Raw genomic sequence first — 56,661 nt, forward strand, 5'->3', positions numbered from 1 at the left:
TAAAAATTCCATGGTGATCACCTTGTTTGCTCCTGCCTAAAAAGTAGGCAGCGCTAGTAAAACACCTGGCTCAGTTTTGGGGCGGCATAACCTCTAAAAGTGGCTCAGTTTTCGGTCGGCGGCAACATCAGGTGCCGTGGAGCAAAAATTTTGGCATTCGATGAACGCGCGTCATTGAAAAGTCCGAACCGCAGTTTTCGGCCTGAACGCCTTGCACACGGCTTCGTCTGTTTCAAGATACGGCCCACCAATCAGGTCGATGCAATAGGGCACGGCGGCAAATATGCCGGGGACAATCGATTGGCCTTCAGCGTTGCGCAGGCCTTCGAGCGTTTCTGAAATGGATTTGGGTTGACCCGGCAGGTTGATGATCAGGCTGTTGTGGCGAATCACCGCCACTTGGCGCGACAAAATGGCGGTGGGCACAAAATTCAAGCTGATTTGCCGCATTTGCTCGCCAAATCCTGGCATTTCTTTGTGCGCCACGGCCAGCGTGGCCTCGGGGGTGACATCTCGCAACGCCGGCCCTGTGCCACCAGTGGTCAGCACCAGGGCACAACCGGCATCCACCAGTTCAATCAAGGCAGCGGAAATAGCTGCTTGCTCGTCAGGGATCAGGCGTGGTTGAAATTGCAACGGGTTTTTAAGTGCACGACTTAACCATGATTGAAGTGCCGGCAAGCCCTTGTCAACGTATACGCCAGCAGAGGCACGGTCACTGACCGACACAATGCCAATTTTTATGGGAGGGTAGGGGTTGGGGGTGAGAGTGAGAGTGCTCATGGCGATCAGGCTTCATGGCTGGGGTTGAACACAGTTGCTTCGGGTTCGCGCAGGGGCACCGCACTCAGCGCTTCGCGCACAAGTTGAAAAATTTCACGGTAAGCGCGGCCATGGCGCACGGCGGTACCGGGCTTTTCAGGTTGGGCATCTTTGCGTGCCTGGCGGGTCAAGGCACGCAGTTGCTGGGTGTCGCAGCCAGGGTTCAGGTTGATCCACTGGGCAACAGCGTCTTCGTCGGAAATCAGGCGGTCGCGCCAGACTTCGGCCTGATGCAGCGCCAGTTTTTCGGCATTGGAACCATTGGCTTGTTCGTCTAGCGCTTTTTTGACGGCTTCCAACACCTCGGGTTCGAGTTTGCGCATCATCTTGCCGATGTACTGCATCAGGCGGCGTTTGCCTTCAAAGTTGGTGATGCGCTTGGCCTCTGCAATGGCATCCTGGAGTTTTTCAGACAATTCCAGTCGCGCCAGCAAATCTGGCCGCAGGGTCAGCAGTTCTACACCCAGTTTTTGTAACTCGGTGCTTTCGCGTTTCAGATCGGTGCGGCTTTGCTCGTCGGTGCCTTTGAGCTCGGCTTTGAGCTCAATATCGCGTTCGCTGCCCTCGGCTACGAACTCACCGCGGACAAAATAGCCTTTTTTAAGTTTTCTTGACATAGCCAAGTATCATAGCTGCGCCATGAAAAAATCCAACTCACCTTCTTCCAAATCGTCCGCATTGCGTGCGACTGCCTCCACTCTTTCTCAAGCTGAACAAGGTTTTGCCTACAGCCGCACTTTTTTTGAAGGTTTGGTGGACAGCGCGCTGGCGCATGCCAAAAAGCTTGGAGCCACTGATGCCGCTGCTCACGCCAGCGAGGGCTGTGGCCTGAGCGTGTCGGCGCGCTTGGGTGAACTTGAAAATGTGGAGCGCAACCGCGACAAGTCACTGGGCATCACCGTGCATGTGGGGCTGCGCCGGGGCAACGCCAGCACATCCGATTTCTCAGAGGCTGCCATTGCACAAACCGTGGAAGCGGCGTTTGACATTGCCCGCTTCACTGCGGAAGACCCGTTTTCAGCCTTGCCCGATGTGGCAGACATTGCCCAGCCGGCTGAGCAGCGCAGTGATCTTGAGTTGTTTTTCCCCTGGGACATCACCAGCACTCAAGCAGCGCAGTTGGCTTTGCAAACCGAGGCCGCTGCCATGGCGGTTGACAAGCGCATTACCAACAGCGAGGGCGCCGCTGTGTCGGCACAGCAGTCGCATTTTTTCACCGCGCACACGCACGGCTTTCGGGGCGGCTACGCCAGCTCGCGCCACTCTATATCGGTCTCGCCCATTGCGGGCAAGGGCGACGACATGCAGCGCGATTATTGGTACAGCTCGCAGCGCGATGCGGCTCAATTGGCCTCGCCCGAGGCAGTAGGCCGCTATGCGGCAGAGCGCGCATTGAGCCGCCTGCAGGCTCGCAAGTTGGCCACCACCGAATGCCCGGTGTTGTTTGAGTCGCCCTTGGCCGCTGGCTTGTTGGGCAGCTTGGTGCAAGCCCTCAGTGGCGGCGCACTGTACCGCAAAAGCAGTTTTTTAATGGACAGTTTGGGCAAGCAAGTGTTGCCTAAACACATTGATATTGCAGAAGACCCGTTTGTCAAACGCGGCAAAGGCAGCTCTCCGTTTGACGATGAAGGCGTGCGCGTACACGCCCGTAGCGTGGTAGAGGCGGGCAAAGTGCAAGGTTACTTTTTGGGCAGCTACTCGGCTCGCAAATTGGGCATGAAAACCACTGGCAATGCTGGCGGCTCACACAACCTGACGCTGATCTCGCGCCTGACGCAACCAAGCGATGATCTGGATGCCATGCTGGCGAAGCTGGGCACAGGTTTGTTTGTGACCGAGCTGATGGGCAGCGGCATGAACCCGGTCACGGGCGACTATTCTCGTGGTGCCAGCGGGTTTTGGATCGAAAAAGGCCGCATTGCCTACCCGGTGCACGAGATCACGGTGGCTGGCAACATGCGCCAGATGCTCAAAGACATCGTCGCGGTAGGGGCCGACAGCTACAACTATGGTGCCAAAACCGTGGGTTCAATCTTGCTCAAGCGGATGAAAGTGGCTGGGAGCTAAATCTGCCTGTAACGCTTTTCAAATAAGCGTTAGAAGCTATGTTTAGCATAGCTACTCGCAAGTTGGCTGAAATTGAATTGGGCAGTTCAATGCCCCAAAATCTTCGACAAAAAGTCTTTGCTGCGGTCGCTTTGCGGATTGTTGAAGAAATCGTGCGGGTTGTTTTGTTCGACGATTTGCCCCTGATCCATAAAGATCACTCGGTCGGCCACGGCTTTGGCAAAGCCCATTTCGTGCGTCACGCACAGCATGGTGATGCCTTCGTCAGCCATGGCAATCATCACGTCCAGCACTTCTTTGATCATTTCAGGGTCAAGTGCGCTGGTGGGTTCATCAAACAGCATGATTTTGGGCCTGAGACACAGCGCGCGGGCAATGGCTACACGCTGCTGCTGGCCGCCTGAGAGTTGCAGCGGATATTTGCCCGCTTGCTCGGCAATGCGCACCCTTTTGAGTTGCATCATGGCTTTTTCTTCAGCCTCTTTTTTGGGCATCTTGCCGACCCACATGGGTGACAACGTCAGGTTTTCCAGCACGGTCAGGTGTGGAAACAGATTGAATTGCTGGAACACCATGCCGACTTCTTTGCGCACGGCATCAATGGCTTTGACATCGTCACTGAGTTCGGTGCCGTCCACAACCAGACGGCCTTGTTGGTGCTCTTCAAGTCGATTGATGCAGCGAATGAGGGTGGATTTGCCCGAGCCAGAAGGCCCGCAAATCACAATGCGCTCGCCTTTGGCCACACTGAGGTCAATGTCGCGCAGCACATGAAAACTGTTGCCGTACCACTTGTTGACCTTGTCAAACGTGATGATGGGGGAGGGGGTAGAAGTTTCAGCCATGATTGTTCCAGTTTTAATCAGTTGAGGACAGAGCAAATTTGCTTCTCAAATCTTGGTCTGTCCCGCAAGTTATCTAAGTTTGCTCTTGTTGACTTGCGTTTCTACCCAATGGCTATAGCGCGACATCGAGAAACAAAACACAAAGTAAATCAACGCGATGAAAAAATAGCCTTCAATGGTGAAGGGGCGCCAGTCGGCATCAGAGTTCAGCGCCAGACTCATGGCGCCGGTGAGTTCGTACAAGCTCACGATGGTCACCAACGAGGTGTCTTTGAAAGTGGAAATAAAGTTGTTCATGATGCCTGGCACCACCATGGCCAAAGCTTGTGGCAACACAATCTTGCGCTGGGTTTGCCAGTAGCTCAAGCCCAGCGTGGCCGCCGCCTCCACCTGACCTTTGGGCACGGCTTGCAAGCCACCACGAATCACCTCGGCAGAATAAGCCGCTGCAAACAGCGTGATGCCCACCAGCACCCGCACCAGCACATCAATCTTGACATCGGGTGGCATGAACAGCGGAAACATGAACGAGGCCATGAACAGCACTGAGATCAGCGGCACGCCCCGAATCAATTCGACATAAATGGTGCAGAAACTGCGAATGGCAGGCAAATTGGAGCGCCGCCCCAAGGCAATCAGCAAGGCCAACGGGAATGACATCACCAGCGACAGCGAAGCCAACAAAATCGTCAGGGGCAGCCCACCCCAGCGATCCGTCTCAACCTTGCTCAAGCCCAAGGTGTTGCCATACATCAAGGCAAAAAACAGACTCAAGATGACCACCCACAGCACAGGCAGCCAGGCTTTCCAGGCCATGCGCATGCAGCTAAACACCAGCAAACCCACCAGCAACGTGGTCGCAATCAGTGGCCGCCATTGCTCATCAAAGGGATAGCGGCCAAAGAGGATGACGCGGTATTTTTCGGCAATTACGCCCCAGCAAGCACCGGCTCCTTCAGCGCGACAGGCTTCAAAACTGGGCACCCACACGGCTTTGATCAACGCCCAGTTCAAGATTTGCGGCAGCAGCCAGAGCAAGACACTGCCAATCACCAAGGTGGCCAGCGAGGTTTTCCAGTCGCCAAACAAGTTGGTTTTGACCCAGGCCACCGGGCCTTCGGTGTTGACCGGTGCTGGGCGTGGGGCAATCGGTTGAAAAACGGTTGTGTTCATTGTGTCTTTCATCTCAGCGCTCCTTGATGGCCGAGCGGCTGTTGTACCAATTCATCAGCAAGGCGGTTCCCAAAGATGTGATCAGGTAAACCAGCATGACGATTGAAATGCATTCCACCGCACGCCCGGTTTGGTTGAGCGCGGTGTTGGCAATCGACACCACATCAGGGTAGCCAATGGCCACCGCCAAGGATGAGTTTTTGGTCAGGTTCAGGTACTGGTTGGTCAGCGGCGGAATGATCACCCGTAGCGCTTGTGGCAGCATGACCAACTGCATTTCTTGAGCTTTGTTCAACCCCAAGGCGGAAGCAGCTTCGCTTTGACCGCGTGCCACTGAGGCAATGCCACCCCGCACCACTTCGGCGATGAATGACGCAGTGTAGAGCGTGAGCCCCATCAGCACGGCCATGAATTCAGGTGTGAGCGCGCCCCCTTGCTCGACTGAAAATTCACCCCGAAACGGATAGTTGAATTCAGTGGGTGCGCCACCCAAAGCCCAGCCCGCCACGCTGGTCAGCAACACAATCAGCAGCGGCATCACCACCAGACTGCGCGCTTGACCCGTGGCCTCAAACTTTGATACGGCCCAACGACGGTAAAACCAACCCAGCAGCACGCCCGGTAACAGACCGTAAGCGGCCCAGAGTTGCCCGGTTTGCCACACCGGAATGGGGTAGTTGATGCCGCCTTTGCTCAAAAAGAAATGTCCCACTTGCCAGGCCTCTGAAGTGGCTGGCAACACCTCGGTCATGATCACGTACCACATCAGCAACTGCAGCAGCACCGGAATGTTGCGGAAAAATTCAACGTAACTCAGACAAAGCCCACGCACCAAGGCATTGCGTGAAAAGCGCCCAACACCGAGCAAGGTGCCCAGCACGGTGGCCAAAATGATGCCCAGCACTGCCACCCGCAGCGTGTTCGTGACACCCACCAAAAATGCCTGCCAATAAGGTTGTGATGAGTCAAAAGGGTAAAGGCTCTCACCAATGTCAAAGCCAGCAGCTTGGCTTAAAAAGTCAAAACCGCTTTGAATGCCACGCACCCGCATGTTGGTCAGGGTGTTGTGAGCCAAATACCAGACCATGGCACCAATGAGTGCCACGGCGATGACTTGGTAGATCAGCCCGCGGAAGGCCTGGCTGCGCCAGGTCCAGTTATTTTTTGGGGGAGGAAGGTTTGATTTCATTGTGCTCGAGGCCATGTGGCGGCTGATAAAGACACATCAAAGGCATCGACTTGGATGCCTGAATGCAAAACGCCGCTTGATTCGCTCGTGGCGACATCAGGCGGCGCTTTTGCGCGGGTAGTTGAATTAACGCACCGGGTAGGCGTACATCAAGCCGCCTTTGTTCCACTGGTTGTTAACACCACGCGGCAAGCCCAAAGGTGATTTGGGGCCGACATTGCGTTCAAAAATCTCACCGTAATTGCCGGTGGCCTTGATGGCATTGGCCATCCAGTCGCGGCTCAAGCCCAGCAGTTTGCCTGTGTCTTCAGAGCTACCCAAAATACGTTGCACCACAGGGTCTTTGCTGGTGGCTTTGAGCGCCAGCACGTTGTCTTGGGTGATGCCATATTCTTCAGCTTCAATCAAGCCGTAGATGGTCCATTTGACAATGGCAAACCACTCATCATCACCCCGGCGCACCATCGGGCCCAGGGGCTCTTTGGAAATCAGCTCAGGCAAAATGATGTGTTCTTTGGGGTCTTTGGCCACTTTGTTGCGGGTCGATGCCAAGCCAGAGGCGTCGGTGGTGTAGGCAATGCAACGACCAGTGAAGTAGGCGTTTTCAGCAGCTTCAAGCTTCTCAAACACCACCGGTTTGATGTTCAGGCCGTTGGCTTTGGAATAGTCGGTGAGGTTTTTCTCAGTGGTGGTGCCAGATTGCACGCACACGGTTTGACCTTTGAGCTGCTTGGCGCTTTTGATCTTGCTCTTGACCGGCACCATGAAGCCTTGGCCGTCGTAATAGGTGACCGCAGTGGCGTTCATGCCCAAAGAGGCATCACGGGTCAAGGTGAAGGTGGTGTTGCGCGATAGCACATCCACTTCGCCAGACTGCAGTGCCGTAAAGCGCTGCTGGGCATTCAACGGCACATATTTCACTTTTTCGGGATCGCCCAAGGTGGCGGCAGCCATTGCGCGGCACATGTCAACATCCAGACCACTCCATTTACCGGCCGAATCAGCCGCACCGAAACCGGCCAGGCCGGTATTGACGCCACACACCACTTGACCACGGGCTTTGATGCCGTCGAGCGTTTTACCAGCGTGCACCGGCAAGGCAGCCAAAGTCCCCAAGGCGGCTGCAACGACAGCCAGTGTTTTTACTTGATTGATGCGCATGTTTTTTAGACTCCAGTTGATGAAAAAAATAATGTTGAGGCCTGTCAGGGCTGCGTCAACAAGGCTGTCACTTTACCAGTACGCTCAACCGCACTTGCTACGGGTTTACGCTTGAACGGTATGCGTTTTGCTCATAAGCTTATCGACTTTGGTAAGTGCTGTGATTTAAGCAGTTTCCATGCCATCATCACGGTTCATGAATTATTTGTTACATCACCATGTCCAACATCCATAACCATTTGGGCAAGCCGCTGACCGGCTGGCGCTTGCGTGTTTACACCATTATTTTTGAGGCGGATACCCGTGCAGGCCGCTGGTTTGACCAAGCGTTGATTGCCATCATTTTGGCCAGTGTGGCGGTGGTGATTGCCGACAGCGTGCAGGGCATCAGCGCGCGTTTTCACCAAGAACTGTATGTGGCGGAATGGTTGTTCACGCTGATTTTTACGCTCGAATACATGGCCCGGCTGGTGTGTGTGCGCCATCCGCTGCGCTACGCTTTGAGTTTTTACGGCTTGATTGACCTGCTGGCGCTGTTACCCACCTATCTGGCGCTGTTGTTTCCCGAAGTGGCGGTGCTGATTGATGTGCGCATCTTGCGGCTGCTGCGGGTGTTTCGGGTGTTCAAGCTCACTGCTTATGTGTCTGAATTTCAGACGATTGGTTTGGCGCTGCAAGCCAGCCAGCGCAAGATCATGGTGTTTTTGGCAGCGGTGATGATGATTGTGCTGGTGATTGGCACGCTGATGTATGTGGTGGAGGGGCCGGCCAATGGCTACACCAGCATTCCCGTGTCAATCTACTGGGCCATCACCACCATGACCACGGTGGGTTTTGGTGACATCACTCCCAAAACCGATGTGGGTCGGCTGATTGCATCCATGATGATGTTGCTAGGTTGGGGCACCTTGGCGGTGCCCACTGGCATTGTCACGGCTGAGATGGCGTATGCACGCCAAACCCCCACCACCACCCGCACCTGCCAGGAATGCTTGACCGAAGGCCACATGCCTGATGCCAATTTTTGCCGCCAATGTGGGGCACGGCTGCCAGACTACGAGCATGACGAACGAGCTGGCTGATGATCTGGTCTGCCCTCCTTGGGCAGAATCCATGCGTTCCGCATTCTGGCTGTCAGGACAATTGACTGCGTCATAAGTTGCTATGCTTTTTATTAATTTTTTAATGCATGCTTTAGGTCTTTAGCGCATATAAATAAAGCACAGACAGCTATCAAATTAACTTAAAAACCCTATGAATTTAAACCAAGTTCCCTCTGAAGAAATCGGCCTTGACGCCGCCCGCTTGCAGCACTTGATGGCGCTGTTGCAGTCTGAAGTTGCGCAAAAACGCCTGCCTGGCGCGGTGGCTGTGGTGGCGCGGCACGGCCAGTTGGCACTGCTTGACTGCGTCGGGCAGTGCAACCCGGTCAGTGGCTCAGCCATGACGTTAGATGCCCGGTTTCGCATTTATTCCATGACCAAACCGATTGTCTCGGTCGCCGCCATGATGCTGATGGAGCGCGGGCAGCTGTTGCTGGCGCACCCGGTGTCGCGCTATTTGCCAGAATTTGGTGCGCAGCAGGTTGCTACTTTGGTGAATGGCACGTTGCAGGTGCAAAACGTCAGCAAAGCCGCCACCGTGCACGACTTGCTGCGCCACACCGCTGGCATGACCTATGAATTTTTGGGGTCCAGCCCGGTGCAACGCCAATACACCCAGTTGCGCATCGGCGCCAGAGAGCGCAGTTTGACTGACTTCACCCAGCAACTGGCTGGCCTGCCGCTGGTGTGCGAGCCCGGCACAGCGTTTGAATACAGCCGTGCCACCGATGTGCTGGGGCGGGTGATTGAGGTGGTCAGTGGTCAGCCGCTGGCAGACTTTTTACAAGCGCACATTTTTGAACCCCTGGGCATGACGCACACCGCGTTCCATGTGGAAGATGCGCACCATGACCTGATTGCCGAGCCCTTTGCCCGCGATCCTGATGGTGGCGTACAAATGCGGGTGATGGATGTGCGCGCGCCCGCGGCGCTGGCCTCAGGGGGTGGTGGTTTGACCTCTACTGCCATGGACTACGCCCGGTTTTTGCAGTGCTTGTTGAGCCGGGGGCGCATGCCCGGGGGGCAACTGCTGGCGCCGCGCACAGTAGATTTCATGACCGCTGACCATTTGGGCAACTTACCGGTGTTCAGTGCCGGGTCACAAGCCTTGCTGCCCGCGGGGCACGGCTTTGGTTTGGGTTTTGCCGTGCGCCGGCAGCTGGGCGGTGCACCAGTGCCGGGCTCACCGGGCACTTATTTCTGGGGCGGTTTGGCGGGCACCACGTTTTTTGTCGACCCAGCGCTGGACTTGTTTGGCATTTTGATGCTGCAAGCCCCCAACCAGCGGGAGTACTACCGCATGCTGTTCAGAAGCTTGGTCTATGCCGCAGTGCTGGACTGAAGTCGCCGTGGGTTACACACGAGTCAAATGCTGGCAAATGTGACCGCACCATCCACATGCACCTGCAGCCACCACTCCAGCAGCGCCAGGTGCCACAATTTGCTGCCGTTGATGCGGGTGAAGTGCTCGGGGGCTTCGGGGTTGGCCAGCAGTTTTTCAACATAGTCGCGTTGGTAAAGGCCGCGTTGAATGCAGGCTTGCGACGTCAAGATGTTGCGCATCAAGTCCAAAAACGAGCCGCGCACATATTTGAGCGCAGGCACTGGAAAATAGCCTTTGGGGCGGTCAATGACGGCATCGGGAACGAGCCCGCGTGAGATGGCTTTGAGCGGAAACTTGCCACCTTCTTTGAGTTTGAGCGCGGGGGGCATCTGGGCCGCCAGTTCCACCAGTTCGTGGTCTAAAAACGGTGTGCGCACCTCCAGGGCCCAAGCCATCGGCATGTTGTCAACGCGCTTGACCGGGTCGTCCACAATCAGCGTGGTGGCATCCAGCCGCCACACCTGGTCTAAAAATTCATCGGCCTCGGGCTTGCCCAGCTCGGCGGCAATCAGGGCTGAGGTGACATCGTCCACCGCAAACGCGGGGGCGATCATTTGCCGGTATTCAGCATGGTCGCGGTCAAAGTAATTTTGGCTGAAGCGCTCTAGTGGTGTGCCTAGGCTGCTATTCATTTTGGGGTACCAAAAATAGCCGCCAAAAACTTCGTCAGCCCCTTGGCCGCTCATCACCACCTTGACATCTTTCGACACCCGCTCCGCCAGCAAATAAAACGCAATCACATCGTGGCTGACCATCGGCTCAGTCATTTGCGCCACGGCCTCGGGCAGGCGCGCCATGACCTCGATGTTGGGAATGCTGTACTTGTGATGGCGGGTGTGAAAGTGCTTGGCAATGTGGTCTGAAAACTCGAATTCGTCGGCTTTTTCAGCCCCCGCACCCAGGTCTTCAAAGCCAATGGAGAAGGTGCGCAGGTCTTTCACCTGATCCGCCAACAAGCCCACCAGCAAGCTCGAATCCAGCCCGCCCGACAGCAGCACACCCACCGGCACGTCTGCCGCCAACAGGCGGCGTTGCACACTGGCGCGCAGCAGGCTGCGGGTGGCCTCCAGCCATTGCGACTCGGTCAAAGGGGTGGCAGGGCGGGTGGCATTCAAGCGCCAGTACACCTGCTCGACCTGGCTGCCGTCTGGGTTCAGCAGCAGGGTGCTGGCGGGTGCCAGCTTGCGCACACCTTTCAAGAGCGTGCGCGGTGCCGGCACCACGGTGTGCAGAGTGAAATGGTGGTGCAGCGCCACCGGGTCAATGGCTGTGTCCACCCCGCCGCCGGCCAGCAAGGCCGGCAAGCTGGAGGCAAAGCGCAGGCGCTGGCTGGTGGTGTTGAGGTAGAGCGGTTTGATGCCAAAACGGTCACGCGCCAAAAACAATTGGCCGCTGCGTTGATCCCAAATGGCAAAGGCAAACATGCCCTTGAAGCGCGTCACACACTGGTCGCCCCAGGCGTGGTAGGCCTTCAAAATCACTTCACTGTCGCCCTCTGAGAAAAAGCGGTAGCCCATTGCCGCCAACTCGGTGCGCAAGTCGCGGTAGTTGTAAATGGTGCCGTTGAACACCAGGGCCAGCTGCAGCGCCGCGTCGACCATGGGTTGGTGTGCGTGGGCAGACAGGTCAATGATGGCCAAGCGCCGGTGGCCAAATGCCAACGCGCCGTCTTGGTAGCTGCCAGCATGGTCAGGCCCGCGCCGCGCCAAGCTGTCAGACATGCGGCTGATAGCCGCCATGTCAGGGGCATGGCCATCAAAGCGCAGTTCGCCGCACAGGCCGCACATCAGGCAGCCTCCGGGTCGGGCACCACAATCACCGGGGCAAAACCGCCACCCTGGGTGCGAAAGTTGGTGGTTTGCCCAGCGTACATGCGTGCCGCCAGCAGTTGCACCTGACCACCGTAGGTGTAGGCGCGAATGTCAAACTTCAAATCGGTAGGCACGCCATCAACCTCGACCATGCGGCCACTGGGTGGCACCAGCGCTTGCGCCACAAAGTCGCTCTCCAAAATGTCACCCCACACGCGTTTGGTGAGTTTGTCGCCACGGTAAGCAGCTTTGGCACCAAAGCCGGCCACCGGTTTGAAAAACAAGTTGCGCCGCTGTGCCCACAGCTCATCCGCCCGCTCATGCGTCACCAACCGGGTGGCGGGCACGCTGCCAGCCAGCAGCGCGCGATCTGCCGTCGAGGCACCCCAGGCCAACAGCAGCTCGTCTTGGCTTAAAGCAATCAGGTTGCGCTTGTCGGCCAGCAAGGCATGGGCGCGCGGGTGCGGGGTCAGCACCACGGCATTGGTTTCATGCGCCTGGCGCAAGGCCAAGTGGGCGGGGTCGGTGAGGTAGAAGTCGGTCAAGCGGTTGTAGACCATGTCCACCACTTGCCCCTGGTGCATCAGCTTGCCGTGCTGCCAGCTTAAAGCGCTGGGGTCGGCCACGGCGGCGCGTAGGCCATGCTGGGCAAACAGCTGGCGAAACAGTTCAAACTCGGGAGCTAAATATTGGTTGGTCGGGTCAGTGTCCACAATCAGCACCGAGCGCCAGGGCAGGGTACCGCGCTGCAGACGCCACTCAGCGGCAAACATGCCAAAGATGTCTTGCCGCAACACATCGCGCCGGGCGGTTGAGGCAAAAGCCCAGTTCAGGTCTTCACAGCAGGCCTCTTGCGCGCGCGCCAGTGCCACGTTGAGCAGCAGGCCACCGGCGTTGGTGTTGACCTCAATCAGCTGCGGCCCTTGTGCGCTGAGGTGAAAGTCGTAGCCCATGCACGCCCCCAGCGGCCCCAAGTTGTGCTGGGCTGAAGCGTCAGCCCTGGACAAGGCTTGCACTTGGTAGCCGGGCAGGGTGGCCACGCGCTCAATGGCGGCCACTGTGGCGCTGATTTGCTGCTGCACAGCCTTGGCGATGAACACCACAGTGGCAGAAAACAAATGCGGCCGGGTTTGGCTGAGGTGGCTCATCAGCCCTTGCAGGCTGGGCTCGCTTTCAAGCTGTTCACGCAAGCGCTCGGTGTTCAAGGTGCGACAAAAGCAGTCGCGGTTCAAACTCTCGGCTGTCGCCAGGGCAGCGGTGGCAGTAGAAATAGAGGTCATCACCAGGTGGGAAAGGTTGGATGGGGCGGGCGGGGTGCGTCAACGGAGGCGCTCCAGCGCTCGTTCCATTGTCCACCGCGCAGTTTTTCAGTGTCGCGGCGGTCACGTTTGGTGGGGCGGCCTTGGGTCAAGGCCAAAGCGGGCTCGGGCGCCAAGCGGCGTTGTTCTGCGGCTTGCTGGCGCAGCTGCACCGACTGCACCGTTTCTTGGTAAAGCAGCGCGGCTTGAGGTGCTGGACCGCGCTTGTCGCTGACAGCGAGCACGGTCACGGTGCGGGTGACTTGACCCGTGCGGCAGGCCACCAGGTCGCCCGCTTTGACTTCACGCGCGGGTTTGACGGCCACGCCGTTGACGAGCACCCGACCTTTGTCAATCTCCTCGCTGGCCAAGCTGCGGGTTTTGTAAAACCGTGCCGCCCACAGCCATTTGTCGATGCGCAGTTTGTCCATTAACGCTTTTTACAGCAATTTTTCAATGGCTGAGACCAAGCTGCCGCTTTGCGGTCCGGTCAAGCTGCTGTAGCTGTCGACCACCCGGCCATTGCGGTCGATCAGGTATTTGTAAAAATTCCACTGCGGGGTTTTGCCGGTGGCTTTGGCCAGGTCTTGGTAGAGCGGGTTGCTGTTGGCACCGGAAACCACAGATTTGGAAAACATGGGGAACTTGACGGCGTAGGTGTTGTAGCAAAAATCGGCAATTTCTTTGTCGCTGCCAGGCTCTTGTTTGCCAAAGTCGTTGGACGGAAAGCCCAGCACCACCAAGCCTTTGTCTTTGTAGGTGGCGTACAGCGCTTCCAGCCCTTCATATTGCCCGGTGAAGCCGCAAAAGCTGGCGGTGTTGACCACCAGCACCACCTTGCCGGCGTATTGGCACAAGTTTTGTGGCGCTTCGTCTTGCAGCCGGTTGAAGGTGTGTTTCAGCAGGGCGGGGCAGCTTGCCGGTGCCACGCTTGGGCTGGTGGCCGTGCTGGCGGGCGGGTTGGGCGTGGCAGCCATGCTGACAGTGCCGCCCCAAAAAGCCAGTAACAAACCAGCCAGGCGCAAAGGTTGAATGTTCATAGAGGTGATGTGGGGTTGAAAAAAGAGGATTTGAGTCTAGCGATTTGCGCTAAAACTTGCTTTGGGGAGGTTGGCTTAAGGCTCAGCTTGACCTCATGGATGCAAAAATTGCAACTGCATCGTTGAAAGATCACTTCACCCACCGCGCCACCAGCCGCACATCTGGCCCGATTTGCGTCAGGCTTTGGATATTCAATTGCACAGCGTCGTCAAGCGTGGCGAGCGGGCCAAAATGCGCCATGCCGGCACCAGCGCCGAGCAGCTTGGGTGCCAGGTAAATCAAAAATTCGTCCACCAAGCCTTCGCGAATGAACGAACCGTTGAGCTTGAAACCAGCTTCGACATGCAGCTCGTTGATTTCACGCTGGGCCAGGTCGTGCAACATGGCCTTGAGGTCAACTTTTGAGCCGCTCTCCGGCGTGGCGCCAGGCCGGTAAATGACTTGTGCGCCACGTGCTTCAAGGGCCAATTTTTTAGCATCATTTTGGACTGCAGCGTAGATCAATAAAGCACGACCAGCTATGAAAAGCGCAGCATCCAGCGGTGTTTCCAGGCGGCTATCCACCACCACCAGTGTGGGTTGGCGGGGGGTGTTGACCAGCCGCACATCCAGCTTGGGGTTGTCTGCCAGCACCGTGCCAATGCCGGTGAGCACGGCACAGGCGCGTGCGCGCCAGGCGTGGCCGTCGGTGCGGGCGGCGCTTGAAGTGATCCATTGGCTCAGGCCATTGGGCAGTGCGGTGTGGCCGTCCAAAGAGGCCGCCATCTTCATGCGCACCCAGGGCAATTGGCGTGTCATGCGGCTGAAAAAGCCAATGTTCAGCTCCAGGGCTTGAATCGTTAACGGGTCGGTTTCAGGCCATAGCACCACCGCCACGCCCGCTGCCCGCAGCCGCTCCAAACCCTGCCCCGCCACCAACGGGTTGGGGTCGGTGTGCAAGCACACCACTTTTTCAATGCCGGCAGCAATCAGGGCATCGCAGCACGGGCCGGTGCGCCCCTGGTGCGCGCAAGGCTCAAGCGTGACGTAAGCGGTGGCGCCTTGTGGCGACGCGCCCTGGGCGGCAGCGTCGCGCAAGGCCATGATTTCGGCATGCGCCTGCCCCGCGCGCTGGGTGTGGCCTTGCCCAATCACCTGGCCTTGGCGGGATGTGAGCACACAACCCACGTGCGGGTTGGGCGCGGTGAGGTAGAGGCTTTGCTCTGCCAGGCGCAGGGCTTGTTCCAGGAAAAGGCGGGTTTGCGGCATGAAAGGCTTTGCGTACGGATGGGAATAGTTTTTAGAAAATGCTGAATTTTTATATAAGAAATCAGCCTCTAGCGCTTACTGGATAAGCGTAAGAAGCTAGCTTATTTGTAGCGTTTCAACCTCAAAACCAACGATATTGCGGCTGGCTTTGCTGAACTCCACGCCAATCAGGTGTACCGGTTCGCCCCGGCTCATGAATTTTTCAAAGTAGCGCATGTCTTTGATTTGCTGCAAAGCCTTGCCCGCCGGGTTCAACTCCACCACTTTGAATTCAAACAAAAACACTTGGCCGTTGAACAGCACGGTCATGTCGATGCGACCCACGTTGGTGGCCTCTTCAAGCTGTATGTCCAGCCCTAACGCAGCAAAGTAGCTGTAGAAGATGCTGGCGTAATAGCCCTCAAAGTGGCTCAACTCGTTTTTGCGGTACCAGTCATTGGCAATGCTGGCGTAGAAGGCGTGAAAAAGGGCTTTGAGGCCAGCAAAGTCTGGCTTGGCCAACAGTTTGTAGAGCTTGCTCAGATGTTGCCCCGGCCCGGCCAGGCTGCCTGTGAGGCTTTGCAGCAGGCTGTTGTTCAGGGCTGACTGCACTTCAAGGTTGGGGTATTTGAGCGTGAGCTCCATTTGCCCAGGCACCTGCCAGACCTCGGCAATGGTCAGGTAACCCGCCTGAAACATCAGCGCCTCGACCGGGATGTTGTCCACATCAAAGGTTGACAGCAACGCCTCTGAGGCCACGATGCGGCTCAAATCGGGTGTGAACTGCTGGCGCTGTTGCAGCAGCTTGATCAAAAACGTGGGTGTACCGGTCTCGAACCAGTGTGGGCGAATTTGCCGGGTGCGAAACAGCTGCAGCAAGCCAAACGGGTTGTAGACCGGTGTGCCCAGCCAGTTGTAGCCGTTGTACCACTGGCGAATCTGCTCCCGGTCAAGCCCGGGCAGCTCTGGGGCAAACACGCTGTCGACATCTGCGTCGGTGTAGCCGCAAATGGCGCTGTAGCGTTCGTCCAAAGTGATGTCTGTCAGGTTGTTCAAGCCCGAAAACAGGCTGACTTTGCTGAACTTGCTCACCCCCGTCAAAAAGACAAACTTCAAATGCTCGTCAGAGCCTTTGAGCACCGAGTAGAGGTTTTTAAGCCCCTCGCGCATTTCCAGGGCGGCGGCACTGTGCTCGATGTTGTCCAGAATCGGCTTGTCGTATTCGTCAATCAGTACCACGGCACGCTGGCCGGTTTTTTGGTGGGCTTGGGCAATGAGTTCGCTCAATTGCCCCCCAAGGCTTTGGTGCGTGCAGACCACACCCAGTCGACGCTGGTTGTCGAGCAATATTTCACCGATGCGCTGGTTCAACTCTGTGCGGGTTTTCAGCACACCATCACCCAAACTGATGCGAATCACCGGGTAGGTTTGCGACCAGTCCCAGCCGGTTTCAGCGACCAGCCCCTTGAACAGCGCCTGGTTGCCTTCAAACATCTCGCGCAGCGTGTCCAGAAACAGGCTTTTACCGAAGCGGCGCGGGCGGCTTAAAAAGTAGTACTTACCTTCATTTGCCAGGCGGATCGCGAACCCGCTTTTGTCCACGTAATAGTGGCCTTCCCCAATGATTTCAGAAAAAGTCTGAATGCCAATGGGCAGCTTACGCCGGGGCGGTGCGGCAAAGGCCGTGGCCAGGGTGGATGAGGGTGGCATGGTGGATATCAGCCTTGGGCACACGGGCGGGTGGGGTCGCTGCACCAGGCGCTCCAACTGCCGGCATACAGTGCGGTGCGCCCCAGGCCAGCCACTTCCATGGCAATCAAGTTGGGCACGGCGCTGACACCGCTGCCGCAGTGGTGCACCACGCTGGCGGGGTCGCGGCCAGCCAGCAAGGCTTCAAACTCGGCACGCAACTGGCTGGCGGGTTTGAAGAAACCCTGGGCATCCAGGTTGTCGGTAAAAGGCCGGTTCAACGCCCCCGGAATGTGCCCGGCCACCGGGTCAAGCGGTTCCACTTCGCCTCGGTAACGCGCTGCACCGCGCGCATCAATCAATGTCAGGCTTGGTTTGCCCAATTTGATTGCAATGGTTTCAGTAGCTATAAGCGCATATTCTGCGGGCGCTAAAGGGTCATTTGATCTATAAATTTCAGCAGGGCTTGGGGCTGCTGGTGTGCCCGATTCCACAGCTGCGCCACTGGCCTGCCAGGCTTGCCAGCCGCCGTCGAGCACGGCCACCGCCTCATGCCCCAGCCATTTCAGCATCCACCACAGGCGGCCACAGTAGTTGACGCCTTGGCGGTCGTACACCACCACTTGTGTCTGCGGCGTGACTCCCATGCTGCGCACCCAAGTAGCAAAAGTGTCGAGCGCCGGCAGCGGGTGGCGGCCTGCGCTGGCAGCGTCGGGTGCGCCATGGGTGCTGAGATGGCGGTCCAGGTCGGCACGCACCGCACCTGGAATGTGGCCACTGGCGTATTGGGCATCGCCCTGGGTGGGTTGCATCAGCTCGAAACTGCAGTCAAACACCAGGCAAGGCTGGCCGCTGGCTTGCAATGCTTGCAACTGGGTCACAGAAATCAAAGGGCTGGTGAGGGCTGTCATGGTGATCCTTGAGGGGTTTGGCTGGATTTTGAACCGTTCAGTTACAGCGGGTCGGGCTCAGTGTTCTTCAGCGGGGGCGCGGGGCAGGGCGCGGGTGCGCAAGATGGTAGCAGCCACACCGCTGGCAATGATCACCCCCATGCCGACCCAGCCCAACCAAGAAATCTGGTCGTCGAACAGCAGCAAGCTGTAAAGCGCGGCAAACACAATGCCAGCGTATTGCAAATTGGCCACCAGCAAGGTGGCGCCACGGCTGTAGGCGCGGGTCATGCTCCACTGCCCCAGCGTGGCCAGCACGCCAATGGGCACCAACCAGGCAGCAGCCTGCCAGCTGACATTGTGCCAAGGCGTGAAGCCGTCACGCAGCACCCCCAGCAGCCCTGCCACGGTGGTGCCCACTGAAAAATAAAACACCGTGCGGCCTTCGGGCTCGCCCGCTTTGCCCAGCGCGGTGACCTGGATGTAGGCCAGCGCCGCCCCCATGCCAGAGAGCAGCCCCACCAGCCCGGCAAACAGCTGGTTTTGGTCGAGCGTGGGGCGCAGCAACATCACCACACCGGCAAAGCCCGCCAGTACCGTGGCCATCAGCGCGCCCTGGCCACGGTCAACGCCGCCGTTTTTGCCGTTGGTTTGGCTGTAGAGCACGGCACCCCCCACCACAAAAGCCGCTACCCACACGCCGCTCATGTAGTTCAGCGTCATGGCGGTGGCCAGCGGCAGGTGGGCAATGGCGTAAAACCAGGTGGCCAGTGAAAACACGCCAATCATGGTGCGCCAGGCGTGCATCCACGGCACCGACGTGGCCAGCGCTGTGCCCCGCGCGCGCAGCACCAGTGCCATGAAGATGACGCTGATGGCACCACGGTAAAACACCAGTTCAGCCAGCCCAAAGCTGCCCGAGGCCACTTTGATGCCCACCGCCATGCTGGCAAAAAAGAAAGCCGCCAACACCATCCAGAGTGCTTGCATGTTTTAAGCGACCGTCGCACCCATCTCGCGCCGATACCACTGATGAAAGTGGCGCATGCCATCTTCCATGGGGCTTTGGTAGGGACCCACTTCGCTGTCGCCGCGCTGCATGAGAGCCCGGCGCCCGGCGTCCATGCGTTCGCCAATCTCGTCGTCTTCCAGGCAGGTTTCCATGTAGGCGGCTTGCTGGGCTTCAACAAACTCACGCTCAAAGGCATGGATTTCCTCGGGGTAGAAAAATGCCACTTGGTTGAGGGTTTTGTCGGGCCCCATGGGGTGCAGGGTCGACACGGTCAGCACATGCGGGTACCACTCCACCATGATGTGCGGGTAGTAGGTCAGCCAAATGGCACCACGCTCTGGGGGTTGGCCGGCGCGGTAGGCCAGCAGCGCCTCGTGCCAGCGCTGGTACACCTTGGAGCCCGGTTGGCCAAAGGCCTTGGACACCCCCACGGTTTGCACCGAAAACTGCGCGCCAAACTGCCAGCGCAAGTCGTCACAGGTCACAAAATGCCCCAAACCTGGGTGAAACGGACCCACGTGGTAGTCCTCCAGATACACCTCAATGAAGGTTTTCCAGTTGTAGTTGCAGGTGTGCAGTTCCACCTTGTCAAGCACAAAGCCTGAAAAATCCAGCGCCGTGCGCTCTTGCATGGCGCTCAAATCTGCGGCTATGTCGCGGCCGTTGTCTTCAAACAGCAGGCCATTCCACTCGCGCAGCGGTGTGCGGGCGAGGTTCAGGCAGGGGTCTTGGGCAAAGTGCGGCGCCCCCAGCAGTTGCCCAGCCGGTGGCTGCAGAGCCGAATTGCCTGCGCTGTAGGTCCAGCGGTGAATTGGGCACACCACGTTGCCACCCGTGGCGGCCAGGTTGCCACGGCCTTTGAGCATCAGCGCCTGGCGGTGTCGACACACGTTGGAGATCAGCTCAATGCCCTGGGCGGTGCGCACCAAGGCGCGGCCTTCGCCCTCGTGCGCCAGCGTGGCGTAGTCGCCCAGGTGGGGCACACTGGCGGCGTGCCCCACAAAGCGCGGGCCGTTGTGAAACAGCTGCAGCAGCTCGCGCTGGTAGAGCGACTGGTCAAAATAGGCCGCTACCGGCAGTTGAGGCAGTTGAGGCAGTTGTGGCGACAGTGGCTGTAGTGGCTGTAGTGGCAGCACATTCATCTGCGACAGCAGCGCCGGTGGCTGAGGTGTTGTGAGCGGGTTGATGTGGGCGGTGCTGCGCGGCGCGCTTGCACCATGGCTGGGGCGTGGGAGTGTTTTGCACAGTGTTTGCACAACTCGGTCTTTCTAAAATGCGAAAAACCCCTCAAAGAGGGGCTTGGTGAGCAGCTACCTTGAGAGCTGCAAGGCTTTGATTGTAGAGCTTGGCTGGCAGACTCTAAAATCGTCGTTTTGATTCAGGGAGAACTTTGACCCATGGCTACTGCCTCCAAACACAGCGCCGCGCCGCCCAGCTACGAAGCGGCTTTGCAAGAGCTGGAACAACTGGTGGCCAAACTAGAGTCTGGCGACATGCCCTTGGAGCAGCTGTTGAGCCAATACCAGCGCGGTGCAGAGTTGCTGAATTTTTGTCGTGATCGCCTGCAAGCGGTTGAAAACCAAGTCAAAGTGCTCGATGGCAGCACCCTCAAAACATGGACACCCGAATAACCCCCCTTGAAGCGCTGGATGTGTCGGCCTGGACCAACCGCCAGTTGGCTCGCGTTGAACAAGCCTTGTCACAGTGGGTCAGCGTGGACGCCAGTGCCGACCTGGAGCACCACGCCCCCGCTGACCTGATGGCTGCCATGCGCTATGCCGTGCTCGACGGTGGCAAGCGCTTGCGCCCACTGCTGGTGCTGGCTGCTTTTGAAGCCGTCTACAGTGGCTTGGCACATGATTATTTGCCCACAGAAGAATGTGACGAAGAGATTGCCCGGCGCGGTGCGGCTGACTCAGACACACTGACCTCTGCCATGCAAACGGCCGCCTTGCGCGCGGCCTGTGCGGTGGAGCTGATCCACGCTTATTCGCTGGTGCATGACGACATGCCGTGCATGGACAACGACGTGCTGCGCCGTGGCAAACCCACCGTGCATGTGCAATATGGCGAAGCGGTGGCGCTGCTGGCGGGTGACGCGCTGCAAGCGCTGGCGTTTGAGCTGCTCACCCCGCAGAGCGATGCCCATGGCTCCTCCGCTGCTCACCTCATCCCCGCCCCAGCCACCCAAGCCAAACTGTGCCGCTTGTTGGCACGTGCTGCTGGCTGTGCTGGCATGGCGGGCGGCCAAGCCATTGACTTGGCCAGTGTCGGGCTGCACTTGACGCAAGAGCAGCTGTGTGAAATGCACCGCCTCAAAACTGGCGCATTGTTGCGAGCCAGTGTCATGATGGGGGCTGCCTGTGCAGAGCCCTTGCCGGCCACCCGTCAAGCCTTGCAGCGCTTTGGTGCTGCTATTGGGCTGGCGTTTCAGGTGGTGGATGATATTTTGGATGTCACTGCCGACTCCAGCACCTTGGGCAAAACCGCTGGCAAAGATGCCGAGCAAGACAAACCCACCTATGTGTCGCTGATGGGGCTGGAAGCAGCCCGTGCTTACGCTCAGACACTGCACCGCCAAGCGTTGCAGGCCTTGGCCGAGAGCCAGTTGAAAGACACGCGCATGTTGCGTGGGCTGGCTGACCTGGTGGTGCATCGTACGCACTGATCGGGTGTGAATAAAATTATCAGTTAAATAGGTCTCTAGCGCTTATGAATAAAGCGTAGATAGCTATTAAAAAAAGAGCATATGTTGACCCATTCTCCCTACACCCTGTTGTCCACCATTCACTCGCCCTTTGAATTGCGGCAACTGCCGCGTGAGCAGCTGAGCCATTTGGCCACCGAGCTGCGTGCCTATTTGCTGGAGAGTGTGTCCAAAACCGGTGGTCATTTGAGCTCCAACCTGGGAATGGTCGAGCTCACCGTGGCACTGCACTATGTGTTCAACACACCGCACGACCGGGTGGTGTGGGACGTGGGGCACCAAACCTACCCGCACAAAATCCTCACCGGGCGGCGCGAGCGCATGGCCAGTTTGCGTCAGTTGGGCGGCTTGAGCGGGTTCCCGCAGCGCGCTGAGAGCGAGTTTGATGCCTTTGGCACGGCGCATTCCAGCACCTCGATTTCAGCCGCCTTGGGCATGGCGCTGGCCAGTCAGCTCAAAGGCGAAGAGCGCCACGCCATTGCGGTGATCGGAGACGGTGCCATGACCGCTGGCATGGCCTTTGAAGCCATGAACAACGCTGGCGTGTCAGACTGCAATTTGCTGGTGATTTTGAACGACAACGACATGTCGATCAGCCCGCCGGTGGGTGCACTGAACCGCTATTTGGCCAAGCTGATGAGCGGGCAGTTTTACGCCGCTGCCAAAAATGCCGGCAAAACCGTGCTCAAGGGTGCGCCGCCCTTGTGGGAGCTGGCCAAACGCTTTGAAGAATCTGCCAAAGGCATGGTCAAACCCATCACCTTGTTTGAAAAATTTGGCTTCAATTACGTCGGCCCCATTGATGGCCATGATGTCGACACCCTGGTGGCCGTGCTTGACAACATCAAACAGCTCAAAGGCCCGCAGTTTTTGCACGTGGTCACCAAGAAAGGCCAGGGCTACAAGCTGGCCGAAGCCGACCCCGTGGCCTACCATGGGCCAGGTAAATTTGACCCGGCGGTGGGCTTGCAAACCAGCAGCACACCCACCAAACCCACTTTCACCCAGGTGTTTGGCGACTGGCTGTGCGACATGGCTGCGGCTGACGACCGGCTGGTGGCCATCACACCGGCCATGCGTGAAGGCTCTGGCATGGTGGAGTTTGAAAAACGCTTTCCCAAGCGGTTTTTTGACGTGGGCATTGCCGAGCAACACGCTGTGACCTTTGCCGCCGGTTTGGCCTGTGAAGGCCTGAAACCAGTGGTGGCTATTTACTCCACATTTTTGCAGCGTGCCTACGACCAATTGATTCACGACGTGGCCATTCAAAACCTGCCGGTGGTGTTTGCACTCGACCGCGCCGGCTTGGTGGGTGCCGACGGTGCCACCCACGCGGGCGCTTATGACATGGCTTATTTGCGCTGCATTCCCAACCTCAGCGTGGCTTGCCCAGCCGATGAAAACGAGTGCCGCCAGTTGCTCAGCACTGCCTACGCGCAGCCCACGCCCGTGGCGGTGCGTTACCCCCGCGGCGCCGGGGCTGGCGTGCAGGCCACTTGCACCCTTGACGCTTTGCCTTTTGGCAAGGGCGAGATCCGCCGCACCGGGGCGCGCGTGGCGATGCTGGTGTTTGGCACGCTGCTGACACCTGCACTCAAGGCGGCTGAAAGTTTGAATGCCACCGTGGTCAACATGCGTTGGGTTAAACCGCTGGACGTGGCACTGCTGCTGCAAGTGGCGGCCAGCCATGAGGCCTTGGTCACTTTGGAAGAGGGCTGCGTGATGGGCGGTGCGGGCAGCGCCGTGCTGGAAGCGCTGGCGCAGGCTGGGGTGTGCAAACCGGTGCTGCAGCTGGGCTTGCCTGATGTGTTCATTGAACATGGCGACCCCGCTCGGCTGCTGGCCATGCAGGGGCTGGATGCTGCGGGCATTGAAGCGGCAGTGCGTGCACGCTTTGAAATTATTTTGGCCAACGCTTGAAAAACTGTGACGCGTGTTCAAGGGAAAACCCGTAGCAGACGCTTAAGGCCTGTTTATAGAATGCGCTGTGACTCTGAACAGTCATCAGCACCTCTACCGATGTGCTGAGCACCTTATTCACAACAGGAGTAAATCAATGGATCGTCGTTCCGTCGTTAAAGGCGCAGGCATAGCCAGCGTGTTGGCAGCTGGGTTAGCAGCCTGTGGTAAAAAAGAAGATGCGACGCCTGTCGCGCCTGCAGCACCAGTTGCACCAGCTGTTTCTACTGGAAGTGAAATTCGCTGGCGCTTGGCTTCAAGCTTTCCCAAAGCCCTTGACACCATTTACGGTGCTGCCGAGACATTTGCCAAAAAAGTGGGCGAGCTCTCGGGTGGCAAGTTCACCATCACGGTGCATGCCGGTGGCGAGTTGATGCCTGCGGGGGGGGGTGCTTGACGGCGCCTCTAACGGCACGGTTGAAATGGCACACACTGCGCCTTACTACTTTTTTGGCAAAGACCCAACGTTTGCCTTGGATTGCGCCATTCCGTTTGGCTTGAACAGCCGCCAAATGACCGCCTGGATGTACCAAGGCAACGGTTTGAAGCTGACCCGTGAGTTCTACGCCAAAGTGGGTATCGTGAACTTCCCCATGGGCAACACAGGCGCTCAAATGGGCGGCTGGTACCGCAAAGAAATCAAGTCGGTGGCTGACCTCAACGGCCTGAAATTCCGTGTGGGCGGTTTTGGTGGCAAGGTGCTGGCCAAATTGGGCACTGTGCCCCAAAACATTCCTGGCGGCGAAATCTACACCGCGCTTGAAAAAGGCACCATTGATGCCGCCGAATGGGTGGGGCCTTATGACGACTTGAAGCTGGGCTTCAACAAAGTAGCACCGTTTTACTACTATCCTGGCTGGTGGGAAGGTGGCCCACAACTGTCGTTGTATGTCAACCAAAAAGCCTATGAAGGCTTGTCAGCTGAATACAAAGCCATTGTGGAATGTGCGGCAGCCTTTGCCCATACTGAGATGCAAGCCAAATACGATGCTAAGAACCCCGCAGCACTGAAAACATTGGTGGGTCAAGGCGTGAAGTTGCGCCCCTTCCCCAACGACGTGTTGGGCGCTGCCTTCAAAGCAGCTCAAGAGGTCTACAAAGAACTCAACGACACCAATCCAGCCTGGAAGAAAATTTACGACGACTACTCAGCTTTCCGTCGCGAATCCAACCTGTGGTTCCGCTTCACCGAGGCCAAGTTTGACAGCTTCATGCAGTCACAAAAACTGTAAGCTGGGCTTTCAGCACGCAGACAAAAACCCGCTTCGGCGGGTTTTTTTGTTCCTGCATCTTTCCGATGGGGTTGACCATTTCATCATCTCGCTTGGCTGCGCTGATGAGGACAAGAATGGCGCATGAGTGGATGGGTTTAGCTCCTTCCTCCTCTGGGGGAAGGCAGGGATGGGGGCTACCCTTAGGCTACAAGCACCCATGAAAAAAGGGCTCATCGAGCCCTTTCTTGTATCAGCCATGCATTCAGAGGCGTTGATTACTTGCCCTGGTCTTTTTTGACCGCATCCATCAGGTCTTTCATCGGGTCTTCTTCAGTCTTGGCATCGGTAGGCGCTGGGTTGACGTCGGAAGGAGCCGCGCCATCGGCACCCGAGGCGGCGTCTGCAGGCGCGTCTGCAGGCGTGTCACCAGTCGACATTTGCATTTGTTCCATGATCTGATCTGCGCTGAGGGTTTCCACCTTCTCAATGCCCCCCGTCACCAGGTTCGGGAACACCATGACGGAGACCACCATGACCAGTTGAAGAATAATGAAAACAAATGCACCTTTGTAAATTTCAACGGTTTTTACTGCGGCAATGGTTTGACCCGTGACGCGGTCTTTGTAGTCAAACTTGGCCGCCACGCTGCGCAGGTAAAACAGGGCGAAACCAAATGGGGGAGTCAAAAACGAGGTTTGCAGGTTCAAAGCCACAATCACGCCAAACCAGATCATGGCTTGGTCTGGTGTCATGCCCGGAATGAGCCCAGGCAAGATTTTCTCGGCCACGGGTGCCAGCAGCGGCAGCACAATGAATGCAATCTCGAAGAAGTCGATGAACATGCCCAAGATGAACACCAAAATGTTCACCACAATCAAAAAGCCCCAGCCGCCACCGGGCATGTCTTTGAACAGGTGTTCCACCCAAATATGGCCGTCTGCCGCGTTGAAGGTGAAGCTGAACACGGTGGAGCCAATCAAGATGAACAGCACAAAGCTGGCCAGCTTGGCGGTGTTTTCCAGCGCTTGTGTCAGGATGGACATCTTCAAGCGGCCCTTGCCTTTGGCCAAGATCAAGGCACCCAGCGCACCCATGGCGCCACCTTCAGTGGGTGTAGCCACGCCCAAAAAGATCGTACCCAGCACCAAAAAGATCAAAATCAGCGGCGGCATCAGCACAAACGTGACTTGCTCAGCCAGACGTGACAGCAGGCCCATGCGTGACACCCGGTTGATGATCGCCAAGACCAGCCCGGTCAAAGAGGCCAAGGTCAGCGACATGATCACAATTTCATCCCCAGGGGACTTGGTGGCGCGCTCCAGCCATTGCGTCATCAAACCGTCATGGACCTGTGCCCATGTGTAACCCACGCCAATGCACACCAGCAACAAAACAAGCAGAGACCGGTGGCCGGATTTGCCGTTGTCTTCTTTGTAAAGCAAGGCTTCGGGTGGTAATGCGGGAGCCCAGTCGGGCTTAAAAATAGCGACCAAAATCACAAATGACAGGTACAAGCCTACTGTCAGCAACCCGGGCACCAATGCGCCTGAATACATGTCACCTACCGAGCGGCCTAGCTGATCGGCTAGCACAATCAACACCAAAGATGGCGGAATGGCTTGCGCCAGCGTGCCAGATGCGGTGATTGTGCCGGTGGCCAGTGAACGGTTGTAACCGTAGCGCAGCATCACAGGCAAAGAGATCAAACCCATTGAGATCACCGCCGCAGCCACCACGCCAGTCGTCGCCGCCAGCAAGGCACCGACCAAAATCACTGCAATGGCCACACCACCGCGCACCGGCCCAAACACTTGACCCACCGTTTCAAGCAGGTCTTCGGCCATGCCAGAGCGCTCCAAAATGATGCCCATGAAGGTGAAAAACGGAATGGCCAGCAAGGTGTCGTTTTGCATGATGCCAAAAATGCGCAGTGGCAAGGCCTGGAACATGGCCGCCGGAAAAATACCAGCCTCGATGCCGACAAAGCCCAGCCCCAACCCCGTGGCAGCCAAACCAAAAGCCACCGGAAAACCGGTCAGCAGCACCGTAAATAATGCGATGAACATCAAGGGCACAAATTGCTGTGCCAAGAAAGAAGTTTCCATTTATTTGACTCCTGCGAGTTCTTGAGCCAGCTTGGCTTCAAGCGCCTCGGCTGCTTTCTGGTCATCAGACTTGGCATCTTCACCACTGAGCACGTCAGGCCCTGCGCCACGCAAGAACGCCACACGTTTGATCAGCTCTGACACCGATTGCATCAAAAGCAGTGCAAAACCGGTGGGAATGAGCAAATAAGCGGGCCAGCGAATCAGGCCACCGGCGTTTTGAGACATTTCGCCACTTTGGTATGCCTGTAAAAAGAACGGCCAGCCCAGCGCAATACTGATGGAGCAAAACGGCACCAGCACCCCCACGATACCCAAGATGTCAACCCAGTTACGCGCGTTAGCCGACATTTTGGTGGACAAAAAGTCAATGCGCACGTGCGAGTTGCGCAAAAAGCCGTAGCCTGCGCCCAACAAAAACACAGCGGCAAACAGATACCACTGAATCTCAAGCAGGCTGTTGGAGCCGATGTTGAAAATCTTGCGCACCAGCGCATTGCCTGCGCTGATCAAGGTGGTGGCCAAAATCAGCCACATGGTGAATTTGCCGATCCCGGTGCTGATTTTGTCAATCAGCCGGGACAGCGAGAGCAAAGGGGTCATGGTGTCTCCGTCTTTAGATTTGAATGCCAGGCGACCCCGGTAAGGGTGCTTGACAGCCTTACGGCTTGCGCAGTTTAGCGGTTCGCCTTCAGTCAATACCTGAAGAATTTTAGGGTGAAGACTGAAATTATTTTGCGTCCACGTCTATGGATCACGGTAAAAGCATGCCTTGGGGTTTCAGCTGGTTTTAGGCTGCGCAAAGCTCCACCACGGCAATACTTTGCGCATGGCCAGCACCTCGCCGCTTTGCCGGCTGGTGTAGCCGGGAATGGCGGCTACCGTGGCTTGCCATTGTGGGGTGTGCAGCAAGGCCAAAAGCTGCTTCACACCCGGTTGATCCAGCGCTGATTTCAGGCACACCAGGTGAAAGCGCTCCTGCGCCAGCGGCACAAAACCCAGCCCCGCTTGAGCCGCCGCTGCCGCAATGCCCAAACCAGCGTCGCACTGATGGGAGGCCACGGCCTGCGCCACGGCGGCGTGTGAAGGCTCGGTGTGGTCGTAACCAAGAATGTTGCCAGAGCCCAGCCCAGCCAAGTCCAGCAGTTCATCCAGCACCACCCGTGTGCCAGAGCCCAAAGATCGGTTGGCGAAACGCGCCTGTTTGACTGCTACATCGGCCAAGCTGTGCAAGGCCAGCGGGTTACCCGGCGCCACCATCAGCCCCTGTATGCGTTGGGCAAAGCCGATGATTTTGTGCAAGCCGGGTTGCAACAGCGGTTTGTAGGTGCGCTCGCTGCGGGATTTGCGGCTACTGGGCTCCAGGGTGTGAAAACCAGCCAGCACACAGCGGCCTTCGTTCAGGGCGCGAATGGCGTCCACGCTGCCTGTAAAGCGCACGTCCAGATGCAAGCGGTGATCTTCATCAGCCTGGCCAAGCGCTGCTTCGCGCAGGGCTGAAATGGCCTCGTCGTGGCTGGCGTAGAGGGTGAGCACATGCACCTGGTCGTCAAAAGCGAGCGCAAAACTGCGCTCCAGCTCAGCCCGCAAGGCCTCAATTTGCGGCGCCAGCCTTGCCTGCGCTTGGCGCTCGGCCCACATCAATTTGGTACCAAAGTCGGTCAGGCGGGCTGACTGGCCTTTTTCCCACACCAGCAGCTCGTTGCCCAGCTCGCCCTCCCAGCGCTTGAGTTCGCCCCAGACATGTCGGTAGCTCAGACCCAAGGCGCGCGCACCGCCTGAGATGGAACCCTGGCTGCTGACGGCTTGCAGCAAATCAATCAAAGGGTTGCGCACCGAGGCCGGGCTGGCATCGCGCGAGAGGGTGTAGTGGAGTTGAAGCCTATGCACAGCAGTTCATATGGTCAGGAATTAAAGCAGTCACTACGATACCGCAAATGTAAAAACGCCTTGTTGGCGATTGACCTGCCTTAATTTTCTTGATTTCCGTTGGATTGACTGACGCTGAACCGCTGTGTTTCACCACCATTGACTGCTGTACTGAATTCACTGCCTTGACTTCATTTTCTGAAAGCGCCACAACGGCGTTGTCTCTTATTTTGAACATGGACGCTGGCTTGCTCACCATTGTGGGGCGCTCGCTGGCGGTGAGCGCCACCGCTTGTTCAATAGCCTGTGGCTTGGGGCTGGTGCTGGGGGCCTGGCTGGGCGTGGCTCGGTTTGCCGGGCGTGGCGCGGTGCTGACGCTGCTCAACACCTTGTTGGCGGTGCCTTCGGTGGTGGTGGGTTTGGTGATTTATTTGTTGCTTTCTCGCTCTGGGCCGTTGGGGCATTGGGGCTGGTTGTTCAGCTTCAAGGCCATGGTGCTGGCGCAAGCAGTGTTGGTGTTGCCAGTGGTCACAGCGCTCACACGCCAAGCTGTGCAAGACGCTGAAAGCTTGCACGGCGAGCAGTTGCAGTCGCTCGGTGCCACGCCGTTGATGCGCAGCTTGCTGCTGGCTTGGGACGAGCGCTATGCCTTGCTCACGGTGCTGATTGCATCCTTTGGCCGCGCCGTGTCTGAAGTGGGGGCGGTGATGATTGTGGGCGGCAACATTGACGGCTTCACCCGCGTCATGACGACGGCCATCGCGTTGGAAACCAGCAAGGGCGACTTGCCGCTGGCGCTCGGCTTGGGGCTGATTTTGCTGAGTGTGGTGCTGCTGCTGAATGTGGCGATTGCGCTGCTCAAGCACTGGCGCGAACAGCATGAAGCCGCCTCTGAAACTGTACCGGTGATGGCGCTGTGACCGCACCGACTTTTCGCTCAGCGGGCTGGGTTGCCACGGGGTCTGATCAACCTTGCCAAGGCAGCGCCAGTTCCACGCGCTTTTGCATGAGCAACGCCCCTGCCGCCAAGGTCTTTGACTTGCGCGGTGTCGGCGTGCGATTTGGGTCAGTGCTGCGCGGTGTGTGTGCGCTTTCCGACGTGACTTTGCAGGTGCATCCTGGTGAGCGGGTGGCGCTGGTGGGCGCCAATGGCTGCGGCAAAAGCACGCTGCTGCGCCTGCTGCACGGTCTGATGGCGCCCACCAGCGGCCAACTGCTTTGCACGCCTGAGGTGCGCCAGGCCATGCTGTTTCAAAAACCGCATCTGATGCGCATGTCGGTGCAAACCAACATTGCGTTGGGGCTGTGGCTGCGCGGCACGCCTTGGCGCCAGGCCAAAGCGGAGGCGGTGGTGGCGCTGGCTCGGGTGGGCATGCAGGCGCAGGCACTGCGCAACGCACGCCAACTCTCAGGTGGCCAGCAGCAGCGTGTGGCCATGGCGCGTGCCTGGGCCTTGCAGCCGCAGGTGTTGCTGCTGGACGAGCCCACCGCCAGCCTGGACCCCCATGCCAAGCGCGAGGTCGAGGCCTTGATCGAAGAATTTGCCTGCGGCCCCGCTGCCATGACGCTGGTGTTTGCCAGCCACAACCTCGGTCAGGTCAAGCGCTTGGCCAGCCGGGTGATTTACCTGGAGCAGGGGCGGGTGTTGGCTGATCTGCCAGTGGAAGATTTTTTTAGCGGGCCGTTGCTGCAACAGCAGTACCCGGCGGCCCATTTTTTTGTCAAAGGAGAACTTGTATGAAATCCGTCAAATCTTTTAAGCTTTTTAGGCCTCTAGCGCTTATGAAATATGCTCAAGCAGCTACTATTTCAGTAGTCATGCTGGGCGTGGGTGTAGCGGCTCAAGCGCAAAACATCGTGGTGGCTTCGACCACCTCTACCGAGCAGTCTGGCTTGTTTTCGGTGCTGCTGCCCGAATTCAAAAAAGCCAGCGGCTTGGATGTGAAAGTGGTCGCCTTGGGCACCGGCCAGGCCATTGACATGGGTCGCCGCGGCGATGCGGATGTGCTGTTTGTGCACGACAAGGTGGCCGAAGAAAAAGTGGTGGCCGAGGGCTTTGCCGTCAAACGTCTGGAGGTCATGTACAACGACTTCGTGGTGGTAGGCCCCGCCGCTGACCCGGTGCATGTCAAAGGCCAGGATGTGGTTGATGCCTTGAAAAAAATCTCGGCTGCCAACGGCCCATTCATCTCTCGCGGTGACAAAAGCGGCACCCATGCTGCCGAGTTGCGCTTTTGGAAAATAGCTGATCTGGCTGACAAACAGGGCAGCGGCTACAAGTCTTGCGGCTGCGGCATGGGGCCGGCGCTGAACATGGCCTCCAGCAGCAATGCCTACGTGCTGACCGACCGTGGCACATGGCTCAATTTCAAGAACCGTGGCGAGCTGAAAGTGCTGGTGGAGGGCGACAAGCGCTTGTTCAATCAATACGGTGTGATGCTGGTCAACCCCGCCAAACACCCGCATGTGAAAGCGGTTGATGGCCAGAAATTCATCGACTGGGTCACCGGCAGCGCAGGCCAGGCGGTAATTGCCAGCTACAAAATTGGTGGTGAACAGCTGTTTTTCCCGAACGCTGTGAAGTGAGTTGAACGGCGCTCAGGGTGCCAAACGCTCTCTTAACCAGAGCTGCTCAGGCACATCTGGCGGGCTCTGCAGGCTGTAGCGCAGCCTGTCGTGCAAACGGCTTTTGCGACCTTGCCAAAATTCCCAATGGTCGGGTTTCAGGCGGTAACCGCCCCAGTGCGGTGGGCGTGGTGGGTTCAGTAAAAATTTTGCGCCGTATTTGGCGGCGTTGGCCACCAGCACCCCGCGGCCTGAGATGACTTGGCTTTGCGGGCTGGCCCAGGCGCCAATGCGGCTGTCGAGTGGGCGGCTGTGAAAGTAGGCGTCGCTCTCGGCGTCGCTGACCTTTTCTACCACGCCCTCAATGCGCACCACGCGTTCGAGCTCGACCCAGTGGAACTGCAAAGCAGCATAGGGGTTGCCCGCCAGCGCTTGCCCTTTGCGGCTTTGGTAATTGGTGTACCAAACAATGCCTTGCGCATCAAACCCCTTGATCAACACCACCCGGGTGCTGGGGCGCAGGTCGCTGCCCACGGTGGCCAGCGTCATGGCATTGGGCTCGGGCACTTGCGCGGCCATGGCTTCAGACAGCCACTGCTCAAATTGCTGCATGGGGTTGGCGTGCGAGGCGTCTTCATTGAGCTCGGCACGCTCGTAACTTTTGCGAAGGTCGGCGATGTGTTGCATGTAATCAGTATAGAGGCGCACCCTCTGCGCTTGGGTCTTTGAAGCAGGTTTCACGATTGGTAACCCATTGGTAACGCCAGCCCTGGCAAACGGCGCTAAACCCGGTTACCATTGTTTCTGTAATTTAGTTACCAACTCAAGATGCCAAACATGAAACTCAACCCCATCGTGGTGCAAGTCACCGAGCGCATTCGCCAACGCAGCCAGCCCACCCGCAGCACCTACCTGGCGCAAGTGCACGCCGCGCTGCAGCGCCCACCCGGCGCCCAACGGCTGGGTTGTGCCAATGTGGCGCATGCCTTTGCCGCCTTGCCAGCCCATGACAAACTGCGGGTGGTGGCCGAGAAAGCGCCCAACATTGGCATCGTCACCGCGTTCAACGACATGCTCTCGGCGCACGCGCCGTTTCAGCATTACCCTGACCTGATCAAAGCCGAGGCACGCCGCTTGGGCGCTACCGTGCAAGTGGCCGGTGGCGTGCCCGCCATGTGCGACGGCGTGACGCAGGGCACGCCGGGCATGGAGTTGAGCCTGTTTTCGCGCGACGTGATCGCCATGGCCACCGCAGTGGCCTTGAGCCACGATGTGTTTGCCGGTGCGCTGATGCTGGGGGTGTGCGACAAAATTGTGCCAGGGCTGCTGATAGGCGCATTGCAATTTGGTCATTTGCCCACCGTGTTTGTGCCGGCGGGCCCCATGACCTCCGGCTTGTCCAACGGCGAAAAATCCAAAGTGCGCGAGCAAGCCGCCCAGGGTTTGGTGGGTCGGCCAGAGCTGTTGGCCGCAGAGTCGCAGGCCTACCACAGCGCCGGGACTTGCACTTTTTATGGCACGGCCAACAGCAACCAAATGCTGCTGGAGGCCATGGGCTTGCACGTGCCGGGCAGCGCGTTCATCAACCCGGGTGCCGCTGTACGCGACGAACTCACGCGCGAAGCCTTGCGCACCGTGCTGGGTCGTGCGGACTTCAAATGCCCCCCTATTGGCTTGCTGGTGGATGAGCGCTGCATCGTCAACGCCATGGTGGCGCTGCTGGCCACCGGTGGCTCCACCAACCACCTGATCCACTGGGTGGCGGTGGCGCGTGCCGCTGGCATGGTGATTGACTGGGACGATTTCTCGCAGCTGTCAGACGTAGTGCCGCTGCTGACCCGCGTGTACCCCAACGGCAGTGCCGATGTGAACCAGTTCCAAGCCGCAGGCGGGCCGGGCTTTGTGATCCGCGAATTGCTGGACGCTGGCTTCATGCACCCCGATGTGTTGACTGTGCGCGCCGGGGGCTTGCGTGAATACACCGCGGTGCCGCAGGTGCAAACACGCCCCAGTGTGGCCACAGTTACGCTTGATGAGGCATTAAAAATGCCTCCAGCGCTTGTATGGCAAGCGGTAGGTGCTAGCAAAGATGAAGCAGTGGTGCGTCCGGCCAGTGCGCCGTTCAGCACCAGTGGCGGGCTGAAATTGCTGACTGGCAACCTGGGGCGCAGTGTCATCAAAATCTCGGCCGTGCCAGACAACCGCCATGTCATTGAAGCACCGTGCCGGGTGTTTGACTCGCAAGAGGCTTTGCACACCGCCTTTGCCGCAGACGAACTCAACCGTGACCTGATCTGTGTGGTGCGCTGGCAGGGGCCACAAGCCAATGGCATGCCCGAGTTGCACAAGCTCACGCCGCCGCTGGCTGTGCTGCAAGGCAAGGGCTACCGGGTGGCGCTGGTGACCGACGGCCGCATGAGCGGTGCGTCTGGCAAAGTGCCCGCCGCCATTCATGTTTCGCCCGAGGCTGCAGACGGTGGCCCACTGGCCAAGCTGCGCGACGGTGATGTGATTCGTCTAGATGCCCCCGCAGGCACGCTGCAGGTGCTGGTGCCGGCTGACGAGTGGCAAGCCAGAGCCGTTTTGCCGATGCCCGACGCACTGCGTGTGGCCAATGGCGCAGGCACTGGGCGCGAGCTGTTTGCCAATCTGCGCCGCAATGCCTTGAGCGCCGAGCAAGGCGCGTGCAGCTGGCTTTAACCCACGGACATTTCGCCTTGCGATTCGTATCCGTCTCTAACCCCTGAATGGAAAAAACATGACCCAATCCACTCCCTTAACAGCCTTGCAAGTGATGCAAGATGCTCCGGTCATTCCGGTGATTGTGCTCAGCGACGTGGCACACGCTGTGGCGATGGCGCGTGCGCTGTTGGCTGGCGGCATTCGCATGCTGGAGGTGACGCTGCGCACCCCGCAAGCCTTGGCCTGCATTGAAGCCATTGCGCGTGAAGTGCCCGAAGCGGTGGTGGGGGCGGGCACCGTGCGCTCCCGGGCAGACGCGCAAGCCGCTGCCAACGCTGGCGCACGTTTTGCGGTCAGCCCAGGCTACACCCACGCGGTGGGGCAGGCCTGCCGCGATGTTGGGCTGGCGCTTTTGCCAGGGGTGGCCAGCGGTGGCGAAATCATGGCAGCGTGTGAAGACGGGTTCACCGAGCTGAAGTTTTTTCCGGCGGTACAAGCTGGCGGTGTGGCCATGCTCAAGGCCTGGGCTGGACCGTTTTTTGATGTGAAGTTTTGCCCCACCGGCGGCATCACCCTGCAAAACGCGCCCGATTTTCTGGTTTTGAAAAATGTGGTGTGCGTGGGTGGCAGTTGGCTGGTGCCGGCTGGCACCGCAGAGCAGGGTGACTGGGGCCGCGTAACACGCTTGGCCAGCGAGACCATCAATTTAAGGCATTTAGGCCTCTAGAGCTTATGGATAGTGCTTGAGTAGCTATTGAAGTAATATTAACTTGGGGCCGGGCGGATGCTCAGGCAGGTTGCCAAAACTCACTCTGCTGAACCACACCACCGCCAACTACTCAGGCCGCTGGATCAGCTCAATCTTGTAACCATCTGGGTCGGTGACAAAGGCAATCACCGTGCTGCCGCCTTTGACTGGCCCTGCCTCGCGTGTGACCTGACCCCCATTGGACTTGATTTTTTCGCAAGCGGCATAAGCGTCTGGCACACCCAAGGCGATGTGGCCGTAGGCGCTGCCCAGGTCGTAGTGGTCTACGCCCCAGTTGTAGGTGAGCTCAATTTCAGCTTGACCGGGGTTACCCCCTTCATAGCCCAAAAAGGCCAAGGTGTACTTGTAGTCCGGGTTGTCTGAGGTGCGCAGCAGCGTCATGCCCAGCACCTGGGTATAAAAATCAATGGATCGTTGCAGGTTGCCAACGCGCAGCATGGTGTGAAGAATTCGCATGGGAATGTGTCTCAAGGAAGGTAGGTGAAATAATCAACCACTTCATTTTGCCCGGAGCTGCCATGCCCTCAATCACCCAAGTTATTTTGTTTACCGATACCGATGGCCGTGCTCGGTTTCGAGAAGATGCTGTGCCTTTGACCGAAGGCAAGCCCGATGCAGCGTTGTCGGCGCTGATGCCGTCTGGCGGATTTCAGTTGCGGCAAAGCCCGGTGGGTTTTCGCAGCACTTTTCATTGCACGGGCGAGCCGCAGTGGGTGTTTATTTTGCAGGGGCAGATGGAGATCAGTCTGCAAGACGGCAGCGCCCGGGTGTTCAAGCCGGGAGAGCATTTTTATTCAGCCGATGTGCTGCCACCGGGGCAGACGTTCGACGCGACTGTGCATGGTCACTGGAGCCGTCAGTTGGGTGACCAGCCGCTGGTGACCTTGTTTGTGCGCGGCTGAGTGCGGTTAACGCGCGTTGCCTGAACCGCCTGAGCGGCCACGGCTGCCGGAGCGGTTGCCACCCCCGTTGCGCCCCGGGCCGCCGCCAAAGCCAGCGCCGCCACCAGAGCGGTTGCCACCGCCAAAGCCACCACCGCTGCGGCGTGGGCCGCGGTCGGTCATCATGTCCACGCTGGTGCGCATGGGGTCGGGCTGGCCACCTGAGCGTGGCGGTGCACTGGGGGCGCCACCATAGCCGCCACCGTTGCCGCCGCCATAACCCCGTGCCGGGCGCTGGCCTGGGCCGCGCACGGCTTGTTCAGCTGCAGATAAGTGGCTGCGCGGTTCAAACTCACGGCCACCGCGGTTGTTTTCAAAAGCGGGTGCATCGGCAAAACGGCCTTCATCGCCCATGCCACGGCCACCGGTGCGACCACGGCCACTCGTCCCGCCATTGCCACCATTGCCGCCGCTGCGTCCACCTGCAGCAGGGCCACGGCCACCGGCTGGGGCGCGACCGCCGCCACCGTTGGCACCACGTGCAGCGCCTGGGCCTTTGCTTTCACGCACACGGGTCAGCATTTCGGTGCGAGCTGCTTTGGCTGCGGCTTGCATCACGTCGCGGCTGGGTGGCTTGCCGGCACCACCCCAAATGGTTTGGCGACCCATGGCAATGGGTTCGGCTTTTTCGCCGGGTTCAGGCATGAACTCGGCAATGATTTCGACCGGGATATCTTGCTTGGTGTAGCGCTCAATGGCTTGCATGAAGCCTTCTTCGTCCAGGCTCACCAGATTGACCGCGGTGCCGTCAGAGCCAGCGCGCCCCGTGCGGCCAATGCGGTGCACATAGTCTTCGGTGACGTTGGGGATGTCGTAGTTCACCACATGCGGCAGTTCGTCAATGTCAATGCCACGGGCGGCAATGTCGGTGGCCACCAGGGCGCGCATCTCGCCACTTTTGAAACCAGCCAGCGCTTGCGTGCGGGCGGACTGGCTTTTGTTGCCGTGCAGCGCCATGGCGGTGATGCCGTTTTTTTCCAGAAACTCGGCCACGTTGTTGGCACCAAACTTGGTGCGCGTGAACACCAGCACCTGGCTCCAGTTTTTTTCTTGGATGATGTGCGCCAGCAGGGCTTTCTTTTTGCCGCGACCGACCGGGTGAATCAGCTGCGTGATGCGCTGCACTGTGGTGTTGCGCGGGGTCACTTGTACACTTTGGGGGTCTTTCAGCAAAGTGGCGGCAAGCTCGCGGATTTCATCGCTGAAGGTGGCAGAAAACAGCAGGCTTTGCTTGGCTTTGGGCACAGCGGCCAGCACTTTTTTCACGTCATGGATAAAGCCCATGTCGAGCATGCGGTCAGCTTCGTCAAGCACCAAAATTTGCACTTGACTCAGGTCCATCATGCCTTGCTGCATCAAATCAAGCAGGCGTCCGGGAGTGGCCACCAAGATGTCCACGCCTTTTTTCATGCGGCTGATTTGCGGGTTCATGCCGACACCACCAAAGATGGCAGCGGAGCTGAGCGCTAAGTATTTGCCGTAGGTTTGAACGGATTCTTCAACCTGCGCGGCGAGTTCACGGGTGGGGGTGAGCACCAAGGCGCGAATAGCAATGTTGCCAAACTTGCTTAAAGGGGCGGGTTCGGTGCTGAGCTTGTTGAGCATGGGCAGCACAAACGCGGCGGTTTTGCCGGTGCCGGTTTGGGCACCACCGAGCAGGTCGTGTCCGGCCAGGATCAGCGGAATGGCTTGAGCCTGAATCGGTGTGGGGGTTTCATAGCCTTGCTCACGCACGGCGTTGATGATGGCCGGAGCCAAATTGAGTTCTTCAAATTTCATTTAGAGAGGCACCCCATCCAGGGCGCTAGGGCATCGGCCTTGTTTGACGTTGTTCACGTCAATTCAGTCAAAGGCAGATGGGATCAAAAACGGAACCTTGGTGTGAAAGGGTTCCCAGCATGGTGCTGATATTGCAGGCAACTGAAGCCCTGCAACGGTTTTGATTGTCGCATGGTTTGGTTGTGCACTGTGCCAGCTGGCTGTTGAGCCGTGGTATTCCCGCATAATGACACTTCTTCTTTTGAGCCAACTCCCCAAATTTTTACATGCTGACTCACCCGGTCTTGGTCAAACTGGCACACCAACATTCCCCACGTGTTTGGGCTGTCGTGGTGGTGGTGTCGTTTGTGTTAGCCATGGGTGCGGGTTTGGTGCTGGCGGTTTCTCGTGGGGTGGTTTTGCCGCAACCCCTGGGGACTTGGGTTGACCGCACAGAGGTGTTCATGCGTGACACCGTGCGGTTGACTTTTCAGTCGCGCAAAAAAGGTAGCGTGGGGGTGTCTGAGACGGTTTACATGGCGCCACCTGGCATTTTGGAACAAGACAAAGCGTTCAACTGGCTGGCAGAAGACGTTTTGGTGGCGCAGCAGGTGGTGGTGTCTCAAGCGCAAACCAAGCCAAAGTTGACGCCCTTGCGCTTGCTCGACGATGGGTGGCAACCTGAAGTTGCCGAGAAAAAATGAATGTCAACGACTGAAATAGGAGGTTTGATGCAGCGACAAAGCACATCGTGTGAGTGGCAGCGCTGGTTGGCCGCGCTGTTGTTGTGGTGCGGTCTTGTGTTGCAAGCCCAAGCGACAACGGCTCCCACCCTAATCAATGTCTATCTTTATGAAAGTCCATTGACCCAGGCGTTTTTCAGTGCCAACAACGCGTTTTACGAACCTATGAAAGACCGTTGGAAGACCTATCTGCGCCAATCAACCAACAGTTTCAAAGAAGTCACGCGAACGAATCTGCTGGCTGGGTTGAAGCCGGGGGTGCTGGTGCTGGGGTCGGCGGTGTTGCTGGATGCGCAAGAGCGCAAGGCCATTGAAAATTTTGCCAATTCGGGAGGCAGTTTGCTGATCACATGGGGCACCGGCGCGCGTGATGCCAAAGGGCGCTGGACGGGCTATGGGTTCATCGAGTCGCTGCTGAACATGAAAGTGGTGGGCAAGGTACTGGTTGATGACAACGAGCTTTTTGTCAACACCTTTGGCAATGGCCCCATCTCTTGGGGCTTGCCAGCCGGTGAGCGTATTTTTCTTGGTGAAATTGCAGAAACCCCGTTGCGGGTACAAGCGCCTAACTTGGCCGCGCGTTACTTCAACTGGCAACGCTTTCCCAAGCCTAAAAACAACAACGGTGCGGTGGCTTTTCACGAACAAGGTGCCTCACGACGTGTCTACCTTGGGTTTTCCGAGGCCAGTTGGGACTACGACGAGCGGTCTCGTTTGCCCAAATTGCTTGACAGCATCATGGCTTGGCTTCAGCATGAGGTGGTGGTGACCAAAACAGCATGGCCACATGGTGACACCTCGGCTCAGTTGCTTGAAATGGACACCGAGGCCAAGTTCGAGAATGCACTCAATTTCGCCAAAGAGCTGGACTCGGCTGACATCAAAGGCACGTTTTACAGTTTGACCAGCATTGCCTTGCAAAACCGCGACATCGTGGCGCAATTGGCTCAAAAGCATGAAATTGGTTACCACGGTGAAGTGCACTTTGGCTACAAGGGCAAAACCGAAGCCGCTCAAGCCGAGCGTTTGAACCTGATGGCCAGTGAGATGAAAAACATCATGGGTTCGCGTGCCACGCAAGATGTCACGGGTTTTCGTGCGCCAACCGAGTCTTGGGATGCCACCACTGAAATTTTGCTGCGTCAATTGGGGGTGCGTCACCATGTGGCCGACCCCGCGTCGAGTGAGGCGCGGTTGCCGTTTTTCTCGCGCTCTGAGCCCGCGCTGTTGGCAGACCAAGCCATTGTGGTGCTTCCGCGCACCCAAATGGATGATTTGAATTACCTCGGGCTCAAGCTCAGCACTGACAAAGCCTCGGAGTTGATTGGGCTCGATTTTGACTACCTGCATGAAGCCGGGGCACTGGGGGTGTTGTCGGTGCACTCACAAAACTATGGGCCGCAAGGTTTGATGACGGTGCTGACCCCACCTTATGTGAAACGCTTGCAAGCGCACCGCAAAGATGTTTGGGCTGCTTCGGGTGCCGAAATAGCAAACTGGTGGCGGATGCGCGAGCGGGTGCAATTTCAAGACGGCAAACTCATGGGTGATCAGTTCACATTTGTGGTGCAAGCGCCGGGTCAGGTCAAGGGCGTGACCTTTATGGTGACGCATGCCAGTGCCAATACCCATGTCAAACAGGTTTTGCCCGTGCCATCAGGGTTGCCACAACCTGAGGTTATGAAATTAGACGCCTGGCGCAGTGCGCTGGTTTTTAACCAGAGCTTGCCACCCGGCAGTTACACCTACAAGCTGGGTTTTTAGAGCCCCAACTTGCCGCGGCGCATTAGTTCAGCGTCGATAATCAGGTTTTTCTCACTGTTAGATCGCATCAAATCATGGCTCAATACGTATTTTCAATGAACCGCGTTGGCAAAATCGTGCCACCCAAGCGTCATATTCTGAAAGACATTTCTCTCAGCTTTTTCCCTGGCGCAAAAATTGGTGTGCTCGGTACCAATGGTTCTGGCAAGTCCACGCTGCTCAAGATCATGGCAGGTTTGGACAAAGAAATTGAAGGCGAAGCCATCCCTATGCCTGGGCTCAATATTGGCTATTTGCCTCAAGAGCCTCAGCTCAATCCAGACAAAACCGTGCGTGAAACCGTGGAAGAGGCCATGGGCAAGGTGATTCAAGCCAAAGCGCGTTTGGAAGAGGTCTACATTGCCTACGGTGACGAAGATGCCGACTTTGACAAACTGGCGGCAGAGCAAGCAGAGCTTGAGGCCATCATTGCCACCTCTGGCACTGATTCAGAACATCAGCTTGAAATTGCAGCTGATGCGCTGCGTTTGCCAGCGTGGGATGCCAACATTGGCGTGCTGTCTGGAGGGGAGAAACGGCGTGTGGCGCTGTGCCGACTGTTGCTGGAGCACCCTGACATGCTGTTGCTTGATGAGCCTACCAACCACTTGGATGCAGAGTCGGTCGATTGGCTTGAGCAGTTTTTAAAACGCTACTCGGGCACCGTGGTGGCCATTACCCACGACCGTTATTTTTTGGATAACGCAGCAGAATGGATTTTGGAGCTGGATCGTGGTGCCGGTATTCCCTACAAAGGCAACTACAGCTCGTGGATGGAGCAAAAGCAGGCGCGTTTGGAGCAGGAGCAAAAAGGCGAAGAGTCTCGTGCCAAAACCTTGAAAAAGGAGCTGGAATGGTCGCGCCAAAACCCCAAAGCGCGGCAAGCCAAAAGCAAGGCGCGTTTGGCACGCTTTGAAGAGCTGTCTGATTTTGAATACCAAAAGCGCAATGAAACCAATGAAATCTTCATTCCGGTGGCTGACCGTCTAGGCAATGAGGTGATTGAGTTTGTCAACGTCAGCAAGTCTTTTGGTGACCGTTTGTTGATTGATAACCTGAGCTTCAAAGTGCCTGCTGGCGCCATTGTGGGCATCATTGGCCCCAATGGTGCGGGTAAATCCACCTTGTTTCGCATGATTGCCGGTCAGCAACAGCCGGATACGGGTGAGGTCAAAATTGGTGCTACTGCCAAAATGGCTTTTGTAGATCAAAACCGAGACGACTTGTCCAACGAAAAAACGGTGTGGGAAGATGTCTCTGGTGGTTTGGATATGCTCAACATTGGCAAGTTCACCATGGCCAGTCGGGCTTATTGTGGGCGCTTTAATTTCAATGGTGCAGATCAACAAAAGCGCGTTGGAACGCTCTCGGGTGGTGAACGCGGGCGCTTGCATTTGGCCAAAACGCTGATTGCCGGCGGCAATGTGTTGATGCTTGATGAGCCGTCTAACGACTTGGACGTGGAAACCTTGCGCGCGCTTGAAGATGCCTTGCTGGAGTTTGCTGGCTCCATCATGGTGATCAGCCATGACCGCTGGTTTTTAGACCGCATTGCCACCCATATTCTGGCCTGCGAGGGCGACAGTCAGTGGACTTTCTTCGATGGCAATTACCAAGAGTACGAGGCGGACAAGCGCAAGCGTTTAGGCGAAGAGGGTGCCAAACCGCACCGGATGCGTTTCAAAGCGTTGAAGTAATTGCGCTGCGGCATTGGTCGTGCGTCCTCCTGTGTTGCCTGGTTCAAGTCAATCACTGTTGCGTGAGCTGCAAGCGCAGGCTGCTCACCAAGGTGCAGCGTTGCTTTCACGGGTTTTGTTGCAAGCCAGACAATCCATGCGCAACGATGTGCAGCGCTTGCGTGGCTTGCTCGAGCGTGATCATCTTGAACTCAGCGTCAAGCTGCTTGATTTGCATGCGGTGCAATTGTGTGAACGCTATCCCAAAGCGCTTGAATACGCTTTTCGTCATCATGACGTGCCAGATGCGCAAGTAGGAGTGGTTTCGGCTCAAGGCCTGCGTTTGGATCAACTTGAACTGATGGATGATTCGCAGGTTCAAGAGCGGGTTGAAATGGCTCGTGCGCTTCAGCATGTGTTGTTGATTGCAGAAGCGTCACTGGCAGAACTCAACACCTATGTCAGTGCCTTGATAGGGCTGGCTCATGTGGTTGCCGAGCGTAACCCTGTGCGCCCTGGGGCTTATGTGTCGGCGCTGCAGTCTTTGATGCTGGAACTGAGTTTGCCACCGCTGGTTCGCATGGCCTGGGGGCAACATATTTGCAGTCCGTTGGGTGATGCCTTGAGTGCTTCCTACCTCGAATGGGCTGGACAGCTGCGCATCCAAGGTGTTCAAGCCGTAACCATAGCCGTGGTGCAACCTTCGATAAAAGTTAAAACGGACAAAAGACGTGGTGCAGTGCGTCAAAACCGGGAAATTTGGAGCCCTCAGCACCGTGAGCGCGTGTTGACGCTGGCGCGACTCCGTAAACTGATGGCGGGTGAGCTTGAAGGTGCACCCAGTACACCCAAAGAGGCGTTTGCGCGTCAATTTGAACGTGAATTTGAAGCCTCCAAAATCCATAGCATGATAGATACTGGTTATGAGTCCACCGTGCCAGCGGCGTTTGAAGCGCTGCAAGAAATGCAACAGGTTGATGCGGTGGTGCAGCGCATGGCGCAGCGCCCTGGGTCGATGCTGGTACACGCAGAAAAACCACCCATCAATCAGTCCGTGCGTGAACAACTCATGGCACAAGTCCAAAATGTGGCGCAAGCTTTGAGTTTGGAGGTGGTTGCTTTGATGGTGGACAACTTGGTACAAGACACTCGTTTGGTGGAGCCACTGCGTGAGATGATTGCCAGGCTTGAGCCTGCATTGTTGCGCTTGGTCTTGGTTGATGCACGGTTTTTTATTCAACGCGATCACCCCGCCAGGTGTTTGTTGCAAGAAATATCCCAGCGTGGTTTGGCATTCACTTCGGTAGAGGATCCCCATTTCAACGCTTTTTTGGTTTCACTTCAGCGCTTTGTGAGTCCACTGGCCTCATTGCACATTGACAGTGCTGAACCTTTTGATTTGGCCTTACAAAGTCTTCAAAGTGTTTGGCGTGAAGCAGAAACTCAGCACGCCCATGCCGATGACATTGAAAGTGTGGTGGCGGTGTTGGAATACGCCGAAGACCGCAATCTGCTGGCTACAAAAATGGTTGAAGGTATGAAGTCTATTAAAGACCTGCAGCATGTCCCTCCAAGTGTGGTTGATTTTTTGTTTGGACCCTGGGCGCAGGTGATGGCTTGTGCGCAGCTTAATGACCGCTCTCAAGCAGACGATCCTGGTGGGTATAAAAACCTGGTCAATAGTTTATTGTGGAGTGTTCAGCCTGAATTGACTCGCAAGCACATTGACAAACTCACCCGATTGGTACCGCGCTTGCTCTCAGGGTTGCGCGAAGGTTTGCGGATGATTGATTACCCATCCACCAAGACCAGTTCATTTTTTGACTTGTTGATGAAACAACACCAGTTGGCTTTTAAGCCTGCGCAAAAATCAAGCGCGCCTTCAAGCCGCTCTGGCTTGGTCAGCACATTGCAAGGGTCTCAAGATCACTGGATAGCGCCAGCTGAGGTTAAGGCTTCTGGCTTTATGGTTATGCCCGAAGAAGATGGTTTGGCGGCAGCGACTCCTCAAGTGTCTGGTGGCGCGTCTGAGCAGTTCAGCGATGAACTCGCCTTCAATCACTTGGTAGTGGGTGCATGGGTGGAGTTGCTGGTGGATGGCACATGGACTCGCACCCAACTTAATTGGATCAGTCCTCAAAAAACCATGTTTTTGTTCACCAGTGCGCAAGGCAAAACTTCTTCAATGACGCAGCGCATGCTGGCGCATTTACAGCGCCATCAATTGATGCGGGTTTTGTCTGAGCAATCCATGGTGGATGGTGCTTTGAATGCTGTCGTGCAAACGGCCATGCTCAACAGCTTGGATATCAGGTTTGAATAAACCGTGAAACCATGTCCAAGCCAGGCTTGCTGGTGAGTTCAGTCAGCTTGACAGTGCCGCTTTGACGGCCGCAGAAACGATAGCCATGTCGGCTTTGCCCGCAAGTTGAGCTTTCACAGCACCCATGACCTTGCCCATGTCTGCTGAGCCTTTGGCACCAAGTGCATTCACGATCTCTTGAACTGCTGATTTGATTGCTTCGGTGCTTAACCGTTGTGGCAAATAAATTTCAAGCACCTTGATTTCAGCACTTTCCGCGTCAGCCAAATCCATACGCTGCGCTTGCGTGTAGGCAGCCACGGAGTCTTTGCGTTGCTTGATCAGTTTGTCTACGATGGCGATCAGTGCGGCATCATTTACAACCACGCGTTCATCCACTTCTTTTTGTTTGACCGCTGCCAGAAGCAGTCGGATGGTGCCCAGGCGTGCACTGTCTTTGGCGCGCATGGCGGTTTTCATGTCTTCGGTGATTTGGTCTTTGAGTGACATTGAGTAGGTTTCCGATATGAGTTAAGGCATAAAAAAAGCCCGCCTGAGCGTCCCCGGCGAGCTTGATGAGACAGCCTTGGAAGGCCATCAAATTTAGAACAGTTTTTTAGGCAATTGCATGGCGCGAATGCGTTTGTAATTGCGTTTGACTGCAGCAGCTTTTTTGCGCTTGCGTTCTGCGGTGGGTTTTTCATAAAACTCACGGGCACGCAAATCGGTCAGCAAGCCCAATTTTTCAATGGTTCGCTTGAAACGACGCAGCGCTACGTCAAAAGGTTCGTTTTCTTTAACACGGATGGTTGTCATTACGTCAAATAATCCAAAATGTGCATTTGTTCAAATCAAGGAGATCGGGCCATGAAATGAACAAGATGCGAAATTCCCCGCTTAAAAGTTGATCAGGCAGCGGGGTTTTGCCAGCAAAGATTTAAATTATAGCAACTCAATCAAACGAACCAAAAAAAAGTCTAAATGAAGATTGAAATTGCATTCGGAAACACTGCATGTAGAAATGCGTTTGGTGGCGTTGAGGACAAACGCCATGAGGTGTGAATTGGCGGAGAAGGTGGGATTCGAACCCACGGTAGTGTTGCCACTACGCTTGATTTCGAGTCAAGTACATTCGACCACTCTGCCACTTCTCCGCAACTCGAAATGAAGATTGTACAGTGGTCGAAAAGTCTGTTAAGTCTGACTTTTAGCCATTTGCTGTTGATCAGTCGGTGAAGTTGGCTGGACAACTGGCGAGTGTTTCAAGATCAGCCGCTGACATAGGGCGACCGAAAAAATAACCTTGATAAGCAAAACAGCCTAGTCGACTGAGTGCCTCTTTTTGATTGAGTGTTTCAACGCCTTCTGCGATGACAGACAAAGACAGGCTGTGTGCCAAGGCTACGATCGTGCCCGCAATGGCAGCATCGTTCGGGTCAGTCAATATATCTTTGACAAACGACCGATCTATCTTGAGTTGATCTAATGGCAGTCGCTTCAGGTACGACAGTGATGAGTAACCCGTGCCAAAATCATCAAGCGAAAAACTCAAGCCGAGTGCCTTAAGCTGCGTCATTTTTTCAATGATGTCGTCAAGATGGTTGGCCAATATGCTTTCGGTTAACTCAAGTTTGATGCGCTGGGGGCTAACACCAGTTCGCGTAAGCGTTTTCTCGACTTGCTGCACAAAATTTGTTTGCCTAAATTGCACTGCACTGACATTCACAGCCACCGTCAAATGGTCAGTTGCTCGCTGATTCGACCACCGCATCACTTGTTGGCAAGCTTGCTCCAGAACCCATTGCCCCAAAGGCACAATCAAGCCAGTGTCTTCGGCCAGCGGGATAAATTCAACTGGGTTGACCGCTCCTCGTTCAGGGTGCTGCCAGCGCACCAAAGCCTCTGCACCGGTTAAGCGACCACTCGAATCCACTTGTGGCTGGTACAGCACAAAAAACTGAGACAACGCCAGCGCTAGATGCAGGTCTTTTTCAAGCCGAGCGCGTGCCGTGATGCTGATCTGCATTTGTGGGTCAAAAAAACGCAAGGTGTTGCGCCCAGTGCGTTTGGCATCGTACATGGCCAAATCTGCGTGTTGCATGAGCTCTTCAGCACTGCGCTGGTGGTCATAAAACAAGGCCACGCCAACGCTGGGCGTGTTGTGGTAGTTGTGTTCACCCAAAATGTAGGGCTGATTCAGTGCAGTGATGATTTTTTCAGCTGCCACTTTGGCTTGGGCTGCCGCCAAAGCGGGGGTTCGATCTAAATCTTGCAACACCACGACAAATTCGTCACCACCCAAACGCGCCACACTGTCGCCCTCACGCACGCAGTTGACAAGTCGTTTGGCGGCAATTTGTAGCAACATATCGCCTTTGGCATGCCCCAGGGTGTCGTTCAGAACTTTGAAATTGTCCAGGTCAATGAACAACAATGCGCCTGCCAATCCATGGCGCGCACTGTTGGCCAAAGCCAAATGCAAACGGTCTAACAACAAGCGCCGGTTTGGCAGCAGGGTCAGCGGATCAAAAAAAGCCAACGATTCAATTTTTGCTTCAGCGGCTTTGCGTTCACTGATGTCTGTGAGTGTGACCACATAGTGAGTCACTTGATGCTGTTCATTTTTGACGGCTGTGACTGTTTGCCAAGTAGGGAAAACGGTACCGTTTTTGTGTCTGCTCTGCACCTCTCCTTGCCAGACACCCGTATCAGCGATGGCTGCCTTGATGGATTTATAAAAATCACGGGTGTGGCGGTTTGATCGGAGTAGCTGATGGGTTTGACCCACCGCCTCTTCGGCGCTGTAGCCCGTGATGTGCGTGAATGCATGGTTCACTCGCAAGATCACTGCTTCCACACTGGAGATGTAAATACCCTCTTGCGATTCAAAAGCCGCTGCTGCTATGCGCAAATCAGCATTGGCCTCCTCAGCCCGACGTGCTGCCACTTCCAGCATGTGCTGAGTTGACTTTTGTTGATTCACAAAACCCTCAAACGCAGTAGCCAATTGGTTGGTTTCTCGGCAACTGTGCGGAAGTTTGGGAATATCAGTGTCGTTTTGCTGTGCATTTAAAAACTGGGTCAGTGTTTCTAGTGGTTGCGTGAAACGGCGCACCAGAAGCAGCACCACAGCCAGTGCAATGATCAGCGAGAGCGCTGTAAACACGCCACTGCGTCCGCGCAAGTCACTGATGCTTGCAAAAGCTTCTGAGGATGGCAACACTGCAGCCAACACCCACCCAGTGTGGGGCAAGTGCATGAAGCTGAACAAACCTTTCAGCCCAGCGCTGTTGGTGCCTTCCACAGTGCCGTCAGCGTGTTCGTCCAACGCACGGTCAAGATACGGGTTGGCACCGCGTGGGGTGATGGGTTTGAGCAAGCGGTCTTGATTGGGGTGCATGATCGTCAAGCGCTCAGGCCCTACCAGATAAAAATAGCCATGCTCGCCTACCGAGGTGTCGTAAAGGGGTTTAAGCAACAGTGTTTTCTTGAGATTCACTACACCACCCAAAATACCCAGCAACTCGCCCTTGGCGTTCAAGATGGGTGCTGAGATCACCACCATGGGTTGCTTGGTGGAGCGCCCCAAAATAGGCTTTGAAATCATGAAGGGTGCCTTGCGCATAGCAGCCTGGATGTAATCCCTGTCCGTCATGTCCAGGCCTCTTCTGCCCTTGGCAATAGGCCAGTCCACCAGCAACACCCCTTGGGGTGAAAACAGGTAGAAATCGTCAATCAGGTGGGTGAGGTTGGGTGAATCGCGAAAGTACTGCTCTACTTGTCGTACATCCCGAATGCGGTCAATAGGAAATTTTGCAGCCATAGACTGCAACACGGCCGCTCGCAGCATCAGCTTGTCATCGAGCTCATTGCCTACCTGTTGCACCAGCACCTCAAGTTGTTGTGACAGGCTGGTGCGCAACTTGTCGCGTGCTGCGGTGTAAAGCAAATAGGCTTGTAGCACCATGGTGATGATCAAAATCACCGCCACAGCCAGACCTATCTGGCTACGCAGGCTGAGTTGCTTTGAATCGGAAACCGGTTTAGTCACTGTTGAAAAGCTGAAGGTTTTGCCACACATCAGCGATGCCAATGTCTGGCGCTAGCTGCCAAAAAGTACTTAAGAGAACCAAAGCATCCTGACTGGCGGCGGACATGTGCTTGATCATTTGCCCAGCATCCTTGGGTGAATCAAAGCCATGGCTTTGCAGCAACAACTGGTGCTGCCCATTGAGCAGCTTGAAGTAAAACTTGCCATCTGTCTCGCGGTACTGCTTGAAGCTGGGTTTGGCTGCTTTGCTGACCGTGGAAGTGACCGTGCTCATGGCATCGAGTTTGCGCAAACCCACGGCGTGGCGCAGTTGGCTCATGAACGGGGTGGCCAAGGCGCGGGCTTTAGTCGCACCCGAGAGCAAAATGGCTTCAATCTTGGCGGGGTTGTTCATTAAGGTGGAGTAGGTCTCGCGCATGGGAGCCAACTCTTGGTCTATGCGCTCAAACACGGTTTGTTTGGCATCTGCCCATGAAATACCGTCTGCATAGGCTTGGCGCAGTGCCTGAGTTTCAGCCTCCGAGGCAAACGCCTGGTACATTTGAAACAAGGCCGAACCCTCAGTCTGCTTGGGCTCGCCTGGCATTTTGGAGTCTGTGACGATGCTGCCAATGAGTTTTTTCAGCTGTGCGCTGCTGGCAAACATGGGAATGGTGTTGTCGTAGCTTTTGCTCATTTTGCGGCCATCAAGGCCGGGCAGGGTGGCCACGTTGTCTTCAATCACGGCCTCTGGCGCCACAAAATGATCACCATAACGATGATTGAAACTGTGCGCCATGTCTCGCGCCATTTCAATGTGTTGCACCTGGTCGCGCCCGACCGGTACTTTGTGGGCGTTGAAAATCAAAATGTCAGCTCCCATCAACACCGGGTACATGAACAAACCTGCACTCACGTCTGCATCTGGGTCGGTGCCATTGGCCGTGTTTTTATCTACAGCTGCTTTGTAGGCATGGGCGCGGTTGAGCACGCCCTTGCCCAGCACACAGGTCAAAAACCAGGTGAGTTCAGGAATTTCTGGCACGTCAGACTGGCGGTAAAACACCACGCGCTCGGGATCAAGCCCCGCAGCCAGCCAGCTGGCGGCAATCTCTAAAGTAGAGCGCTGAATGCGATCGGGCTGGTCGATTTTGATGAGAGCATGGTAGTCAGCCAAAAAATAAAAACTTTGCACACCTGGCGTCAAACTGGCCCGAACGGCCGGGCGAATCGAGCCCACATAATTGCCCAAATGCGGTGTACCTGAGGTGGTGATGCCAGTTAAAAAGCGTTGAGTTGTCATGAAATGAAAAGTTTGAAGTAGGTCAATTTACCGAATCAGCATGGAGAGCGGCAACAACAGCAGGTTGATCAACTGGTAGGTCAAGCTCATCAAGGGGCGCATCCAGACATTGCTGACCACCCCCACCAACACCAGCCCCATCACAATGAAAAACCCGTAGGGCTCCAGGCGCGAGACCCACATGGCTTGCCGGTATGGCAGCAGCCCCACCAAAATGCGTCCGCCGTCCAGCGGGGGCAGCGGAAACAGGTTAAAAACAAACATCACCACATTGGCCAGCACGCCACCTTGCGCCATCTCCACCAAAAATGGCTCTGTAACCCCTGTGCCTTGGTAAAAGTAAAGTAGCGCAGCCCAGCCCAAGGCTTGCACCAAGTTGGATGCGGGTCCGGCCAAGGCCACCCAAATCATGTCGCGCTTAGGGTTGCGCAAATTGCCAAAACGCACCGGCACTGGCTTGGCGTAGCCAAACAAAAACGCTCCCGAGGTGGCAATGTAAAGCAGCAATGGCATCAGCACAGTGCCCATGGGGTCAATGTGGGGGATGGGGTTGAGCGTGACACGACCCAGCATGTAGGCGGTGTTGTCGCCAAAATATTTGGCGGCGTAGCCGTGCGCCGCCTCGTGCAGTGTGATGGCCAGCAGCACCGGAATGGCGTAGAGGGTGATGGTTTGAATCAGTTGGGCAAAGTCCATGGTGGGCGTTTTTTAATTGCGTGAAGTGAACGGCTTACAAGCCCAACTTGGCCAGCGAGCCCAGCCCCTGGCGAATCAACACGGGCTCACTGCCCGTCAAATCCACCACCGTGGTCGGTTCGCGGGCGCAAGCGCCGGCGTCGATGACCGCGGCAATGCGCCCTTTGTATAACGCACGAATGTCTTGCGCATCGTTCAAAGGCTCGGTCTCGCCCGGTGCGATCAAAGTGGTGGCCAAAAGCGGTGTGCTGTGCAACTGCAACAAGGCTTGCAGCACGGTGTGGTCAGGCACACGCAAGCCAATGGTTTTGCGCGACGGATGGCTCAAGCGGCGTGGTACTTCCTTGCTGGCCTCCAAAATGAAGGTGTAGGCACCTGGCGTAGCGGTTTTGATGCGCCTGAATTGCTGGTTGTCGACCCGGGCGTAGGTAGACAGTTCAGACAAGTCGCGGCACAACAGCGTCAAATGGTGCTTGTCGTCCACACCGCGAATGCGGCGCAGCTTGTCGGCAGCGGCTTTGTCGTCCAGGTGGCAGACCAGCGCGTAGCTGGAGTCGGTGGGCACGGCCAGCACTTCGCCTTTGTCAAGCAAAGCGGTGGCTTGTTTGAGCAAGCGCGCTTGGGGATTGGTGGGGTGAATGTCAAAGAATTGAGGCATGGGGCTATTGTCGCCGCCCAACGCATGGGTTGGCCAGGCTCACAATGGCTTTAGGCGCTGGGGGCGTGGGCAATGCGTTCTGCAAGCAAAGACCATACCGGGGTCAGTGCATCAGGCAGCAAGGGCAGGGCGCCCAGCTCGGTACGGCTTTCGGTGGGGCTGTGAAAATCGCTCCCGCGCGAGGCCGTCAAGCCAAATTCAAGAGCCGTGTCAGCATAGCTGGCGCACTCTGCGCTGGAGTGGCTGCCCGTGACCACTTCAATCCCCAAGCCACCATGGCCTTTGAATTCGGTCAACAACGCCAGCTCTTCATTGGCACTGAATTTGTAGCGCGCAGGGTGCGCAATCACAGCCATACCGCCCGCTTGAACAATCCATTGCACGGCATCTTTTAAGTTTGCCCAGCGGTGCTCCACAAACCCCGGTTTGCCTTCGGTCAAATATTTGCGAAACACCTCATAAGTGTCTTTGCACACGCCGGTTTCCACCAGAAAGCGGGCAAAGTGGGTGCGTGAAATCAAGTTGGGGTTACCCGCGTAGCGCAGTGCGCCCTCAAAAGCGCCTTTGATACCCACACCGGCCAGACCTGCTGCCATTTCATGCGCGCGCTGGCTGCGCCCGCCCCGGGTTTGTGCCAGGCCATTGACCAGCTGGGTGTTTTCGGCATCGAACCCCAGGCCTACTATGTGCACGGTCTGATGCAAAAAACTCACTGAAATTTCAACGCCAGTGAGGTAACTTAAGCCACATGCCGCCGCCGCCGCCGCCGCCCGAGCTTGGCCGCCCACCTCATCATGGTCTGTCAGCGCCCAAAGCGCCACGCCCTGCGCCTTGGCTCGCGCAGCAAGCTCTTCAGGGGTCAGGGTGCCGTCGGAGATGACAGAGTGGCAATGCAGGTCGGCGTTCAGGGTGTTCATCGGTGCATTTTATGGGTGCAGGCGCAGCCCATGTTGATCACCGTGGAATGCAAAGCTTCTCTGTCTATGAAGCACATGTTGGTTACCGAAACCCGCAGGCTGTGTCATATAATGGTTACACTTGTATAACTATAAAGTCAGGCATAGACATTGAAAGTCGTTTTTGACACTTCAGTATTGGTGGCCGCAGCGCGATCTCGTAACGGCGCGAGTTTTCAGCTGATGTCCATGCTGCCTGCACCCCGATTTGACATTGCACTGACCATAGCTCTTTATACCGAATGGCAAGCTGTGCTGACCCGCCCAGAGCACGTGCCTTCGGGGGTGTCGGTCGATGGTGTATTGGGTTACTTGCGCTATTTGGCTTCATTGGCGCAGTTGCAGGACGTGCATTTTTTGTGGCGACCGTTCTTGCGTGACCCTGACGATGACATGGTGCTGGAGTGTGCGGTTGCATCGGGTAGCACTTATATCGTGACACACAATGTCAAAGACTTTCGACGCGTTTCGGAACTGAAAGTGCAGGCCATCACGCCTGCTGATTTTTTGAAACTCTTAAGGACATGACCATGACCGCATTGACCATTCGTTTGCCCAACTCTGTTCACCAGAAGATCAAGGAATTGGCCGCTCGTGATGATGTATCTGTGAATCAGTTCATTGCCAGCGCCGCGTCTGAAAAAATGGCATCTGTACTGACGCTGGATTTTCTCAAGGCAGAAGCGGCTAAAGGAAAACGCAGTGACTTTGAACATTACCTGAACCTGGTGCCAAATGCGCCGGCGCAAGCGGGTGATGAGCGGGTGTAGTTATTAGCTTGTTGCTGTTTTCTGCAATTTAGCTTTCCGCAGCCTCAATCAAAAACCGCACCCGGCGTTCGCCGCGCCAGCTGTCCACATCCAGTCTGAACGCCAGTTTGACGCGAGCAGGCAGGGGTTCGGTGTGACCAAACCAGATGCCGTCAACCGGCTGGCCGGCGTGTTTGAGCTTGAGCTGCAGGTGTTTTTCACCCACCAGACGCTGCGACACCACGTCTAGTTCTTCGCTGAAGGTGGGTGCGGCAAAGCCTTGCCCCCAAACCTCATGGTGCAGGGTGTCCACCAGGTCGGCGCGGCGGTATTCGGGTTTGAGGGCACCGTCGGTGTCAAGGCGGCGGGTCAGGGTGGCGGCGTCTAACCATTCGCTAGCCACTTCGTTCAAGCCTTGCTCGAACGCCTCGAAATCCGCTTCGGCAATGGTGCAGCCCGCCGCCATGGCGTGGCCGCCAAAGCGCAACAGCACGCCAGGGTGGCGCTTGGCCACCAGGTCAAGTGCGTCGCGCAGGTGAAACCCGGCAATGGAGCGCCCCGAGCCTTTGAGCTCGTGCCCGTGGCCCGTGGCGCCGCTGGTGGCAAACACAAAGCAGGGGCGGTGAAATTTGTCTTTGATGCGCGAGGCCACGATGCCCACCACGCCTTCATGAAACTCGGGGTCAAACACGCAAATGGCAGGCGGCGCGTCTGCCGCATCTTCAAACAGCGATTCGGCTACGGCCAGGGCTTGCTCGCGCATGCTGCCTTCAATGTTGCGGCGCTCGCGGTTGATGCTGTCAAGCGCCGTGGCCAGCTCTTGTGCGCGGCTGGAGTCGTCGGCCAGCAGGCATTCAATGCCCAGCGTCATGTCGCTCAAGCGCCCTGCGGCGTTGATGCGTGGGCCCAGTGCAAAGCCAAAATCAAAAGTGGTGGCGCTCTTGGCTTCACGCCCAGCTGCTACAAATAATGCAGCTAGTCCTGCAGGTAGCATAAGCGCTCTGATGCGTTTTAACCCTTGCGCCACAAGGCGGCGGTTGTTGGTATCGAGCTTGACCACGTCGGCCACCGTGCCCAGCGCCACCAGCGGCAGCAGGGTGTCGAGCTTGGGCTGGCTCTGTGCATCAAACACGCCGCGCTGGCGCAGCTCGGCACGCAAGGCCAGCAGCACATAAAACATCACCCCGACCCCGGCCAGAGACTTGCTCTCAAAGCTGCAGCCGGGCTGGTTGGGGTTGACGATGACGTTGGCCGCTGGCAGCGCCACTTGGCCGTTGACGCTGGCGCACAGGTGGTGGTCGGTCACCAGCACTTGCAAGCCCAGAGCACGGGCGCGCGCCACACCGTCGAAGCTGGCAATGCCGTTGTCTACGGTGATCAGCACGTCGGCCCCGCTAGCCTTGACGCGCTCGGCAATCGGCGGCGTCAAGCCATAGCCGTCTTGCACCCGGTCAGGCACGATGTAGTCCACGTGCGTTGCACCCAGCAGGCGCAAGCCGCGCACGGCGGTGGCGCAGGCGGTGGCGCCATCACAGTCGTAGTCAGCCACGATGCACAGTTTTTGCTGCGCGGCCATGGCATTGGCCAGCAGTTGCGCCGCCTCTTGCGTGCCCTTCATGGCGCTGGGGGGCAACAGCCGCGCCAGCGCGTCATCCAATTCTTGGGGGTTTTGCACGCCGCGGGCGGCATACAGCTGCGCCAGCAGGGGGTGAACGCCGGCTTGCTCCAGCGCCCATTGGGCTCTGGGGTGGTTTTCTCTGACTAATATTTTCATAGCTGTTTAAGCAGGTCTGATAAGCGCTGCGTGCCAAAAAGATGTTGAATTTTTTGCCACAGCGTGCGGGGTTGACTGCGCCAGGTTTGCGCATGGCGCTCGCCGCACAGGGTGAGCTGCACCGCCTGACCTTGCGCATGGGCTTGCAGCAGCGCCTGGCCATGCTGCGCGTCCAGCGCCTGCCAGGCCTGCGCCCAGCTTTGCCAGTCGGCAGCCAAGGCGGGCTGGCGCAAAGTATTTACTACGGTGGGGGCAACTGGTTTAGGTGCCGGGCTGTGGTGGGGCAGGGTGCCCGTGCCACTGAGCCAAAACGCGTTCACGGGCAAGGCACCGCGGCGCTCGCGGGCGTCGTTGACAGGGTGGTTGTAGAGCAGCATTTGCATCTCGCTCATGAGCCGGATCAAGCTGCTGGCATGGTCGGCTTGCGGCATCCAGGGCTCCAGGTTGCGCCCCAGCACCCGGTCTGGCGAGGCACAGCGCAGGTCAGCCAGCGCTTGCCCGCAGGCCAGCCAGTGCCCCGGCGCTTGGGGGTAAAGCGTCAAGCCGTCTTCATTGAAAAAGGGTTGCATGGCCGCCAGCAGCTGGGTGGATTCGGCGGGCAAAAGGTCTTGCATGGGCAGCTGCCGCAGGGTGACCTGGTGCGCCGTGGCTTGCCAGTGGCACAGCGTGACCCAGCCCCAGGCGCCTGACAGATGAGCCAGCTCGGCTTGCTGCTGCGCCTGCCAGGCCGCCCAAGGAATTTGCCCATCAGCGCTGGGCAGCCCCAGCCCAGCGGCCAGGGCGCGCTCGTGTGGGGGTGAAAAACTGAGCTCATCGCCCGCATCAAGCGGTAACGCATCTAACTGGGGCAAGAGCTTTTGAACGTGGGGCAGGTTCAAGCTGGGGAGCATGGCCAGGCAGTCGGTGTGATGGCTGGCCGCATAGGGGATCAACAAGTGCATGGAGCAGGATTGTCGAGGAAAGCTTGGTTGGGTGTTTTGGCAGGTAAAACTTATAAGTAAAATTGGCCTCTAGAGCTTATGGAATAAGCTTGAGTAGCTATTAAAAAGTAATCTAACACACGAGCACCACATCTTGACAAGTCGGGCTGACCTGCCAGCAGGCGAGCGGTGCGGCAATCGTGCGGCCATCAGCCAGACTGCCCCACAAGGTTGTTGTCGTCGAAACGCACGGCTTTAGGCGAGGGTTCATTCCAGCTTGTTATGCAGTAGCTGAAACCGCACAAAGTTCATGCAAACGGTCGGGTGAAATTTCGAGCCCATTAGGCCAGCACAGCGCACCCGTATCTATGAAAAATCGCTTGAAATAGGCGGGCTCATGCAATTTGTCCAGAAGAGGGCCAGAGCGGTTTGCCAGGTAGGCGCTGGCATCAAACACCCCGTGCGTGTGGTCTGAAAAATCAATTTCTAAGGTGAATGAAGACGTCAGGCGGGCGTTAAGCACTTTAATCACGGTCAGCTCCTTGAATGCGATCCAGCGTCTCAAAACGCTGGGCATGTTGCCAATGGTCTTAAAGTTCAGCCTGGTGCACCAGACACCATTCTTTGACGATGGCGGCGACCTTGCGAGGCAGATCACTTTCGATCACTTCGCCAGTTGCAATTTTGACCAAGCGATTTCATTTTTTGACTGAATTTTCATCAAATCGCTCGCCTGCCCATATAAAACATCCGCAAAAAGCTATAAAAAAAGAAGCAAATAAACCGGTACGATCAGGCCAGCTCAATGCCTAGCCATGACCGCCAACCTGACGCAAAAACTTGCCTTATGAATTTTTCTGAAGTTTTCCAGACCCTGAACCAGGCCTCGGCTTTTGACCTGTTTCGGCTGCGAGCCGCAATTGACCGCGCATTGGATGAGCCACGTTGGCTGCAGGCCATTCAGACCCGTTTGAAAGTGGGCCAGCCGGTGCAGTTTTTTGATCTGCGAGCCAACAAACTCAAACGTGGGCAGGTGCTGGAGATGCGCCGCAAAGAGCTTGTTGTGCTGGACCTTGAAGACAATTTGCGCTGGGTGTTGTCCTATGCGGCCATCAATCTGGACGGTGCCGACGTGCAGATTCGCGAGCAAAAGCCGCAGGGTCTAGGCCGCAACGAAGTGGCCTTGGGTGATATGGTGGGCTTTGTTGGCCGCGACCAGCAACAACGCACTGGCAAGGTCATCCGCCTCAACGACAAGACGGTCACCCTGCAGTGCGCCCAAACCCAGTGGCGCGTGGCCTACAGTTTTTTACACCGGGTGGTTGATGTGGACGGCTCGGTGCACGAGGTAGCGGAACTGAGCGCTGCGCGGGTGATGGGGATTCAGGGGTGAGGTATTGGCGTTGGGCTGTGCAAACCATATATATGCCAAATTGGCCTGTAGCCTAAGTTTAATTTGCGCAAGCAGCTATTAAAAGTATAGCTATGCTTATTGCAAAGCCCCCACCATTGGAAGCCTGGACTTGCATCGCGGAAAGTTGCTGCAGCCCCAAAACTTGGCACCCCGTTTGTTTGGTGTCCGCTCCAGCATCTTTACCCCGCAGCTGACGCAAATAGGCCGCCAGTACGCGCCCTCAAAAGCCACGTCCAGCAGTGCTGATGTCCACACCGCCATCGGCACCATGCGATTGGGACTTGGTTTCAAACCCCGCTTGCCCAAACAGTTTTTCGCATACGGCCTCAAAGCGCCGCCACTCGATGTTGGCAAAC

52 protein-coding genes, 1 tRNA gene and 1 pseudogene (1 of these 54 only partly in view) are annotated in these 56,661 nt (G+C 57.0%); 20 read left to right on the plus strand and 34 right to left on the minus strand.

Features of this window, described 5'->3' with window-relative positions; genetic code table 11:
* Positions 1–171: 171 nt before the first annotated feature.
* On the minus strand, positions 172–783 hold the full coding sequence (mog, locus tag PHT20_RS06780; RefSeq protein WP_301019947.1) for a molybdopterin adenylyltransferase: 612 nt from the start codon (positions 781–783) through the stop codon (positions 172–174).
* Positions 784–788: 5 nt separating this feature from the next.
* Entirely contained in the window at positions 789–1,439 is a 651-nt protein-coding gene (gene yjgA, locus PHT20_RS06785; RefSeq protein ID WP_301019948.1) for a ribosome biogenesis factor YjgA, read from the minus strand.
* A gap of 22 nt (positions 1,440–1,461) precedes the next feature.
* On the opposite strand from yjgA, the gene pmbA reads away from it, so the two are divergent.
* Positions 1,462–2,889 (plus strand): metalloprotease PmbA, encoded by a 1,428-nt coding sequence (pmbA, locus tag PHT20_RS06790; RefSeq protein ID WP_301019949.1) that lies wholly within the window; start codon positions 1,462–1,464, stop codon positions 2,887–2,889.
* Between the two features lie 86 nt (positions 2,890–2,975).
* Here the strand turns inward: pmbA and PHT20_RS06795 are convergent, their stop codons facing one another.
* The 4 genes from PHT20_RS06795 to PHT20_RS06810 all read right to left on the minus strand — a co-directional run bounded on the left by PHT20_RS06795 (position 2,976) and on the right by PHT20_RS06810 (position 7,257).
* The gene (locus PHT20_RS06795) at positions 2,976–3,734 is read right to left on the minus strand and encodes an amino acid ABC transporter ATP-binding protein (protein WP_300086707.1); all 759 of its coding nucleotides are present in this window, start codon (positions 3,732–3,734) and stop codon (positions 2,976–2,978) included.
* 69 nt (positions 3,735–3,803) lie between these two features.
* Positions 3,804–4,907, minus strand: a complete 1,104-nt coding sequence (locus PHT20_RS06800) for an amino acid ABC transporter permease (protein WP_300086709.1) — start codon at positions 4,905–4,907, stop codon at positions 3,804–3,806.
* A gap of 13 nt (positions 4,908–4,920) precedes the next feature.
* Positions 4,921–6,096 carry an ABC transporter permease subunit gene (locus PHT20_RS06805; protein WP_301019950.1) on the minus strand — a complete coding sequence of 392 codons (1,176 nt, stop codon included), beginning with the start codon at positions 6,094–6,096 and terminating at the stop codon, positions 4,921–4,923.
* Positions 6,097–6,222: 126 nt separating this feature from the next.
* Positions 6,223–7,257, minus strand: coding sequence for an amino acid ABC transporter substrate-binding protein (locus tag PHT20_RS06810; RefSeq protein WP_301019951.1), 1,035 nt, complete (start codon positions 7,255–7,257; stop codon positions 6,223–6,225).
* A 218-nt stretch (positions 7,258–7,475) separates the two neighbouring features.
* Between PHT20_RS06810 and PHT20_RS06815 the strand changes: the two genes are divergently transcribed.
* Together PHT20_RS06815 and PHT20_RS06820 are read left to right on the plus strand one after the other, a co-directional pair.
* On the plus strand, positions 7,476–8,339 hold the full coding sequence (locus tag PHT20_RS06815; protein ID WP_301019952.1) for an ion transporter: 864 nt from the start codon (positions 7,476–7,478) through the stop codon (positions 8,337–8,339).
* 172 nt (positions 8,340–8,511) lie between these two features.
* The gene (locus tag PHT20_RS06820; RefSeq protein WP_301019953.1) at positions 8,512–9,702 is read left to right on the plus strand and encodes a serine hydrolase; all 1,191 of its coding nucleotides are present in this window, start codon (positions 8,512–8,514) and stop codon (positions 9,700–9,702) included.
* A 23-nt stretch (positions 9,703–9,725) separates the two neighbouring features.
* Here the strand turns inward: PHT20_RS06820 and PHT20_RS06825 are convergent, their stop codons facing one another.
* From PHT20_RS06825 to PHT20_RS06865, 9 genes are all read right to left on the minus strand, one after another.
* On the minus strand, positions 9,726–11,531 hold the full coding sequence (locus tag PHT20_RS06825) for an N-acetylglutaminylglutamine amidotransferase (RefSeq protein WP_300085780.1): 1,806 nt from the start codon (positions 11,529–11,531) through the stop codon (positions 9,726–9,728).
* Complete coding sequence (locus PHT20_RS06830; RefSeq protein ID WP_300085783.1) at positions 11,531–12,835, minus strand: hypothetical protein; 1,305 nt, start codon at positions 12,833–12,835, stop codon at positions 11,531–11,533. Before PHT20_RS06830 ends, PHT20_RS06825 begins: the two co-directional genes overlap by 1 nt.
* On the minus strand, positions 12,835–13,284 hold the full coding sequence (locus PHT20_RS06835) for an RNA-binding S4 domain-containing protein (protein ID WP_300085786.1): 450 nt from the start codon (positions 13,282–13,284) through the stop codon (positions 12,835–12,837). Before PHT20_RS06835 ends, PHT20_RS06830 begins: the two co-directional genes overlap by 1 nt.
* Before the next feature lie 9 nt (positions 13,285–13,293).
* A complete protein-coding gene (locus PHT20_RS06840) occupies positions 13,294–13,830 on the minus strand; it encodes a glutathione peroxidase (protein WP_300085818.1) in 537 nt (178 codons plus the stop codon).
* 193 nt (positions 13,831–14,023) lie between these two features.
* On the minus strand, positions 14,024–15,142 hold the full coding sequence (ribD, locus tag PHT20_RS06845; RefSeq protein WP_300085789.1) for a bifunctional diaminohydroxyphosphoribosylaminopyrimidine deaminase/5-amino-6-(5-phosphoribosylamino)uracil reductase RibD: 1,119 nt from the start codon (positions 15,140–15,142) through the stop codon (positions 14,024–14,026).
* Between the two features lie 96 nt (positions 15,143–15,238).
* Complete coding sequence (locus PHT20_RS06850) at positions 15,239–16,831, minus strand: ATP-binding protein (RefSeq protein ID WP_300085792.1); 1,593 nt, start codon at positions 16,829–16,831, stop codon at positions 15,239–15,241.
* An 8-nt stretch (positions 16,832–16,839) separates the two neighbouring features.
* Positions 16,840–17,721 (minus strand): sulfurtransferase, encoded by an 882-nt coding sequence (locus PHT20_RS06855; protein WP_300085794.1) that lies wholly within the window; start codon positions 17,719–17,721, stop codon positions 16,840–16,842.
* A gap of 57 nt (positions 17,722–17,778) precedes the next feature.
* Positions 17,779–18,690: a DMT family transporter gene (locus tag PHT20_RS06860; protein ID WP_300085796.1), complete on the minus strand. Its 912-nt coding sequence runs from the start codon at positions 18,688–18,690 to the stop codon at positions 17,779–17,781.
* A 3-nt stretch (positions 18,691–18,693) separates the two neighbouring features.
* The gene (locus PHT20_RS06865; protein WP_301019973.1) at positions 18,694–19,854 is read right to left on the minus strand and encodes an aromatic ring-hydroxylating dioxygenase subunit alpha; all 1,161 of its coding nucleotides are present in this window, start codon (positions 19,852–19,854) and stop codon (positions 18,694–18,696) included.
* A gap of 255 nt (positions 19,855–20,109) precedes the next feature.
* On the opposite strand from PHT20_RS06865, the gene PHT20_RS06870 reads away from it, so the two are divergent.
* The 4 genes and pseudogenes from PHT20_RS06870 to PHT20_RS06885 all read left to right on the plus strand — a co-directional run bounded on the left by PHT20_RS06870 (position 20,110) and on the right by PHT20_RS06885 (position 24,610).
* Positions 20,110–20,343 carry an exodeoxyribonuclease VII small subunit gene (locus PHT20_RS06870; protein WP_300085799.1) on the plus strand — a complete coding sequence of 78 codons (234 nt, stop codon included), beginning with the start codon at positions 20,110–20,112 and terminating at the stop codon, positions 20,341–20,343.
* Complete coding sequence (locus tag PHT20_RS06875; RefSeq protein ID WP_301019954.1) at positions 20,328–21,380, plus strand: polyprenyl synthetase family protein; 1,053 nt, start codon at positions 20,328–20,330, stop codon at positions 21,378–21,380. The genes PHT20_RS06870 and PHT20_RS06875 overlap by 16 nt, the downstream gene beginning before the upstream one ends.
* 81 nt (positions 21,381–21,461) lie before the next feature.
* Positions 21,462–23,339: a 1-deoxy-D-xylulose-5-phosphate synthase gene (gene dxs / locus PHT20_RS06880; protein WP_300085804.1), complete on the plus strand. Its 1,878-nt coding sequence runs from the start codon at positions 21,462–21,464 to the stop codon at positions 23,337–23,339.
* Positions 23,340–23,475: 136 nt separating this feature from the next.
* A pseudogene (locus PHT20_RS06885) lies at positions 23,476–24,610 on the plus strand (TRAP transporter substrate-binding protein).
* 257 nt (positions 24,611–24,867) lie between these two features.
* Here the strand turns inward: PHT20_RS06885 and PHT20_RS06890 are convergent.
* The 3 genes from PHT20_RS06890 to PHT20_RS06900 form a co-directional block, all read right to left on the minus strand.
* Entirely contained in the window at positions 24,868–26,697 is a 1,830-nt protein-coding gene (locus tag PHT20_RS06890; RefSeq protein ID WP_301019955.1) for a TRAP transporter large permease subunit, read from the minus strand.
* Positions 26,698–27,300 carry a TRAP transporter small permease subunit gene (locus tag PHT20_RS06895; protein ID WP_301019956.1) on the minus strand — a complete coding sequence of 201 codons (603 nt, stop codon included), beginning with the start codon at positions 27,298–27,300 and terminating at the stop codon, positions 26,698–26,700.
* 177 nt (positions 27,301–27,477) lie between these two features.
* Positions 27,478–28,587 (minus strand): substrate-binding domain-containing protein, encoded by a 1,110-nt coding sequence (locus PHT20_RS06900; protein ID WP_301019957.1) that lies wholly within the window; start codon positions 28,585–28,587, stop codon positions 27,478–27,480.
* A gap of 164 nt (positions 28,588–28,751) precedes the next feature.
* Here PHT20_RS06900 and PHT20_RS06905 point away from each other — a divergent pair, with 164 nt between their 5' ends.
* The 3 genes from PHT20_RS06905 to PHT20_RS06915 all read left to right on the plus strand — a co-directional run bounded on the left by PHT20_RS06905 (position 28,752) and on the right by PHT20_RS06915 (position 31,152).
* On the plus strand, positions 28,752–29,486 hold the full coding sequence (locus tag PHT20_RS06905) for an ABC transporter permease (RefSeq protein ID WP_301019958.1): 735 nt from the start codon (positions 28,752–28,754) through the stop codon (positions 29,484–29,486).
* An 86-nt stretch (positions 29,487–29,572) separates the two neighbouring features.
* Positions 29,573–30,307 carry a phosphate ABC transporter ATP-binding protein gene (locus PHT20_RS06910; protein ID WP_301019959.1) on the plus strand — a complete coding sequence of 245 codons (735 nt, stop codon included), beginning with the start codon at positions 29,573–29,575 and terminating at the stop codon, positions 30,305–30,307.
* Positions 30,308–30,348: 41 nt separating this feature from the next.
* Positions 30,349–31,152, plus strand: a complete 804-nt coding sequence (locus PHT20_RS06915) for an extracellular solute-binding protein (protein ID WP_300085177.1) — start codon at positions 30,349–30,351, stop codon at positions 31,150–31,152.
* Between the two features lie 12 nt (positions 31,153–31,164).
* On the opposite strand, the gene pdxH is transcribed toward PHT20_RS06915, so the two are convergent.
* Positions 31,165–31,818 carry a pyridoxamine 5'-phosphate oxidase gene (pdxH, locus tag PHT20_RS06920; protein ID WP_300085181.1) on the minus strand — a complete coding sequence of 218 codons (654 nt, stop codon included), beginning with the start codon at positions 31,816–31,818 and terminating at the stop codon, positions 31,165–31,167.
* A gap of 150 nt (positions 31,819–31,968) precedes the next feature.
* Here pdxH and edd point away from each other — a divergent pair, with 150 nt between their 5' ends.
* Both edd and eda read left to right on the plus strand, forming a co-directional pair.
* Positions 31,969–33,831 (plus strand): phosphogluconate dehydratase, encoded by a 1,863-nt coding sequence (gene edd, locus PHT20_RS06925; protein WP_301019960.1) that lies wholly within the window; start codon positions 31,969–31,971, stop codon positions 33,829–33,831.
* Positions 33,832–33,889: 58 nt separating this feature from the next.
* Positions 33,890–34,540, plus strand: a complete 651-nt coding sequence (gene eda, locus PHT20_RS06930) for a bifunctional 4-hydroxy-2-oxoglutarate aldolase/2-dehydro-3-deoxy-phosphogluconate aldolase (RefSeq protein WP_300085185.1) — start codon at positions 33,890–33,892, stop codon at positions 34,538–34,540.
* A gap of 108 nt (positions 34,541–34,648) precedes the next feature.
* Here eda and gloA read toward each other — a convergent pair whose 3' ends face one another.
* Complete coding sequence (gloA, locus tag PHT20_RS06935; protein WP_300085187.1) at positions 34,649–35,038, minus strand: lactoylglutathione lyase; 390 nt, start codon at positions 35,036–35,038, stop codon at positions 34,649–34,651.
* 62 nt (positions 35,039–35,100) lie between these two features.
* On the opposite strand from gloA, the gene PHT20_RS06940 reads away from it, so the two are divergent.
* A complete protein-coding gene (locus PHT20_RS06940) occupies positions 35,101–35,484 on the plus strand; it encodes a hypothetical protein (RefSeq protein WP_301019961.1) in 384 nt (127 codons plus the stop codon).
* A gap of 6 nt (positions 35,485–35,490) precedes the next feature.
* Here PHT20_RS06940 and PHT20_RS06945 read toward each other — a convergent pair whose 3' ends face one another.
* The gene (locus PHT20_RS06945) at positions 35,491–37,302 is read right to left on the minus strand and encodes a DEAD/DEAH box helicase (protein WP_301019962.1); all 1,812 of its coding nucleotides are present in this window, start codon (positions 37,300–37,302) and stop codon (positions 35,491–35,493) included.
* A 266-nt stretch (positions 37,303–37,568) separates the two neighbouring features.
* Here PHT20_RS06945 and PHT20_RS06950 point away from each other — a divergent pair, with 266 nt between their 5' ends.
* The 4 genes from PHT20_RS06950 to PHT20_RS06965 all read left to right on the plus strand — a co-directional run bounded on the left by PHT20_RS06950 (position 37,569) and on the right by PHT20_RS06965 (position 43,826).
* Entirely contained in the window at positions 37,569–37,985 is a 417-nt protein-coding gene (locus PHT20_RS06950; protein WP_301019963.1) for a hypothetical protein, read from the plus strand.
* A complete protein-coding gene (locus PHT20_RS06955) occupies positions 37,986–39,788 on the plus strand; it encodes a polysaccharide deacetylase family protein (protein ID WP_301019964.1) in 1,803 nt (600 codons plus the stop codon).
* 74 nt (positions 39,789–39,862) lie between these two features.
* The gene (gene ettA, locus PHT20_RS06960) at positions 39,863–41,524 is read left to right on the plus strand and encodes an energy-dependent translational throttle protein EttA (protein WP_300085197.1); all 1,662 of its coding nucleotides are present in this window, start codon (positions 39,863–39,865) and stop codon (positions 41,522–41,524) included.
* Between the two features lie 19 nt (positions 41,525–41,543).
* Positions 41,544–43,826, plus strand: coding sequence for a DUF1631 family protein (locus tag PHT20_RS06965; protein ID WP_301019965.1), 2,283 nt, complete (start codon positions 41,544–41,546; stop codon positions 43,824–43,826).
* A gap of 42 nt (positions 43,827–43,868) precedes the next feature.
* Here PHT20_RS06965 and PHT20_RS06970 read toward each other — a convergent pair whose 3' ends face one another.
* The 8 genes from PHT20_RS06970 to PHT20_RS07005 all read right to left on the minus strand — a co-directional run bounded on the left by PHT20_RS06970 (position 43,869) and on the right by PHT20_RS07005 (position 51,409).
* Complete coding sequence (locus PHT20_RS06970; protein WP_300085201.1) at positions 43,869–44,315, minus strand: GatB/YqeY domain-containing protein; 447 nt, start codon at positions 44,313–44,315, stop codon at positions 43,869–43,871.
* A 93-nt stretch (positions 44,316–44,408) separates the two neighbouring features.
* Positions 44,409–44,621, minus strand: a complete 213-nt coding sequence (gene rpsU / locus PHT20_RS06975) for a 30S ribosomal protein S21 (RefSeq protein ID WP_075586606.1) — start codon at positions 44,619–44,621, stop codon at positions 44,409–44,411.
* 248 nt (positions 44,622–44,869) lie between these two features.
* Positions 44,870–44,959 (minus strand) — tRNA-Ser (locus PHT20_RS06980).
* A 71-nt stretch (positions 44,960–45,030) separates the two neighbouring features.
* Positions 45,031–47,856 (minus strand): EAL domain-containing protein, encoded by a 2,826-nt coding sequence (locus tag PHT20_RS06985; protein WP_301019966.1) that lies wholly within the window; start codon positions 47,854–47,856, stop codon positions 45,031–45,033.
* Positions 47,849–49,138, minus strand: coding sequence for a tryptophan--tRNA ligase (locus PHT20_RS06990; RefSeq protein WP_301019967.1), 1,290 nt, complete (start codon positions 49,136–49,138; stop codon positions 47,849–47,851). Before PHT20_RS06990 ends, PHT20_RS06985 begins: the two co-directional genes overlap by 8 nt.
* Positions 49,139–49,165: 27 nt before the next feature.
* Complete coding sequence (locus tag PHT20_RS06995; RefSeq protein WP_301019968.1) at positions 49,166–49,834, minus strand: site-2 protease family protein; 669 nt, start codon at positions 49,832–49,834, stop codon at positions 49,166–49,168.
* Between the two features lie 34 nt (positions 49,835–49,868).
* Complete coding sequence (locus PHT20_RS07000) at positions 49,869–50,492, minus strand: L-threonylcarbamoyladenylate synthase (RefSeq protein WP_300082468.1); 624 nt, start codon at positions 50,490–50,492, stop codon at positions 49,869–49,871.
* Positions 50,493–50,542: 50 nt separating this feature from the next.
* A complete protein-coding gene (locus PHT20_RS07005; RefSeq protein ID WP_301019969.1) occupies positions 50,543–51,409 on the minus strand; it encodes a 3',5'-nucleoside bisphosphate phosphatase in 867 nt (288 codons plus the stop codon).
* Between the two features lie 150 nt (positions 51,410–51,559).
* On the opposite strand from PHT20_RS07005, the gene PHT20_RS07010 reads away from it, so the two are divergent.
* Together PHT20_RS07010 and PHT20_RS07015 are read left to right on the plus strand one after the other, a co-directional pair.
* Positions 51,560–51,976 (plus strand): putative toxin-antitoxin system toxin component, PIN family, encoded by a 417-nt coding sequence (locus PHT20_RS07010; protein WP_300082474.1) that lies wholly within the window; start codon positions 51,560–51,562, stop codon positions 51,974–51,976.
* Positions 51,977–51,978: 2 nt separating this feature from the next.
* On the plus strand, positions 51,979–52,218 hold the full coding sequence (locus PHT20_RS07015) for a YlcI/YnfO family protein (RefSeq protein ID WP_300082477.1): 240 nt from the start codon (positions 51,979–51,981) through the stop codon (positions 52,216–52,218).
* A 28-nt stretch (positions 52,219–52,246) separates the two neighbouring features.
* Here PHT20_RS07015 and recJ read toward each other — a convergent pair whose 3' ends face one another.
* From recJ to PHT20_RS16715, 4 genes are all read right to left on the minus strand, one after another.
* A complete protein-coding gene (gene recJ, locus PHT20_RS07020) occupies positions 52,247–53,971 on the minus strand; it encodes a single-stranded-DNA-specific exonuclease RecJ (RefSeq protein ID WP_301019970.1) in 1,725 nt (574 codons plus the stop codon).
* Entirely contained in the window at positions 53,968–54,912 is a 945-nt protein-coding gene (locus tag PHT20_RS07025) for a phosphoglycerate mutase (protein ID WP_300082484.1), read from the minus strand. Before PHT20_RS07025 ends, recJ begins: the two co-directional genes overlap by 4 nt.
* Positions 54,913–55,171: 259 nt before the next feature.
* Positions 55,172–55,423: a DUF2442 domain-containing protein gene (locus PHT20_RS07030; protein WP_300082489.1), complete on the minus strand. Its 252-nt coding sequence runs from the start codon at positions 55,421–55,423 to the stop codon at positions 55,172–55,174.
* Between the two features lie 58 nt (positions 55,424–55,481).
* Positions 55,482–55,559 carry a hypothetical protein gene (locus tag PHT20_RS16715; protein WP_366520905.1) on the minus strand — a complete coding sequence of 26 codons (78 nt, stop codon included), beginning with the start codon at positions 55,557–55,559 and terminating at the stop codon, positions 55,482–55,484.
* A gap of 179 nt (positions 55,560–55,738) precedes the next feature.
* Here PHT20_RS16715 and PHT20_RS07040 point away from each other — a divergent pair, with 179 nt between their 5' ends.
* Positions 55,739–56,284 carry a hypothetical protein gene (locus tag PHT20_RS07040; protein ID WP_300082495.1) on the plus strand — a complete coding sequence of 182 codons (546 nt, stop codon included), beginning with the start codon at positions 55,739–55,741 and terminating at the stop codon, positions 56,282–56,284.
* A gap of 241 nt (positions 56,285–56,525) precedes the next feature.
* On the opposite strand, the gene PHT20_RS07045 is transcribed toward PHT20_RS07040, so the two are convergent.
* Positions 56,526–56,661, minus strand: partial view of a restriction endonuclease gene (locus PHT20_RS07045; RefSeq protein WP_300082498.1) — the end only. 224 nt of this gene lie beyond the right edge of the window; only the last 136 of its 360 coding nucleotides appear in the window; its start codon lies beyond the right edge, outside the window; the stop codon is at positions 56,526–56,528.

This window comes from Rhodoferax sp., assembly GCF_028715765.1.
Taxonomy (GTDB): domain Bacteria; phylum Pseudomonadota; class Gammaproteobacteria; order Burkholderiales; family Burkholderiaceae_C; genus Rhodoferax.

Bases quoted from the DNA above. Each gene is read 5' to 3' on its own strand.
- mog (WP_301019947.1), bottom strand. From the start codon at position 783: ATGAGCACTCTCACTCTCACCCCCAACCCCTACCCTCCCATAAAAATT.
- yjgA (WP_301019948.1), bottom strand. From the start codon at position 1,439: ATGTCAAGAAAACTTAAAAAAGGCTATTTTGTCCGCGGTGAGTTCGTA.
- pmbA (WP_301019949.1), top strand. From the start codon at position 1,462: ATGAAAAAATCCAACTCACCTTCTTCCAAATCGTCCGCATTGCGTGCG.
- PHT20_RS06795 (WP_300086707.1), bottom strand. From the start codon at position 3,734: ATGGCTGAAACTTCTACCCCCTCCCCCATCATCACGTTTGACAAGGTC.
- PHT20_RS06800 (WP_300086709.1), bottom strand. From the start codon at position 4,907: ATGAACACAACCGTTTTTCAACCGATTGCCCCACGCCCAGCACCGGTC.
- PHT20_RS06805 (WP_301019950.1), bottom strand. From the start codon at position 6,096: ATGAAATCAAACCTTCCTCCCCCAAAAAATAACTGGACCTGGCGCAGC.
- PHT20_RS06810 (WP_301019951.1), bottom strand. From the start codon at position 7,257: ATGCGCATCAATCAAGTAAAAACACTGGCTGTCGTTGCAGCCGCCTTG.
- PHT20_RS06815 (WP_301019952.1), top strand. From the start codon at position 7,476: ATGTCCAACATCCATAACCATTTGGGCAAGCCGCTGACCGGCTGGCGC.
- PHT20_RS06820 (WP_301019953.1), top strand. From the start codon at position 8,512: ATGAATTTAAACCAAGTTCCCTCTGAAGAAATCGGCCTTGACGCCGCC.
- PHT20_RS06825 (WP_300085780.1), bottom strand. From the start codon at position 11,531: ATGTGCGGCCTGTGCGGCGAACTGCGCTTTGATGGCCATGCCCCTGAC.
- PHT20_RS06830 (WP_300085783.1), bottom strand. From the start codon at position 12,835: ATGACCTCTATTTCTACTGCCACCGCTGCCCTGGCGACAGCCGAGAGT.
- PHT20_RS06835 (WP_300085786.1), bottom strand. From the start codon at position 13,284: ATGGACAAACTGCGCATCGACAAATGGCTGTGGGCGGCACGGTTTTAC.
- PHT20_RS06840 (WP_300085818.1), bottom strand. From the start codon at position 13,830: ATGGCTGCCACGCCCAACCCGCCCGCCAGCACGGCCACCAGCCCAAGC.
- ribD (WP_300085789.1), bottom strand. From the start codon at position 15,142: ATGCCGCAAACCCGCCTTTTCCTGGAACAAGCCCTGCGCCTGGCAGAG.
- PHT20_RS06850 (WP_300085792.1), bottom strand. From the start codon at position 16,831: ATGCCACCCTCATCCACCCTGGCCACGGCCTTTGCCGCACCGCCCCGG.
- PHT20_RS06855 (WP_300085794.1), bottom strand. From the start codon at position 17,721: ATGACAGCCCTCACCAGCCCTTTGATTTCTGTGACCCAGTTGCAAGCA.
- PHT20_RS06860 (WP_300085796.1), bottom strand. From the start codon at position 18,690: ATGCAAGCACTCTGGATGGTGTTGGCGGCTTTCTTTTTTGCCAGCATG.
- PHT20_RS06865 (WP_301019973.1), bottom strand. From the start codon at position 19,854: ATGAATGTGCTGCCACTACAGCCACTACAGCCACTGTCGCCACAACTG.
- PHT20_RS06870 (WP_300085799.1), top strand. From the start codon at position 20,110: ATGGCTACTGCCTCCAAACACAGCGCCGCGCCGCCCAGCTACGAAGCG.
- PHT20_RS06875 (WP_301019954.1), top strand. From the start codon at position 20,328: ATGGACACCCGAATAACCCCCCTTGAAGCGCTGGATGTGTCGGCCTGG.
- dxs (WP_300085804.1), top strand. From the start codon at position 21,462: ATGTTGACCCATTCTCCCTACACCCTGTTGTCCACCATTCACTCGCCC.
- PHT20_RS06890 (WP_301019955.1), bottom strand. From the start codon at position 26,697: ATGGAAACTTCTTTCTTGGCACAGCAATTTGTGCCCTTGATGTTCATC.
- PHT20_RS06895 (WP_301019956.1), bottom strand. From the start codon at position 27,300: ATGACCCCTTTGCTCTCGCTGTCCCGGCTGATTGACAAAATCAGCACC.
- PHT20_RS06910 (WP_301019959.1), top strand. From the start codon at position 29,573: ATGAGCAACGCCCCTGCCGCCAAGGTCTTTGACTTGCGCGGTGTCGGC.
- PHT20_RS06915 (WP_300085177.1), top strand. From the start codon at position 30,349: ATGAAATATGCTCAAGCAGCTACTATTTCAGTAGTCATGCTGGGCGTG.
- pdxH (WP_300085181.1), bottom strand. From the start codon at position 31,818: ATGCAACACATCGCCGACCTTCGCAAAAGTTACGAGCGTGCCGAGCTC.
- edd (WP_301019960.1), top strand. From the start codon at position 31,969: ATGAAACTCAACCCCATCGTGGTGCAAGTCACCGAGCGCATTCGCCAA.
- eda (WP_300085185.1), top strand. From the start codon at position 33,890: ATGACCCAATCCACTCCCTTAACAGCCTTGCAAGTGATGCAAGATGCT.
- gloA (WP_300085187.1), bottom strand. From the start codon at position 35,038: ATGCGAATTCTTCACACCATGCTGCGCGTTGGCAACCTGCAACGATCC.
- PHT20_RS06940 (WP_301019961.1), top strand. From the start codon at position 35,101: ATGCCCTCAATCACCCAAGTTATTTTGTTTACCGATACCGATGGCCGT.
- PHT20_RS06945 (WP_301019962.1), bottom strand. From the start codon at position 37,302: ATGAAATTTGAAGAACTCAATTTGGCTCCGGCCATCATCAACGCCGTG.
- PHT20_RS06950 (WP_301019963.1), top strand. From the start codon at position 37,569: ATGCTGACTCACCCGGTCTTGGTCAAACTGGCACACCAACATTCCCCA.
- PHT20_RS06955 (WP_301019964.1), top strand. From the start codon at position 37,986: ATGTCAACGACTGAAATAGGAGGTTTGATGCAGCGACAAAGCACATCG.
- ettA (WP_300085197.1), top strand. From the start codon at position 39,863: ATGGCTCAATACGTATTTTCAATGAACCGCGTTGGCAAAATCGTGCCA.
- PHT20_RS06970 (WP_300085201.1), bottom strand. From the start codon at position 44,315: ATGTCACTCAAAGACCAAATCACCGAAGACATGAAAACCGCCATGCGC.
- rpsU (WP_075586606.1), bottom strand. From the start codon at position 44,621: ATGACAACCATCCGTGTTAAAGAAAACGAACCTTTTGACGTAGCGCTG.
- PHT20_RS06990 (WP_301019967.1), bottom strand. From the start codon at position 49,138: ATGACAACTCAACGCTTTTTAACTGGCATCACCACCTCAGGTACACCG.
- PHT20_RS06995 (WP_301019968.1), bottom strand. From the start codon at position 49,834: ATGGACTTTGCCCAACTGATTCAAACCATCACCCTCTACGCCATTCCG.
- PHT20_RS07000 (WP_300082468.1), bottom strand. From the start codon at position 50,492: ATGCCTCAATTCTTTGACATTCACCCCACCAATCCCCAAGCGCGCTTG.
- PHT20_RS07005 (WP_301019969.1), bottom strand. From the start codon at position 51,409: ATGAACACCCTGAACGCCGACCTGCATTGCCACTCTGTCATCTCCGAC.
- PHT20_RS07015 (WP_300082477.1), top strand. From the start codon at position 51,979: ATGACCGCATTGACCATTCGTTTGCCCAACTCTGTTCACCAGAAGATC.
- recJ (WP_301019970.1), bottom strand. From the start codon at position 53,971: ATGAAAATATTAGTCAGAGAAAACCACCCCAGAGCCCAATGGGCGCTG.
- PHT20_RS07025 (WP_300082484.1), bottom strand. From the start codon at position 54,912: ATGCACTTGTTGATCCCCTATGCGGCCAGCCATCACACCGACTGCCTG.
- PHT20_RS07040 (WP_300082495.1), top strand. From the start codon at position 55,739: ATGAATTTTTCTGAAGTTTTCCAGACCCTGAACCAGGCCTCGGCTTTT.